The organism is Endothiovibrio diazotrophicus, from assembly GCF_054657215.1.
The window spans coordinates 1-57,671 of record NZ_BAAHXB010000016.1 but is presented as its reverse complement, the minus strand read 5'-3'; the positions used below and the strand labels follow the sequence as shown (position 1 = coordinate 57,671).

The following is a 57,671-nucleotide window of genomic DNA, read 5'->3' as shown; positions in this document are numbered from 1 at the left end:
GGGTGCCGCAGGCCACCCCGTGGGGGATCGGGAAGAACGAACCCAGCGGCGGGGCCATGCCGTGAACCGAGCCGAGGCCGGTCTGGGCGAGGCAGACGCCGGAGAGCAGCGAGGCGTAGGCGAGCCGTCCCCGCCCCTCCGCGGCGGAGGCGGCGTCCTCCCACACCGGGAAGAAGCCGTCGCGGAACGCCTCCATGCCGGACCAGGCGAGCGCGTCGGTGAAAGGATTGGCGCGGGTGGAGACATAGGACTCGAGCAGTTGGGTGAAGGCGTCCATGCCGTTGGCGGCGATCAGCCCGCGCGGGCAGGAGGCGAGCAGGTCGGGGTCGACCAGCGCCACCCGCGCCACCAGGTCATCGTCGCGGAACGACTTCTTGAAGCCGTCGGTGCCGCGGCGGCTCAAGACCGCGTTCTTGGTCGCCTCGCTGCCGGTTCCGGCGGTGGTGGGAACGGCGATGAAGGGGAGCGGCGGGCCGTGGTAGGGAATCTCGGGGCCGACCCCCTCCAGGTGGTCCATCACCGAGTTGCCGTGGGGCAGCAGCCCGGCGATCGCTTTCGCCGCGTCGAGCACGCTGCCACCACCGATGCCGGCGACGCATTCGAACCCCTGCCCCTTGAACTGCGCCACTGCAGTATCCACCAGCTCCGGCGACGGCTCATCCTCTACCGAAAACAGCTCCCACTGGACCCCTAAGGCGGCCAATCCCCCGGTGAGGCGCTGCCAATACGCCCCCTCGCGAAACGAGCGGCGACCGATAACCAGCAACACCTTGCAACCGAAGGCAGCGATCTCCTCGGGCAGTGCGGCGATCTCGCCGGCGCCGAAACGGATGCGGGGAAGACGGGCGATGGAGAAGGCGGGGATGTTCATCGGCTCAACCTTGCGCGGAAAGATGGAAGGGAATCGGACGGGGAGGTTTTACCATGAATGATGGGCGGGGAATGGAGCCGGGTGTAAGTCGTCGCTACCGCGGCGACGCAAACGGAAGCAGCGGGCCTGGGGTCGGCAGCCGCTTTCCGGCGGTTTCGTCCCGCTCGGCAAGACTGGTACGAGATTTATCGGGAGTGCCTTCGTTTGCGTCGCCGCAGTAGCGACGACCACATTCGCCCGACGAGTGGCCCCAAGCCGCGCCACCCAACGCCTTCAGACCCCCTCCCGCACCGCCGGGATCAGCAACCGCTGCCCCACCCGGATGATGCTGTTCTCCTTCAATCCGTTGACCAGCCGCAGGGCGCCGACGTCGACCTGGTAGTCGCGGGCGATGCTGAACAGGGTGTCGCCGCTGCGGATGGTGTGGTGGCGCGGGGCGTTGGGATCGCTCGCGCGCGTCGGCAGCAGCGCCGCGCGCTGCGGCGCCTGCGCCACTGTACGCTCCGGCGGAGGACGCCGGCCCTCGGCGATCCAGGTGCCCGGAGGGGCGTAGCGCTTGAAGTAGACCCGCACCCCGTCCATCACCGCCGCGGCGATCCGCCCCTGGTGCGCCGGGTCGCGCAGCTTGCGCTCCTCCACCGGGTTGGAGAGAAAGCCGGTCTCCACCAGCATGGAGGGGATGTCCGGCGACTTGAGCACCGCGAAGCCGGCCCGCTGAACCCGCCGGCTGTGCAGCTTGCCCAGCGCCTTCAACCGTTTCAGTACCTCGGCGGCGGCCACCGAGCTCTCCTCGATGGTCTTGGTCTGGGACATGTCGAGAAGCACCGAGGCGACCATCTGGTCCTTGTCGTCGAGCGTCACGCCGCCGGCCAGGTCCGCCCGGTTCTCGCTCTCGGCGAGCCAGCGCGCCGCCTCCGAACTGGCCCCGTCCGGCGAAAGGATGTAGACCGAAGAGCCGGAGGCGCCGAAGTCGCGGTAGGAGTCGGCATGGATCGAGATGAAGAGATCGGCCTTGCGCTCACGGGCAATCTTGATCCGGTCGCGCAGCTTGATGAAGCGGTCGCCCCCGCGGATCATCGTCGCGCGCATCCCCGGCTCGTCGTTGATCAACCGCTGGAGGCGGTGGGCAATGGCCAGCACCACGTCCTTCTCGCGGGTGCCGCGGGGACCGATGGCGCCGGGGTCCTTGCCGCCGTGGCCGGGATCGATGGCGATCACCAGGTCGCGCAGCGAAAGCGCCGCCGCCGACCGGGCGGGGCCCCGGGGCTGGATGACGATGTCGCGCAGTTGCCCGCCGGAGGCGGCCACCGCCTTTGCCGCTGCCGTGGGCGCCCTCTTCGCCGGCGCCGTCGGCGCCTCCGGCGGTTCCGCCGGGCCGCCACCGAGCGCCGACACCTCCACCACCAGCCGGTGCCCCTGTCCGCCCGCCGGGGGCAGCAGGGTCGCCGCGTGCTTCGCCCCGCCCGTCAGGTCGAGCACCACCCGCAGTCCATCGCCGCGCGGCGCGCTACGCACCCCGCTCACCACCCCGCCGTGGAGGTCGACGCTGAATTCCGGATCCACCGCCCGCACCGACTTCAGGTCGAAGACCAGCCGCTCCGGGGTGTGCAGGGTGAAACTGTCATAGGCGACCGGGGCACTCAGTTCGAGCTCCAGGCGGCTCGCCGCCGGCTCCCCCGTCAGGCGCAGCGCCGCCACCGAGACGGACTCGGCGTGGAGCAGGCCGGAAAGGGCCGCGAGCAGGGCAAAGAGCAGCGTGCGCATGGGTCGGACCTCGAAGGGCGGATCACTACCCGGGACTTAGCAAGGCGCATACCAAACACAACAAACTATTGTTTTTATTGAATTCGCAGCAGAAAAATGCCGATTCGGCGTGGGCCGGCGGCAACTTTCCGCCGCTCGGCGGCGTGAATCAGCCCCCGGTGGCCGCGGAGGCGACCGAGGTGACCCGCTCCCGCCGCTGGCGGTTCTGCTCGGCAAGGCGGGTGCCGGGCGGGGCGTTCTTGGCGAAGTAGCGACGGACCCCGTCGACCAGCGAGCGGGCCATGCGCGACTGGTCGTAGGAGGAGGAGAGCTGACGCTCCTCCCGGGGATTGGAGATGAAGGCCAACTCCACCAGCATCGAGGGGACGTCCGGCGACTTCAGCACCAGAAAGCCCGCCCGCTCCACGTTGCGCTTGTGCACGCGACCGCGGTGCTTGAACTGCGAGAGCACCTCGCCGGCGGCGACGATGCTGTCTTCCAGGGTGGCGTTCTGCGCCAGATCGAGGAGCACCGCGCTGAGGCTATCCTCCTTGTCGTCGAGGCTCACCCCGCCGATCAGGTCGGCATCGTTCTCCTTCTGCGCCAGCCAGCGCGCCGCCTCGGAGGTGGCACCGCGGTCGGAGAGGACGTAGACCGACGTCCCGCCCACCTTCGGATCGCTGAACGAGTTGGCATGGAGCGAGATGAACAGATCGGCCTTCGCCTCCCGCGCCCGCTTCATCCGCGTGCGCAGGCGGAGGAAGTAGTCGCCGTCGCGGATCATCACCGGCCGCATCCCCGGCTCGCGCTCGATCAGCTTCTCCAGCTTGCGCGCCACTGCCAGCACCACATCCTTCTCGTAGACCCCGCCGGGCCCTTCGGCACCGACGTCCTTGCCGCCGTGGCCGGCGTCGATGGCGACCACGACGTCGCGCAGATCGTTGGCCTTGGCGATCTGCCGGATGCTGCGCACCGGCTGGCCCGGCGACTGGTGGACGGCACTCGGCACGGGCGCCGCGATGGTGAAGCGGGCCACCACTCGCCCACCCTCCAGCGTCAGCTTCGGCTTCGCCGCGGGGGCCCGCTCCAGCTCGACCACCAGCCGCAGCTTCGCCCCGTTCTGCCGATAGCCGTGACGCACCCGCTTCACCGGGGTGCCGGCGATGCCGTTGCGCGGCAGGCGGCCCTTGAGCTTCGCCCCCGCGAAATCGACCACCAGCCGGTCGGGCCGCTCCAGGGTGAACCAGTGGTACTCCACCGGCCCCTCGACGGTCATCTCAACCCGCCCCGCGGCGCCGTCGAAGGAGGCCTCGACCCCGGTCACCGCCCCCCCGGCGGCCCCCGCCGACTCCATCAGGATGCTCAGAAAGAGGATGAATAGCGTGCGCATTGGTCTTTACTTATCATGGTGTTAGGAGAGACTTTTAATACAACCCGTAAGAGTTTGCAAGGCGACGGATAAATTTTTTTTGGCCTTGGAGAAGGAGTCCCGGGGTGGAAAGAGCGCAACGAAACCCACCATGACGCCCTTGCGGGGCGCGAGCACCACTAGGTATTGGGGACGAATCGGAAAAAGGAGCGACGCGAGAAGAAGCGAGGGTATTGAGGAAAAAGTCCGCCATGCCGGCGGAGGGGGTTGGTGGGTTACGGCGCGCCCAACTGCCGGAGTAATTGGGATCGTCCTACGGCTCGGCACAATCGGCGCATGCGGCGGCGAGCCGCTCGCCAAGGGACGTCAGCGGAACCAGGGTGACCCGCCGCCCGCGCTCCAGATGATCGATGACGATGCACAGGTCCGCCGGCGGCAGCAGCACGCCCCCCTTCTCCGGCCACTCGATGAGGAAGATCGACTCCCCGTCGAGGCCGTCGCGCAGCCCCAGGTACTCCAGTTCCTCGGGGTCGGCGAGGCGGTAGAGGTCCAGGTGGTAGAGACGCCGACCGGCCACTTCGTAGGGTTCGATCAGGGTGTAGGTGGGGCTCTTCACCCGACCGGCATGGCCGAGCCCCTGGATGAAGCCGCGCACCAGGGTGGTCTTGCCCGCCCCCAGGTCGCCATCGAGGTGGAGCACCGCCCCCGGCGGACAGTGGCCGGCGATGCAGGCACCGAGCCGCTCCTGGGCCGTTTCGTCGACCGGCAGGAAGGGGGTCACCACGGTCCTCCGGCAGGTGGCGGCGGATTGACCAGGGCACGCAGCCGGCCAATCAGATCGGAGGCGGTCATCCCCCGTTCTCCGTCGGCGGCGGCCAGATCGGCCGCCCCGGCATGCAGGCAGACCCCCAGCTCCGCCGCCTCCCGCCCGTCGAAGCCCTGGGCGAGCAGCGCGCCGATCACCCCGGTGAGTACGTCGCCCATGCCGCCGGCCGCCATGCCGGGATTGCCGGCGGCGCACAGCGCCGGCACGCCGCCGGCGACCTGGATCAGGCTGCCGGCCCCCTTCAGCACCGCCACGCCGCCGTAGCGGGAGGCGAGCCCGGCGGCGGCGGCGAGGCGGTCCGCCTGGACCTCGGCCGTGGCGCACCCGAGCAGTCGCGACGCCTCACCGGGGTGGGGGGTGAGGACCCAGTCGTCGCGCCTCAGGGTCTTGCCCGCCAGCAGATTGAGGGCGTCGGCATCCACCACCACCGAGAGGTGGCTGGTGAGCGCCGCGGCGAGCAGTGACTCGGCCCATTCGCTGCGCCCCAACCCGGGCCCCACCGCAATCACCGTGGCCCGTTCGAGCAGCGGCTCCAGCTCGTCGGCGCCGCACACCCCGCGGCACATCAGCTCCGGCACCGCCGCCGCCATCGCCACCGCGTGCTCCGGGCGGGTGGCGACGCTGACCAGCCCTGCGCCCGCGCGCAGCGCCGCCTCCGCGGCCAGCCGCGCCGCCCCGGCCATGCCGTAGTCACCACCGATCACCAGCAGGTGGCCGAAGGCCCCCTTGTGGGCGTCGCGGCGACGCGGGACCAGCTCACCGCGCGCCCATGCGGCGGTGCATCGCCGGGCGGCCGGCTCGATGCCGTCGTAGACCGCTGCCGGCACCTGCAGGTCATTGAACACCACCTCGCCGCAGTAGTCGGGTCCCTGGCCGGTGAACAGCCCCGGCTTGAGGCCGATGAAGCTCACCGTCAACGCCGCGCGGGGCGCCGCGCCGAGCACCACCCCGCGGTCGGCGTGCAGCCCAGAGGGGATGTCCACCGCCACCACCGGCGCCGGGGCCGCCTCCATCGCCTCCACCGCCTCCCGCCACGCCCCCTCCAGCGGGCGCTCCAGGCCGGTGCCGAAGAGGGCATCGACGATCACCTCGGCGTCACCGAGGGCGGCGGCGTCGAACGCTCGGCTCTCGCCGCCGTAGCCGTGCCACGCCTCGGCCATCACCCGCGCATCGCCCTTCAGCGCGGCCGGATCCCCCAGTTGGAAAAGCCGCACCTCCAGGCCGGCCAACCGCGCCAGCCGGGCGATCACGAAGCCGTCGCCACCGTTGTTGCCGATGCCGCAGAGCACCGCGATGCGCTGCGCCTCCGGCCAGCGCCGGCGCAGGGCATCGAAGGTGGCCTGGCCGGCCCGCTCCATCAGCGTCCCGCCGGGCAGCCCGCGCTCCTCGATGGCGCGGCGGTCCAGCTCGCGCACCTGCGCGGCGCGGTAGAGGTTGACGGGGAGTTGGGGCTCGGCGGCAAAGGCGGACATAATGGTTACTCGTCAGCGAATGTTTGCCGCGCAACATACCTCCCTCCCCCGGCCATTTCCAGCACCATGCCCACCGACTACACCGATCTCGCCCGCCGGATCAAAGGATGGACCCGCGAGCTGGGTTTCAACGACTGCGCCATCGCCGACACCGACCTGGCGGCGGAAGAGCCGCGGCTCACCCGCTGGCTGGAGCAGGGTTGCCACGGCGGGATGGGGTACATGGCGCGCCACGGCCTCACCCGCGCCCGCCCCGCCGAACTCCAGCCGGGGACCCTGCGGGTGGTCAGCGTGCGCCTCGACTACCTGCCGGCGGGCGCGGTCCCGCTCGGTCTGGTCCTGCGCGACGGCGAGCGCGCGGCGGTGGCCCGCTACGCCGTCGGCCGCGACTACCACAAGCTGATGCGCCGGCGTCTCGCCCAGCTGGCACGGCGGATCGAGGAGGCGGTGGGGCCGGTGGGGAGCCGCCCCTTCGTCGACAGCGCCCCGGTGCTGGAGAAGCCCCTGGGGGCGAAGGGGGGGTTGGGCTGGGTCGGCAAGCACTCCAACCTGCTCGCCCGCGACGGCTCCTGGTTCTTCCTCGGCGAGCTGTTCGTCGCCCTGCCACTGCCGGTGGACGCGCCGGTGGATCCCCACTGCGGCCACTGCACCGCCTGCATCGAGCGCTGCCCCACCGCGGCGATCGTCGAGCCCTACAAGGTGGATGCGCGCCGCTGCATCTCCTACCTGACCATCGAGCACTTCGGCCCGATTCCGCTGGAGCTCCGTCCGCTGATCGGCAACCGCGTCTACGGCTGCGACGACTGCCAGCTCGCCTGCCCGTGGAACCGCTTCGCCACGCCCAGCCGCGAGGCCGGCTTCGCCCCCCGCCACGGACTGGACGCACCACGGCTGGTGGAGCTCTTCGCCTGGGATGAGGCGACCTTCCTGAAGAACCTGGAGGGCTCGCCGATCCGCCGCATCGGCCACGAGCGCTGGCTGCGCAACCTCGCCGTCGCCCTCGGCAACGGCCCGGCCACCGCGGAGGCCCGCGCCGCGCTTACCGCCCGCACCGGGCACCCCTCGGAGCTGGTCCGCGAGCACGTTGCGTGGGCGATCGCGAGGCTCCATTCCGGTTTGGATGATCAACGCGGAGAACGCAAAGGCGCAGAGAACGCGGAGAAGAAATAGAATGCCCTTCCCCCGTCCATCGATCTCCCCTCACCCATGAATCCAGCGCACTCCCGGACCGGCCTTTGTCTTCTCTGCGTTCTCCGCGTCTTTGCGTTCTCCGCGTTTCCCACGAGGAGCCGAAAAAGGTGACCGATCTGCTGATCTATCTGCCCGTCGGGGCGGTGGTGGGGGTGATCGCCGGGATGCTCGGGGTGGGTGGCGGGCTGCTCATCGTGCCGGTGCTGGTGTGGCTGTTCACCCGCCAGGGGATGGCCCCGGAGGTGGTCACCCACGTGGCCGTGGGCACCTCGCTGGCGACCATCGTGATCACCTCGATCGCCTCGATCCGCGCCCACCACAAGCGCGGCGCGGTGGCCTGGCCCACCTTCGGCGCCCTCACCCCCGGCATCGTCTCCGGTGCCTTCGTCGGTGCGTGGCTCGCCCACCGGCTGCCGAGCGGCGATCTGGGGACGCTGTTCGGCGTCTTCGAGCTGAGCGTCGCCACCCAGATGGGCCTCGCCCTGCGCCCGCGCCCCCACCGCACCCTCCCCGGCCCCGCCGGACTGGCGGCGGCGGGCGGCGTCATCGGCACCCTCTCGGCGATCGTCGGCGTCGGCGGCGGCACCCTGACCGTCCCCTTCCTCTCCTGGTGCAACGTCGAGATGCGCCGCGCGGTGGCCACCTCGGCCGCCTGCGGTCTGCCCATCGCGATCGCCGGAGCCGCCGGCTTCGTGATCAACGGTTGGGGCGCGGCGGGATTGCCGGACTGGTCCAGCGGCTATCTCTACTGGCCCGCCTTCGCCGGCATCGTCGCCGCCAGCGCGCTGACCGCCCCGGCCGGCGCGTGGCTCGCCCACACCCTGCCGACCGACCTGTTGAAACGCCTCTTCGCCCTCTTCCTGCTCGGCCTCGGGCTGTGGATGATCCTGCGCTGAATCACCGGCCCGGCAGCACCGCGGATAATGCGGTAAGAGAGTCGAACCGCAGATTCACGCAGATTGGCGCAGATTAGATAGAGAAAATCTGCGTCAATCTGCGCCAATCTGCGGTTGAAGATTTCGACGGGCGGGCCGCAACGATCACTCGAAGTTGTACTGCAGCTCCAGGTAGGCGCTACGTCCCGCCAGCGGCAGGTCGTTGAGGACCGCACCGGAGGGCTCCGGTTCGCGGGCGTCCGCGTCGAACAGGTTGCGCACCGAAAACGCCATGTCCCACTCGCCGCGGCCGCCACTGCGCCGCAGGGTCAGGTCGACCGTGGTGTAATCGTCGATCGCCGGCCGCGTGTCGCCGCTCTCGCGCTCGCGGGCGGCGACCCAGTTGAGCTGACTGTCGAGGTTCCAACCCGGAGCGAAGGCCCAATCGGCGCGCAGGTAGAGCTGGCGCTGCGGCACGTTGCCCGAATCGCTGCCGCTGAGCTCGTTCCTGCTGCGCAACAGCGACAGATTGCCCCTCAACGTCAGGTCGCGACGCACCCTCCACTCCCCGTCCAGCTCCACCCCGTAGCCGGTCTGCTTGCCGACGTTCTGATACATCTGCACCCCCGAAACCGGCGAATAGGGGGCCAATTCGATGAGATCGCGGGCCCGATAGCGGTAGATGCCGAGCGAGGCCTGCCAATCCTGCAGCGGGTGGTAGGTCCAGGCCACCTCGGCGGTATCGATCGTCTGCGGCCGAAGATCAGGATTGCCGAGCACCACCGGATTGTTGCGGTTGTAGAGTTCGGCGAAGGCGGGGGCGCGGAAGGCCCTGCCATAGAGCAGCTTGGTGGTGAGGTCGAAAGCGGTCTGCCAGACCAGCGCCAGGCGCGGGTTGAGGGTATCGCCGAAATCGGAGTAGCGGTCGTAGCGCAACCCGGCGGTGAGTTCCCAGTCCTCGGCGAACGCCCACTCGTCCTGGGCGAAGAGATAGGCGGCCCGCCGGTTCGCCTCGGGAAGGAACTCCAATGCCGGGTTGTCGGAGACGTCAGTCAACCCGGGCAGCGCGAGCAGGGTGCCGTCGGCGGCGGTGAGGAAGTTGCGCAGATCGGTGGTCTCATACACCGCGCCATAGTGCCAACCCGCGCCAAGACGCACCTGATGCCGCGCGAAGCCGTCATAGAACGCCGAGCCGTCGAGACGCAGGTGGCGCTCCTTCACCCCCGGCCCGCCGATCACCCCGTCGGCGAAGTAGCCGCCGCCGGCGGCGGAGAAGTCCACCCCCGGGGGCAACAGCCGCCACGGCGTCTCCGGCGCCTGCTCGGTGTGAAAGACGCTGACCTGCAGGGTCACGTCCCAGTGCTTCGACCAATCGGCGTCGTGGAAGGTGGCGTCGGCGTTGAAACGTTCGCTGCGGTATTCGCCGACGGGATCCAGGGCGCCGTTCGCACCGACCCCGCTCTCGACGTCGTAACGCCCCTGGAAGCCGGCGCGCAGCGTCCAGTTGCCGCGCACGGACTCGAACCGCAGGTCGAGATTCTTGCGCCCCAGGTCGGTGTTGCCGGGGGCGAGGGACGCCGGTGCATAGCCGGGAACGAGAGCGCCGAACAGCGCGTCCAGTCCGCTCTGGTTGTCGCTCTCCACGCGCACCTTCGGCCCGTCGGTGACGCCCGCCTCGGCGACCACGGAGAGGTCCCAACCGCCGAGCTCCCCGCCGTACATCCACCAGCCGTCGCGCCGCCCGAAGCTGCCGACGCGCGCCCCCGCATGAGCGCCGTCAATCTCCCCCCGCCCCTTGGTGACGATGTTGATCACTCCGGAGAAGGCGTCGGCGCCATACAGCGCCGATCCGGGTCCGCGTATCACCTCGATGCGGGAGATCGCCTTGACCGGCATGCCCCCCCAGACGAAGTTGCGGTCGCCGTGGAACAGGTTGGTGATCGGGATGCCGTTGACCAGCACCAGCACGTCGGGATTGGTGGAGGAGTAGATGCCGCGGATGGAGTAGATGGGGTTGTACTGGGTGAAGTAGCGGGCGACGTGCAGACCGGGGACGCCCTCCAGCACCTCGTCCAGGTCGGTGGCACCGCTGTCGGCGATATCCTCCGCGGTGATCACCGTCGCCACCGCCGGGGCCCGCTGCACCGGCTTGCGGCTGCCGGTGGCGATGGTGACGAATTCGTCCGCCCCGTAGAAGCCGCTGAACGACCCCACCGGTGCGCCGTCGTCCCCTGCCGCCAGCGCCCCACCGCCACCCGCCACCCCGGCTACGGCCAATATGCCCAGGAGCGGAGTACTTCTGATCGCCATGAGTGCCACCCAGTAGGAATTCGGTTTTCGTACCTCATCCCTTCCCTGGGCGGTATATCAAACGATTGTTTTACACAAAATCACTACCAACATCCATAGTCGCGCCACGCTCCACTAAGAGATCGGCGACTCGGCAATCATCGCCGGATCGCTCAGCGAGGCCCGTGAACGCGTCTCGTCCCAAACCAGGAGGCGTTCGATCTCGTGATCGAGGGCGGCGACCAGCGCCTCCACCGACGCCTCCCCCCCGGCGGACAGCTGCGCCTCGAGGACGCCGGCGGCGTGGCGCAACGCCGGTGTACCGCAATGGGCGGCGGAGCCGTGGAGCTTGTGGACCCGTTCCAGCAGATCGGCGTGGTCCCCCCGGCGAAAGGCCTCGTCGATTCGCTCACGCCGCACGTCGAGGTCGCTCAACAGCATCTCGATCAGGCGCTCGGCCAGCGGCCGCCGCCCCCCCGCGAGCTTCATCGCCATTACCGGGTCGTAGACCGCCCCGCCCCCCGCCTCACCATGGCCCTCCGCGGGGGCGGTCTCCGCCCGCGGGCCACCGGAGGTCCACTGGCGGACCGCCCGCCACAGCACCGCCACGTCCAGCGGCTTCACCAGGCAATCGTCCATCCCCGCATCCAGGAAGCGCTCCCGCTCCCCCGGCAGGGCGTGGGCGGTGAGGGCGATGATCGGGGTCCGCGCCCCCTCCGGCTCGCGGGCACGGATCCGCCGGACGGCCTCGACGCCACTCACCCGCGGCATGTGGATGTCCATCAGGATCAGATCGAAGTGGCTGCGTGAGGCCCGCTCCACCGCCTCCTCGCCCCCCTCCGCCTGGACCACCTCCACCCCTTTGTCGCGCAGCAGGGTGGCGGTGAGCATCAGGTTGATGGCGTTGTCGTCCACCACCAGCACGCGCAGGCCGTCGAACCGCTCCTCCTTCGCCGGCTCGACCTCCCGGTCCGTGGCCGGCGCCGGCTCGCCGTCCGCCTCCATCAGCCGCTCCAGCTCCCGCGCCAGGGTGCCGTGGCGGGAGATCTTGGGCAGCACCCGATCGGCGCCGTCGGCCTCCAATCGCGCATACAGCGCCTGATCGACGCTGTTGACCAGTAGCAGCGTGCGCACCTGCGGATTGATTCGCCGCCAGTGGGCGATCCACTCGCCGATCTCCGCCGCCTCGCGGGCACCACCGGAGAGGCCGCAGACCACCACCTCCCGGCGCTCACCGCACAGGCGGCCGGCGACCATGTCCAGCCCCTCCACCTCGATCACCGGGTAGCCCCAGCTGCCGATGCGGTGGCGCTGCGCCACCCGCGCCAGCAGGTGGGCGTCGAAGAGCAGCACCTCGCCCCCGCGTTGCGGGGCCTCCTCCTCCCGCTCGCCCACCTGCCGCTCGCAGCGCAGGGTGAACCAGAAGGTGGAGCCGACCCCCTCGCGGCTGTCGACCCCGATGTCGCCGAACATCTGCTGCACCAGCCGCTTGGAGATGGCCAATCCCAGGCCGGTGCCGCCGAAACGGCGGGTGACCGAGGCGTCCACCTGGGAGAAGGCGTCGAACAGCACCCGGCGACGGTCGGTGGGGATGCCGATGCCGGTGTCGCTGACGGTGATCCGCAGCAGTACCTGCTCCGGCTCCTCGCTCTCCAGCATGGTGCGCACCACCACGCTCCCCTCGGCGGTGAACTTGATCGCATTGCCCACCAGATTGGTGATCACTTGGCGGATTCGCATCGGATCGCCGACCAGCCGGGTGGGCACGTCGGAGTAGATCAGCGCCACCAGTTCGAGGCCCTTCTCGTAGGCCAGCGGCGCGAGCATCGCCAGCGCCTCGTCGACCACCTCCTGGAGATCGAAGGGGAGACTCTCCAGGGTCAGCTGCCCCGACTCCGCCTTGGAGAAGTCGAGGATGTCGTTGATGATCCGCAGCAGGTGGCTGGCCGAGTCGCTGATGGTCCGCGCGTACTCCTGCTGCACCTCGGAAAGCGGGGTGTGGAGGAGCAGGTTGGAGAAGCCGATCACCCCGTTCATCGGGGTGCGGATCTCGTGGCTCATGGAGGAGAGGAACTCCGATTTGACCCGGCTCGCCTCCACCGCCCGCCGACGGGCGAGGTCCAGCTCCACGTTCTGCACCTCCACCGCCTCCAGGGTCTCGCGCAGCTCGCGGGTCGCCTCCTCGATGTGTCGTTGCATGGCGTCGCGGGAGTGTTCCAGGGCATCGGCCATGGAGTTGATGCCCTGCCCCAGGGCGGCCAGCTCCTGCGCCGCGCCGCCCCCTTCGCCGACCCGCGCCGACAGCTCCCCGCCCCCCAGCCGGCGCACCACCTCGTTGAGGGCAACGATCAGCCGCGAGACGTCGCGCCCGGCGCGCACCGCTCCCACCGCCGCCAACACCAGGCCGAGAAACGCGATCAGCAGGCCGGTGGACACCACCTTCGCCTGGCGCGCCAGGGTGGAACCGGAGGTGAGTTCCACCTCCACCCAACCGACCTTCGGCGCGTCCCCGCGGGCGCCCTCGCCGGAAGAGAGAGCGGTCTCCTCCAGGCGGAGGATCGGCTCGCGGAACACCAACACCTCCGGCAAGCCGGAATACCAGGCGGAGAAGCGCTCCAACGGCCCCGGCCGGCGCGGTGCGGCGCGGTCGCGCGCCTCGATCAACACCCCTCCGTCGGCGCCATAGAGGGTTACCGCTCCGACGTCGTGGGAGGCGACCAGGTTGCGCAGCATCGGATGGAGGAGCGGGAGATGACCGGCGACCAGGGCGTGTTCGCTGGCGAGGGAGAGGGTGGCGGCCATCCGCGCGCCGCGGCTGTTCAGGGTACGGTTGAGGTCCTCCACCCGGGCGTGGGTGAAATAGAGTGAGAGCACCAGGGCGATCAGCGCCGCCGGCAACAGCGTCAGCATCAACAACCGCCGCCGGATATCCCACCCCCTCATGCTGCCTCCTCCCCGAATCCCAAGGAAAGACGCGAATCGCGCCGATGATGTGATCGCCGGCCCTCCTGGCCATCGCTGGGAAGGGTATCGTAGCAGTGAAGGAATCCGCGGAATATCCTTATTGTTACGTAAGAATATACTTACACCGGAAGTCGCAGGAAGCGATCCCGATAGTGGCGCAGCTCCTCGATGGACTCACGGATGTCGGCCAGCGCCAGGTGGGCACCGCTCTTCTGCACCGCCTCCTTGATCTCCGGCGCCCACATCCCGGCGAGCAGCTTGAGGGTGCTGACGTCGAGATTGCGATAGTGGAAATACGCCTCCAGCCGGGGCATGTAGCGGTAGAGGAAACGGCGGTCCTGGCAGATGCTGTTGCCGCAGATCGGCGACTTGCCCGCCGGCACCCACTCGGCGATGAACGCCAGGGTGAGCCGCTCCGCCTCCTCGGCGTCGATGGCGCTCTCGCGCACCCGCCGGGTGAGGCCGGAGGCGCCGTGGTGCTCGGTGTTCCACTCGTCCATCGCGTCAAGCAGCGCATCCGGCTGGTGGATCGCCAGCACCGGCCCCTCGGCCAGCTCGTTGAGCTGCTTGTCGGTGATCACCGTGGCGATCTCGATGATCCGGTCGCTATCGGGATCGAGCCCGGTCATCTCCAGGTCGATCCAGATCAGGTTCTCCTCGTGCGCGGGCATGGCGGTTCCTCTGGCAGGCGTTGCGGGGGATTGTACCAGAGGCTACCCTGGCCACCCCTTCCGCACTGAACCTCCCCCATGAACCTGTTCAGCGACCTCTTCCTCGCCGCCCTCGCCCTCTCTCTCCTCCTCCAGCTGTGGCTCGCCCGGCGCCAGCGGCGCCACGTGCGCGCCCACCGCGACGCGGTGCCGGAGAGCTTCCGCGACACGGTGAGCACCGCCGACCACCGCAAGGCCGCCGATTACACCGTCGCCAAGCTCGGCCTGGGCAACCTGGAGCTGGGCTGGTCCGCCGCCCTGCTCCTCGCCTGGACCCTGGGCGGAGGCCTGGAGGAGCTCGACCGGCTGTGGCGGAGCGCCGGCCTGGCCCCCCTCTGGTCCGGCCTCGGCGTGCTGATCAGCTTCGCCCTGATCGGCAGCCTGCTCGACCTCCCCTTCACCCTTTACCGCACCTTCGTGCTGGAGGCGCGCTTCGGCTTCAACCGCATGACCTTCGGTCTGTTCCTCACCGACCTGGCCAAGGGGACGCTGCTCACCGTGCTGATCGGCACCCCGCTGGCGCTGCTCGCACTGTGGCTGATGGGGGTGGCGGGAGAAATCTGGTGGCTCTGGGTATGGGCCGCGTGGAGTGCCTTCAGTCTGCTCATGATGTGGGCCTACCCGGTGTTCATCGCGCCGCTGTTCAACCGCTTCGAGCCGATGGCCGAGGGCCCCTTGCGCACGCGCATCGAGGCCCTGCTGGCGCGCTGCGGCTTCCACGCCAAGGGGCTCTTCGTGATGGACGGTTCCAAGCGCTCGGCCCACGGCAACGCCTACTTCGCCGGCTTCGGCCGCAACAAGCGGATCGTCTTTTTCGACACCCTGCTCAACGGCCTCGACGGCGACGAGGTGGAGGCGGTGCTGGCCCACGAGCTGGGCCATTTCAAGCTGCGCCACGTGGTCAAGCGGCTCGCCTTCGGCATGGCGCTGACCCTCGGCGCCCTGGCGCTGCTCGGCTGGCTCGCCGGCGAGACGTGGTTCTACCGCGGCCTCGGCGTCACCACCCCCTCCGACCACATGGCGCTGCTGCTGTTCATGCTGGTGATCCCGCTACTCGGCCCGCTGCTCCAGCCGATCAGCGCCCAGCTCTCCCGCCGCCATGAGTTCCAGGCCGACGACTACGCCGCCGCGCAGGCCGACGCCGACGCCCTGGTCAGCGCACTGCTCAAGCTCTACAAGGAGAACGCCAGCACCCTCACCCCCGACCCGCTCTACGCGGCCTTCCACTACTCCCACCCGCCGGCGGTGGAGCGGATCGCCAACCTGCGTCTTGGGAAGCGCCTGAACGCAAAGCGTTCATGAACGCGGTTTGCGCCGCGGACATCGGGTCGATTCAGCGACCAACACCCACCAACTGCCAACAACTCCACCGCCCTTATCCGTCTCGAACGGTACGGCCAAATCATCCACAAGCTCCATGGTCAAATCCAAAACCTCGACGTGACAGCCGCCACACGAACGTTAAACTAGGGCGAACGAATCGCGTTCCAGGAGAATCGCCATGAACAGATCCCCCCTTGCCGCGGCCGTCGTGCTCGCCGCCCTCGCCTCCACCGGGGTCGCCGCCGAGGACGGCGCGGCGCTCTACCAGAAAAACTGCCTCAGCTGCCACGGGGCCGAGGTCTATACCCGCCCCGATCACCGGGTCACCAGCCGCGCCGGCCTCACCAAGCAGGTGCGCCGCTGCGAGCTGGCCCTCGGCCTGACCTGGTTCGACGAACAGATCGACGCGGTGGCCCAACACCTCAACGACCGCTTCTACCACTTCTAGTAACATCATGACGCTGCTCACCGAACTGCGCTGCCAACCCTGCGCCGGCGACGCCGACCCGCTCACCTGTGAGGAGGCCGGGGGGCTGCTCCAGGGACTCCACGAAGACTGGAAGCCGGACGATTCGTGCCGCGAGATCCGCCGGCTGTTCCTGTTCAAGGACTTCCACCGCACCATGGCCTTCGTCAACGCCGTGGCCTGGATCGCCCACGAGGAGGACCACCACCCGGCGCTGGAGGTGGCCTACGGCCAGTGCGCGGTGCGCTACTCCACCCACGCCATCGGTGGTCTGTCGGAGAACGACTTCATCTGCGCCGCCAAGATCGACGCCCTCTTCTTCGAGGAAGAGGAAGAAGAGTGAAGAGAAGATTTTTCCGCAAATGAACGCGAATGAACGCAAAATATGAGATGCAGATGCTAATGCCGTTTAGTTAAGGCCACAGCGCCCCGTAGGGCGGATTAGCGATAGCGTAATCCGCCGGGAACGAAGACACTTACGCCGGAATCTGCTCCGATCTGGCGGATTACGCTAGCGCTAATCCGCCCTACATTCAGAGCGTCATTCTTAACTTAATGACGTTAGATACAGCCCCAGAGTGGTGCGCCTCGTACCTCGCCACACCCTACATTCCCACCTACCCAGCGACATGCCCTTTGAGCCCCTGGAATCCCAACCGCCGACCGGCGCCACCTGCCGAGTTTCCGAAGCCTCCTTCATTCGCGTTCATTCGCGTTCATTTGCGGAAAAATCCTCCTCTTAAACCATGGCCCGACGGAAACTGACCCCCCGCCAGGTAGAGCGGATCAAGCAGCTCCAGGACGGCAGGCGCGAGCGCGCCGCCGCCCGCCGCACCCAGCATCGCGAGAACGCCGGCCTCGGCCCCGAGCGCCACGGGCTGATCGTCGCCCGTTTCGGCAAGGCGACGGCGGTGGAGGACGAGGCGGGCGGGTTGCACCACTGCACCCTGCGCCAGAACCTGGGCGAGATCGTCTGCGGCGACCGGGTGGTGTGGCAGGAAGCGGACGACGGCAGTGGCGTGGTCTGCGCGGTGACCGAGCGGGCGTCGCTGCTGGAGCGCCACGACAGCGGTGGCCGTCCCAAACCGATGGCCGCAAACATCGACCGCATCGTGGTGGTCGCCGCCCCCCTGCCGGAACTCTCCCCGCCGCTGATCGACCGCTACCTGGCCGCCGCCGAGCTTACCGGCATCGAGCCGCTGCTGGTGATCAACAAGATCGACCTGCTCGACGACCAGGCCCGTGCCGCGCTGGAACGGACCCTTGCCCCCTACCGGGCGACCGGCTATCCGCAGCGCTTCGCCAGCACCCACACCGCCCACGGCCTCGACGCCCTGCGCGAGGCGCTGGCCGGCCACACCGCGATCCTCACCGGCCAGTCCGGGGTGGGCAAATCGTCGCTGATCCGCGCCCTGCTCCCCCATCACGAGATCGCGGTCGGCGAACTCCACGCCGCCACCGGGCTGGGCACCCACACCACCACCACCGCCACCCTCTACCATCTGCCGGAGGGTGGCGCGCTGATCGACTCCCCGGGGATTCGCGAATTCGGCCTGTGGGAGGTGGGCGCCGACGAGCTGGAGAGCGGCTTCCGCGAGATCCACCGCACCTCCCCCCACTGCCGTTTCCGCAACTGCCGCCACCAGGCCGAGCCGGGCTGCGCGGTGAAGGCGGCGGTGGAGCGCGGCGGGATCGCCGCCACCCGCCTCGCCAGCTACCACGCCCTGCTGGAGGAACTGGCGCCGGCCCGCTAAAGACCCGGCCCCCTTCGTCAACCCGCAACGGCCAGGACTTCCGCTCCGAACCGAAGCGGACTCAATCACCCATTCAGATCTTTCCCGTCCCGGCGGAAGGCGCCTCCGAAGCGGTATACCCTCACCCCGGGACGGGAAAAATGTGGCGGCCTACTCCCAGACGTAGCCGTTGCCGGGATTGCACTGCTGATTGCTTTGCGAAAGCGTCACCGGGTCGTGCCAGTAGGTGGGGCAGGCGCAGTGGGCGTGCTTCGGGTCGTCCTCGTCGTACTTGCAGGGCGCGGTCATGCAGCCCGCCATGAAGCCGGCCGCGCAGTCGGTGGATCCCGACGGGTAGTTGTTGCCCATGGCGTTGCCGAAGGTGGAGATGAGATCCGCGCCGGGGATGAGGGAGGTCTGCGGATTGTTCGGGTTCTGTCCGGCGATGTACTTGCACACCGGCGGGACTTCGCCGGTGCAGTTGTCGCCGGGGCAGTTCGAGGCGTTCTGGCAGTTGGAGCCGTCCGCACCACACACGGCAACCGTCTCGTAGTAGACGCCCGCATTGAGGATGCCGTACATGTTGACGTAGTTTTCGCCGGTGAACACCTCGCATTTGCAGTTGGCGACGGTACCGGAGGCGTTCAGCGTGCAGGGCAGCGGAATGTTGTCGGCGTTGGTACCGGTCGGCCAGGGCGGACCGGAGTAGTGGCAGTTGGCGTAGGTGGCACTCTGGCAGTAGAGCATGGCGGTCGCGTCGGAGGAGCCGCCGCCGGACCACGGCGGGCCACTCTCGGTGGTCCAGCAGGTGGTCGCGCAGTAGGGCGTGTTGCGGCAGTTCTCCCCGCAGTAGGGTTGCTGGGAGGTGCACAGGCTACCCGGTGCGATCTGCGGACACTCCAGCGCGGTGGTACCGGTTGAGCTACTGGTCGAACCCGTCGAACTGGATGAGCCGGTTGTGGATTGGGCACTGGCTACCGAACTGAAAACCAGAAACCCCGCCAGCCACACATACGCCACCAACAAAGCAGGTCTTTGATGCATAACGAAATTCCTTTGCATTGATGTTCAAATCCAAAGGGGCCCCTTCGCAACCGCAGCTCCCATGGCCCCAGTCGCCACTCGACGACCTCGCCACACTATCAGATTCGTGAAGGCCTTTCCGACCTATCGTTTGAATGACGACAGAAATGCTGATTTTTTTCGCCCCGGCGGCTGACGTATCCGCAGCGGCACGCCCCCACCGGGGCGAAAAAAATCAGTCGCGGGATTGGATACCGTACTTGCGCAGCTTCTCCACCAGCGTGGTACGCCGCATCTTCAGCAACTTGGCGGCGTGGGCGACCACGCCGTTGGACTCGTCCAGGGCCTGCTTGATCAGCTGGATCTCCAGTTGGGCGAGATGCTCCTTGAGGTCGAGGCCATCGCTGGGGAGCTGACTCGGCACCGCGGGGATCGCCTCCGCGACCGCCGTCTGCGACCCGGCGGCCGCCTCCGCCCCCATCGCCTCTTCCGGCTCATCCGAAAAGGCCTCTTCCTGCGGCTCGTCGTCCATCGCCTCCTCCGCCGGCGACGCCCGGTAGGCATCGGGGATCGGGGTACCGAACAGTGCCTCGCGCTCCAGCAGGACCTCGGGGATGGTGCTGGCCGCTCCCTTCGGCCGGTACTTCTCCGGCAGGTCGTTGACGTCCACCACCCCCATCGGGAAGAGGATGGCGAGGCGCTCCACCAGGTTGGCCAGCTCACGCACGTTGCCCGGCCACGCATGGTTGCTGAGGATCTCCAGGGCGCCGGCGGTGAAGCGCACCGAGCCGCGCCCCTCCGCCTCGCAACGCTGGATCATCTCGTCGATCAGCAGCGGCACGTCGTCGCCCCGCTCGCGCAGCGGGGGCATCTCGATGGGGAAGACGTTGAGCCGGTAGAAGAGATCCTCGCGGAACTTGCCGTCGCGGATCCGCTCCTCCAGGTCGCGGTGGGTGGCGGCGAGCACCCGCACGTCGGCGGAGAAGGACTTGTTGGAGCCGACCCGCTCGAAGGTGCGCTCCTGCAATACGCGCAGCAGCTTCACCTGCATCGGCAGGCTCATGTCGCCGATCTCGTCGAGGAACAGGGTGCCCCCCTCGGCCAGTTCGAAGCGCCCCTGACGGGCGGTGATGGCGCCGGTGAAGGCCCCCTTCTCGTGGCCGAACAGCTCGCTCTCCAGCAGGTCGCCGGGGATCGCGCCGCAGTTGATGGGGACGAAGGGCTTGGCGCGGCGCTTGGAGAAGAAGTGGATGTTGCGCGCCACCACCTCCTTGCCGGTGCCCGACTCGCCGAGGATCAGCACCGTGGCGTCGGACTGGGCCACCTGCTCGATCAGCCGGCGGGTGGTGCGGATGGAGGGGCTCTGGCCGACCAGGGAGCGGACCAGCTCGGCGGAACGGGGTGCCTTGGAGCCACGCTTCTTGCGCGCCGCCTCGCGCATCCCCTCGGCCTGGCGGATGGCGGTGGCGAGATGGGGGTATTTGACCGGCGGCACCACCTGGCCGATCACCCCGTCGCCGACGCTCCCCTCGGGGAGCGGCGTATCCCCCTCGGCGAGCAGCAGGATCGGCAGGTGGTGTTCGGCCAGGGCCTTGATCATCGCCCCTTGGTCCTCGCCGTCGGCACCCCGGCCGAGGACCGCCAGCAGGAATTCGTCGTCCTCGTCGAGCCGCTCCCGCCAGCCGTCGGGCTCCACCACCGGTTCGTAATTGATGAAATCGAGCACCGCCTTCAGTTCGGCGGCCTTGGCCTCGTCGGCCTCGATGATCAGCACCCGCTCTTCAGCCATCGTTTGTCGATCCCCCGTCCCGCTCTCCCGGCGAGCGAACCTGTCGTTTTACACGGGGCAACGCTTACCCCGAATTCTTGAAATACAGGGAGTTAACCACGCCAATTCGAACATGTCAAAATATTGGCGAGACCCAAGACGGGGCGCCACCTGGCCACGGCGTATTCAGAACAAAGCGAGGTATGGAAAACGCCCCAAGCTCCGCTTTACCGAAACCGACATCACCCATGTGGACTGCGTAAAAAACCGTGGGCGTCTGGGCTCAAGAACAACAGCGACGCATAGCCATCGATTCAGCCGCGGGCGGCGCGGGCCAGCGCCACCGCCCGGCGGTGATAGCGGAAGACGTATTTGTGGATCAGGTCGGCGAGCGGCGCACCGACCCCCTCGAAGGCCACCTGGACGACCCCCCGGGTCACCGCCGCGACCCGCCCCGGCAGACGGATCGGCCGGGGGATCAGCATGCTCGGGTAGAGCTCCACCATCACCAGGGCGCCCACCTCCGGCCCCCCTTCGCCCGCCCGCCAGACGATCCCGTCGGCGTTGAAGCGCAGCTGGGTGGCGGCGGGGATGATCAGGTTCTGACGCAGCAGTTGCCCCACCAGGTCGATCACCAGATTGAGTTTCGACTCGATGTCGCCGAGCCGCGTGGTCAGCGAATCCTCGTCGTCGGTGACGAAGTCGTTGCGGATCTGCTCCTGGCCGGAGATCACCTCCAGCAGCTCCTCGTCGGCCTGGTTGAGGCGGGCGAGCACCGGCCACTCCGGCAGCGCCTCCAGGGTGCTCCAGGCCACCGGCAGTTCCCCCTCGTAGTAGATATGTTCGGCGAGTACATCAACCATTGACGGGCTCCGGGACGCGGCCGGCCTCTGCTGCGGGTGGACAGGTGGAGAAGCGGTGGCCCCGTTCGAGGCAGTAGGCGAGCCACTTCTCCAGGAAGAGATTGACGCTCCACTGACGTTCCGCCAGATCGGGCAGACCGTGGCGGGCCCCCTCCGCCTCCACCGCCTCCTCGACGCAGGCGCCACAGCCGTACACCTCCGCCACCCGCGCATCGTGATAGAGGCGGATCAGCACCCCCGGCTCGGCGACCCGCTCGGTGGCACCCTCGCGGTCGAAGAGGTAGGTGAGAGAGATCAGGGTGGTGTACTTGTGGCGCTCCACCATGCGCAGGTGGAGATCGAGACACTCCGCCACCGAGGAGACCTCGTGGTCGCCCAAGGAGCGGAGGTTGGGGATCAGGCGGGCGAGCAGGCGGTAGTTGGTTTCGTATACCTCCATCAGGTCCGAGAACCGGTGCCGCGCCCCCCGCCAGTCGAGCTTCAATCCGGGGACGTAACGCATCGTGTCATCATATCACAGCCGATCGGTTCACCATTTTCGTTAACCCGCATCGAACGGGCGGCTCACTCCCGCTTCCCGCCGGACCACCAGCGGAGCAGCTCCATCGGCACCGGGAAGACGATGGTGGAGCCCTTGTTGGCCGCCACCTCGGTGAGCGTCTGGAGCTGGCGCAGGACGATGCTCTGGGGCTGGGTGGCGAGCACCCGCGCCGCTTCGGCCAGCTTCTCGGAGGCCTGCATCTCGCCCTCGGCATGGATCACCTTGGCACGCCGCTCGCGCTCCGCCTCGGCCTGCTTGGCGATGGCGCGGATCATCGACTCGTCGAGGTCCACGTGCTTGATCTCCACGTTGGCCACCTTGATCCCCCAGGCGTCGGTCTGCAGATCGAGGATCGACTGGATATCCTCGTTGAGCTTCTCCCGTTCCGCCAGCATCTCGTCCAGTTCGTGCTGGCCGAGCACCGAGCGCAGGGTGGTCTGGGCCAACTGGCTGGTGGCGGCGTAGAAGTCCTCCACCTGGATGATCGCCCGCTGGGGATCGACCACGCGGAAGTAGACCACGGCGTTGACCTTCACCGAGACGTTGTCGCGGGAGATCACGTCCTGACTCGGCACGTCCATCACGATGGTGCGCAGATCGACCCGCACCAGTTGCTGGATCCCCGGCACCACCACCCGCAGCCCCGGCCCCATCACCGTCTGGAACTTGCCGAGGAAGAAGACCACCCCGCGCTCGTATTCGCGAAACACCTTCAGGCAGGCGAACACCAGCGCTACCAACACCAACAGACCGTATGCCCAGAACATTGCGTTACTCCTTAGGAACCGCGAAAGAACAATTTCCTGTTTTGGGGCGTCGAGATGCCCGTCCGGCAAGGCGCGCAAAGGGGCGCATACTCGTTGTATGCAACCCTTTGCGCAACGCCGCCGGACGGAGTAGATCGGCGTTTCAAAACAGGAAATTGTTCTTTCGCGGGTCCTTACTGTTCAGCGACCGGCTCGACGAGCAACACCAGCCCGTCGACCGCCGTCACCCGTACGGTTTGCCCCTCGCTCATCGGCGAGGCGCAGCGGCCCCGCCAACGCTCGCCGTGGATCTGGATCCACTCACCATGGATCACCCGCCCCTGCATGCCGATCATCTCCTCCCGCCCACTGACCACCGGCCGCCTGCGCATGCGCACCGCGAAACCGACCACCCCCAGGATGAACGCCCCGCTGCCCAGGGAGAGGGCGACGATCAACGGCCGCGACACCTCGTAACCCTGCGCATCGACCAGCAGCAGCGAGCCGACCACCAAGGCGATCAACCCACCGACCCCGAGGGCGCCGAAGCTGGGCATGAACAGCTCCCCGACCATGAACGCCAAGCCCACCCCCATCAGCGCCAGCCCGGCATAGTTGACCGGCAGCAGTTGCAGGGCGTAGAGCCCGAGCAGCAGCGCGATCGCCCCCGCCACCCCCGGCAGCACGAAGCCGGGATTGGAGAATTCGAAGATCAGGCCGTAGATCCCCACCAGCAGCAGGATATAGGCGACGTTGGGATTGGCGATCACCGCCAGCAGCCGCGACCGCCAATCGGGAACCACCTCCCGCGGCACCACCCCGCGCGTATCGAGGGTCACCTCCCCCGCGGCGAGCGTCACCCGCCGACCGTCGATTTGCGCCAACACCGTTTCCAGGTCGTCGGCGACCACGTCGATCACCCCCTTCTCCAACGCCTCCCGCGCCGACAGGCTCGCCCCCTCGCGCACCGCCCGCTCCGCCCACGCCACGTCGCGTCCGCGCAACTGGGCCAGCGAACGCAGATAGGCGGCCGCGTCGTTGACCAGCTTGCGCTCCATGGCACTCGCCTCCTTCCCGTCGCCCGCGGACGGCAAGCCGCCACCCAGTTGAACCGGCGTCGCCGCCCCGAGGTTGGTCGCCGGGGCCATCGCCGCAACGTGACAGGCGTAGAGGATGTAGGCCCCCGCGCTGGCCGCCCGCGCCCCCGAAGGGGTGACGTAACCGACCACCGGAATCCCTGCCGCGAGAATCGCCTGCACGATGGCGCGCATCGACTGATCGAGCCCGCCGGGGGTATCGATGCGCAATACCGCGAGACGCGCCCCCTGCGCCTCCGCGCGCCCCAGCTCGCGCACCACGTAGTCGGCGGTGGCCGGTCCGATCGCCCCGCGCACCTCCAGCAGCCACGCCTCGCCGCCGTCACCGGACGCCGCCGCCGAAACCCCGGCGAACGCCAGCAGGCACCACAACGACCATCGAACGAGCATCCGTTTCATGCCCCCAAGCATAGCCCCACTCTTTGGGCCGGCGTATCATGAAAAACGTGCAACGACCTCACAGAGGAGTCGTCCCATGCACCACCCACCCCTCCTCGGTTTCGCCGCCTACAGCGGCACCGGCAAGACCACCCTGCTGGAACAGTTGATCCCGCGTTTGAAGGCCAGCGGCCTGCGCATCGGGCTGATCAAACAGACCCACCACGACTTCGAGATCGACCACCCCGGCAAGGACAGCCACCGCCTGCGCGTGGCGGGGGCGGCACAGACCCTGATCGCCTCCAGCCGACGTTGGGCCCTGATCGGGGAGAACGGTGAAGCGCGCGAGCCGCAACTGCCGGAGTTGGTCTCCCGCCTGGATGGCAACCAGCTCGACCTGATCCTGGTGGAGGGTTTCAAGCACCAGCCCTTTCCCAAGATCGAACTCCACCGCCCCGACCTCGGTCGCGAACCGCTCCATCCCCACGACCCGTCGATCATCGCCGTCGCCACGGATCGCGAACTGAAACCCTCCCCGACCATCCCGGTATTGACGCTCAACGACCCCGACCAGATCACCCGCTTCATCCTCGCCTGGCACCAACGCATCCCGAGCGAATAGCACTTTCGCGGCCGCACGAAAAAGGCCGCCGCCCCGGATGGGGCGGCGGCCTTTTTCGTGCGGCCGCGAAAGAGAGGGACTATTCGGCAGCGGCGGCCTGACGGGTGCGGCGCTTCTTCGGCCGCGCCTTCTTCGCCGCGGAGGCCACCTGCTGCTTCTCCCACTTGGCGACGAACGCCTCCACCGCCTTCTTCTTCGCCTCCTCGAACTTGGCGGCCTCGGCGGCGGCGCGGGAGGCCTTCTTCATCTCCTCCACCAGCACCGCGCCCTTCGCCTTCTCCTCGGCCACCGCCTCGCGCAACTTGGCCACCAGGGCCAACGCCGCATCGAGTTTCTTCTGCAGACCATCGACCGAGGGCTTGCGGCCCGGCGTTCCCTTGGGAGCGGCGCTCTTGGTACGAACCGCCTTCTTCTTCGGCGCGGCGGCGGTGGCACCGGCACTCTTCTTGGTCACCACCCGCTTCTTGGTCGAGACGCCCTTCTTGGCAGTTACTTTCTTCTTCGCCGCGACCTTCTTCTTAATCGCCATAGTTCGCTTCTCCCAATTTGGATAGTCAAGATGAATTGCGCTACGCAATCGATTATAGCCAATAATTTTTTATTTCATCAAACATACATCGGGAATTCATTCGGTTATTGAAAATCCATATTCGATCTTCGATAACCGACCCGGCGTGGAGGACAGCAACCGCAATGAGCGTTACCATCTACCGTACGGGTGCGAATATCACTCTCACCCCACCTTTCATGCCATTGTCCCCGATTCCCGCAACCCACCACCGCCCTCCGGAACCGATGCCGATTCACAACGCCGAAATCGCCGCGATCTTCGATGAGCTGGCGGACCTATTGGAGGTGGACGGCGCCGATTTCTATCGGGTGCGCGCCTACCGCAACGGCGCGCGCTCCATTCACGATCTGCCCCATGAACTCTCGACCCTGCTCGAGCGAGGGGAGGATCTGGTCAAACTGCCGGGCATCGGCAAGGAGCTGGCGAAGAAGATCCACGAGATCCTCGACACCGGCCGTTGCACCGCCCTCGACCGGCTCCACCGGCGCCTGCCCCACTCGCTCACCGAACTGCTGGCGCTCCCCGGCCTCGGGCCGAAGAGAGTGCACACCCTCTATCACGAACTGCACATCCACGACCCGAAGGAGCTGCACCACGCCGCGGCCGCCGGTGAACTGCACCGACTCCCCGGCTTTGGCCGGAAGACCGAGGAGCAGTTGCTGGAACGCCTCGAACACCGGGTCGACCACCCCCACCGCATGATCCGCGCCGAGGCGGAAGGCTACGTCGAGGCACTGCTCGCCTACCTGCGCGCCCTGCCCGCGGTGGAGCGCGCCGAGGCGGCGGGGAGCTTCCGTCGCGGCCGTGAAACGGTCGGCGACCTGGACCTGCTGGTCCAATCCGCAGAGGGCGCGCAGGTCGCCGACGCCTTCGTCGCCTACGACGAGGTGGAGTCGGTGATCGCCCACGGCCGGCGCAAATCGAGCGTGCGGTTGCGCAACGGGCTTCAGGTGGACCTGCGCGTGGTTTCCGGCGAGCGCTTCGGCGCCGCCCTGCACTACTTCACCGGCAACCGCGGCCACAACGTCGCGCTGCGCCGCGAGGCGCAACGCCGCGGACTGAAACTCAACGAATACGGCGTGTTCGACGGCGAGGAGCGGATCGCCGGCAGCGACGAGAACGAGGTATTCGCCGCCCTCGGCTACCCCTATATCGAACCGGAGCTGCGCGAAGGACGCGGCGAGCTGGAGGCGGCCCACGCCGGCCTGCTGCCGCAACGACTGGTGAGCGCGGAGGACCTCAAAGGGAGCCTACACAACCACACCCGCTGGTCCGACGGCCGCGGCACCCTGGAGGAGATGGTGGAGGCGGCCGTCGAGCGGGGCCACGCCTACATCGCGATCACCGACCACAGCCAGCGACTGACCATCGCCAACGGCCTCGACAGCCGCCGCCTGCTGGAACAGCTGGAGGCGATCGACCGGCTCCAGGAGCGCTATCCGCAGATCGCCATCCTCAAGGGGAGCGAAGTGGACATCCTGGAGGACGGCTCGATGGACCTGCCCGAGGAGGTGCTCGCCCGTCTCGACCTGGTGGTGGGTGCGGTCCACACCGCCTTCGAGCTGCCCCGCGCCAAACAGACCCGGCGCATCCTGCGCGCCATGGAGAGCCGCTACTTCTCGATCCTCGCCCACCCCTTCCAGCGGATGATCAACGAACGCCCGCCGCTGGAGCTGGACATCGAACGGATCATCCGCGCCGCCCGCGAGCGCGGCTGCTTCCTCGAACTCAACGCCACCCCGAAACGGCTCGACCTGGACGACCGCTACCTCTACATGGCCCGCGAGGCGGGGGTGATGGTGGCGATCGACGCCGACGCCCACCACCCGCTGCAACTGGACCACCTCCGCCACGGCGCCCTCCAGGCCCGCCGCGGCTGGCTCGAACCCCGCCACGTCATCAACACCCGGCCGCTGGACGAACTCCGCGCGTTGCTTCGAACAACCATGGGATGATTGACGCAGAGAACGCAAAGACGCGGAGAGCGCAGAGAAGAAATTGACTAACGCGGCGCCTACGTGCCCATTGACCTTCAGGGAACAGAACGGCAATCACAGCGCTTGCGGCAAAGTGCCAAAGCCAAAACAATCACACTCTTCTCTGCGAACTCTGCGTCTCTGCGTTCTCCGCGTTGAACATGCGGAACCAGAAAAGGACTACCGCCCGAACAGCAACACCCGTTCGAGGAGTTCACGCACCACCGCCGGTTCGAAGGGCTTGTTGCAGAGCGACGAGACCCCGCTCTGTTCGATGGCCGCCAGGCGGCTCTCGTCGGTCTCGCTGGTGACCATCAGGATCGGCACCGCCCCCTGCGGGCTCTCCTCGCGGATGAAGCGGATCAGCGCCTCGCCATCCACCTGCGGCATGTGGTAGTCGGTCACCACCAGATCGAACAGCTCCTCCTCGATCAGCGCCATCGCCTCGCGGCCATCCACCGCCTCGCGGATCAACTCCACCCCCAGATTCTCCAGCACCGTACGGATCAGCTGCCGCGAGGTGGCACTGTCGTCCACCACCAGCACATGGAAGCCGTGAATCTCCGGATGCTGCGCCCCCAGACTCTCGGGCGCGGCCAGATCCATCGCCGCATACAGCCCACGACGCAGCAACTCGGGCTCCGCCGGCTTGTGCACGATCGCCACCGCCCCCGCCTGACGCACCGGTTCCAGATAGCGGTAGGCCCGCTCGCTGCACACCAGCATGAACGGGGTGTCCGCCCACCGCCCATCGGCCCGCATGCGCACCACCAGGTCGGCGCCGGTCATGTCCGACAGATGCATGGCACTGATCACCAGTCCCGCGGGCGCCTCCGCCAAGGCAGCGAGGGCGCCGCCACCGTCGGCCGCATGACGCACCCGCCCGACCCCCACCTCCGAAAGCATCGCCTGCAGCACCAGGAACTGCGCCTGGGAGGGCTCCACCACCAATACCGAAAGTTCGCCGATCTCCACCGCCGTCGCTCTCCGAATTGCGCCTTGCCGTTGTCGCACCGATCACCGATCGAATCACCATAGTCCAAAGCGCCTCCCCGGACCACTACCGGCCCCTTTCGGTTGAATCGGTGAAAATCACCCTCATCTCTCACTACAATGAAACGACAAGCGCCGCGGGCATCCCATTCGCCCCGCGGACTCCCCAACAACGACGATCGCGGCGAGCCGCCCCCGGCCCCTTCCCCGCCCACAACCCACCGAAAAAGTCACCCATGAGCAAGAAAGACCCGATCCAGGCCGAAGTGATCGACCACGACGATGAGAAGCCCTCCGCCGAACTGGTCGCCGCCACCGACATCCTCCCCGGCGCCCTCCACGTGATGCCACTCACCGAACGGCCCATCTTCCCCCACCAGGCGGTGCCGGTACTGCTCACCGCCGACCCCTGGCTGGAGACCGTGGAGAAGATCGGCGAGACCCCCCAGCACCTGGTGGCGATGGTCTACACCGACGCCCGGGTGCCCCACGAATCGACCCCCGAGGAGTTCCACGCCGTCGGCACCGTGGCACGCATGCACAACCCGGCCCGCAGCAACGGCCACATCCAGTTCATCGCCGAGGGGCTGAAGCGGGTGCGCATCGTCAAGTGGCTCTCCGACAAGCCCCCCTATCTCGCCCAGGTGGAGTACCCCGAAGTGGAGTCCCCGCCCAGCGCCGAAGGCGAGATGAAGGCCTTCGCCATGGCGATGATCAACACCATCCGCGAACTGATCCCGCTCAACCCGCTCTACACCGAAGAGCTGAAGCTGTTCCTCAACCGCTTCAGCCCCAACGACCCCTCGCCGCTCGCCGACTTCGCCGCGGCGCTGACCACCGCCCCCGGCGACGAGCTGCAGAAGGTGCTGGAGACCATCCCGCTGGCCCCGCGCATGGAGCGGGTACTGACCCTGCTGAAGAAGGAGCTGGAGGTGGCCAAGCTGCAGACCAAGATCAGCCAGCAGGTCGACGAGAAGATGACCAAGCAGCAGCGCGAGTTCTTCCTCCGCGAGCAGTTGAAGGCGATCCAGAAGGAGCTGGGACTGGCCAAGGACGATCGCACCGCCGATCTCGACCGTTTCAAGGAGCGGTTGGAGGAGCTGACCCTGCCCGAACAGGCACAGAAACGCATCGACGAGGAGCTGGAGAAGCTGTCGATCCTCGAATCGGGCTCCCCCGAATACTCGGTCACCCGCAACTACCTCGACTGGATGACCCAACTGCCCTGGGGCAACTGTTCCGAGGACCACCTCGACCTGGAGAACGCCCGCAAGATCCTCGACCGCGACCACGACGGCCTCGACGACGTGAAGGACCGCATCATCGAGTTCCTCGCCGTCGGCGCCATGAAGGGCGAGGTGGCCGGCTCGATCATCTGTCTGGTGGGGCCCCCCGGCGTCGGCAAGACCTCCATCGGCCACTCCATCGCCGACGCCCTGGGCCGCCGGTTCTACCGCTTCTCGGTGGGCGGCATGCGCGACGAGGCGGAGATCAAGGGCCACCGGCGCACCTACATCGGCGCCATCCCCGGCAAGTTCATCCACGCGATCAAGGAGGCGGCCACCGCCAACCCGGTGATCATGCTCGACGAGATCGACAAGATCGGCGCCTCCTACCACGGCGACCCCGCATCGAGCCTGCTCGAGGTGCTCGACCCTGAACAGAACGTCGACTTCCAGGACCACTACCTGGACGTCCGTTTCGACCTTTCCAAGGTGCTCTTCGTCTGCACCGCCAATCAGCTCGACACCATCCCCGCGCCGCTACTCGACCGCATGGAGGTGATCCGCCTCTCCGGCTACATCACCCGGGAGAAGATCGCCATCGCCAAACACCACCTGTGGCCGCGCCAGCTCGACAAGGCGGGCCTCAAACGCTCCCGGGTGAAGATCAGCGAAGCGGCGCTACGCCACCTGATCGAGGGCTACGCCCGCGAGGCCGGCGTGCGCAACCTGGAGAAGCGGCTGGGGAGCATCGTGCGCAAGGTGACGGTGAAGCTGGTGAAGGGCGAAGAGGGCCCCTTCAGCATCGGCATCAAGGAGCTGGAGGAGTACCTCGGCGCGCCGATCTTCCAACCGGAGCGGCCGATCAGCGGCACCGGCGTGGTCACCGGCCTCGCCTGGACGGCCATGGGCGGCGCCACGCTGAGCGTCGAGGCGACCCTGGTCCACTCCAAGCACCGCGGTTTCAAACTCACCGGCCAACTGGGCGACGTGATGAAGGAGTCGGCCGAAATCGCCTACAGCTACATCGCATCGCACCTCAAGCCGTTCAAGGGCAGCCCCACCTTCTTCGACGAGGCCTTCGTCCACCTCCACGTCCCCGAAGGCGCCACGCCCAAGGACGGCCCCTCGGCGGGCGTCACCATGGCCACCGCGTTGCTCTCACTGGCACGCAACGAAAAGATCCCCCGCCCGCTGGCGATGACCGGCGAGCTGACGCTGACCGGACAGGTGCTGCCGGTGGGCGGCATCCGCGAAAAGGTGATCGCCGCGCGGCGCATCAAGATCTTCGAGCTGATCCTGCCGGATGCCAACAAGCGCGACTTCGACGAGCTGCCGGAGCACATTAAAGAGGGGATCAACGTGCACTTCGCCAAGCATTATCGGGATGTGGTGAAGTGGGTGTTCGAGAAGCCTTCGATGGTGCATTGATTCGGGTTGGGATGGTCAACGCGGAGAACGCAGAGGCGCGGAGGCGCAGAGAAGCGAAAGAGGGCCAATAATCGTTCCCACGCTGGAGCGTGGGAGCGATCAATAGCGTAACCCGCCACATCGAAGCTGCCTTCGGCGGAGGTGCCTTCGGTCACACGCGGCTTCCTCGACCTTCATCGCCGGGCTCTCCTCCCGCCCCCTCCCTGGTTACGACGCTCCGCGTCGTAACCCGCCACCTTGGACGCTCTGCGTCCGGAATATCGAGCAAGCAATTAGTCCGCGGCATGACGCAGAGCGTCGAAGAGGACGTTAGAGGACGTTACCACGCAGAGCGTGGTAACGAGGAAAAGGGCCGTAGGGCGGGTTAGCGATAGCGTAACCCGCCGCATCGGAGCTGCCTTCGGCGGAGGTGCCTTCGTTCCGGCGGATTACGCTAACGCTAATCCGCCCTACCCCACTCCTCACCGCATGCCGCGCTCAACTCAACCTGCGGCGCCAGCAAGCAATCAATCTTTTCTCCGCGCCTCTGCGACTCTGCATTAATCGCTCCCGGCTTCCTGCCTCCCGCGACATTTGCACATCCATGTACTTCATCCGTGTTGATCATACCAAGCCGAACAAGAACTCACGCCGCACGCGGACGGACATCGCGTTCGAGGCAATCGCCTAGGCGCTTGCGGGCCTCTTCCAGGTCGTAGTCGGCCTGCAGGCCCATCCAGAAGCCCTCGGAAGTGCCGAAGTAGCGCGCCAGACGTAGGGCGGTGTCGGCGGTGACGGAGCGCTTGCCGTGGACGATTTCGTTGATCCGGCGCGGCGGCACGCCGATCTCCCGGGCGAGGCGGTTCTGACTGATATCGAGAGGGATGAGGAACTCTTCGAGGAGAACCTCTCCAGGATGCACATTGTCCAGCACGATGCTCATGGTCCGCTCCTCAATGGTAATCGACGATCTCCACGTCCCACGCATTCCCGTCACGCCAGACGAAGCAGATTCGCTGAGCCAATTTCCCACGAAAGCCCTTGATCATGCCCAAACCATAACGCAACGCAACATATAACGCAACTCGTTATACCCCGGAATTCCGGCATCGGTTGGGTTCCTCTGGTTACGACGCTCCGCGTCGTAACCAGCCACCTTGGACGCTCCGCGTCCGGAATATCGAGCAAGCGATTGGGCCCACGATTTGACGCATAGCGTCAAAGAGGGCGTTGCCACGCGGAGCGTGGTAACGAGAAAAAGGACCGCAGGGCGGGTTAGCGATAGCGTAACCCGCCGCATCGAAGCGGCCTTCGGCGGAGTTGTCTTCGTTCCGGCGGATTACGCTATCGCTAATCCGCCCTACCCCATCCCTCACCGCCCGCTGCGCTCAACCCGCGGCCTCACCAAGCAATCAATCTCTTCTTTGCGCCTCTGCGTCTCTGCGTCCTCCGCGTTGATCATCCCAAGCCGACAAGAACTACTCCGCCGCGGCCTCCACCGCCGTGGCGATCTGCGCGGCGAGGCGTTCCACCTGGGCCATGTCGCGCCCCTCGACCATCACCCGCACCACCGGTTCGGTACCGGAGGGACGCAGCAGCACGCGGCCGTGGCCATTGAGTTCGCGCTCCGCCTCGGCCACCGCCGCCTGCACCCCCTCGGCCGTATCCAGGTCGATCCGTTCGGCCAGCGGCACGTTGACCATGTGCTGGGGGTACTTGGGCATCCCCTGCTTGAGGTCGTGGAGCGGCTTGCCACTGCGCACCATCGCCTCCAGCACCTGCAGCGCCGAGACGATGCCATCGCCGGTGGTGGTACGGTCGAGACAGAGGATGTGCCCGGAAGACTCGCCGCCGAGGCTCCACCCCTCCTCCTTGAGCATCTCCATCACGTAGCGGTCACCTACCTTGGCGCGCAGGAAGGGCACCTCCTTGTGGGCGAGCCCCTGCTCCAGGCCGAGGTTGCTCATCAGGGTGCCGACCACCCCGCCCTTCAGCTCGCCGGAGGCCAGGCGAGCACGGGCGATGACGTAGAGCAGCTCGTCGCCGTCCACGATCTCCCCCTTGTGATCGACCATGATCAGCCGGTCGCCGTCGCCATCCAGGGCGACCCCCACGTCGGCGCCGTGCTGGAGCACCGCCACCTGCAGCGCCTTGGGGTGGGTGGAGCCGCACTCCTCGTTGATGTTCAAACCGTCGGGCTGGTTGCCGAGCGAAACCACCTCGGCGCCGCGCTCGTGGAACACCGGCGGGGCGACGTGGTAGGTGGCGCCGTTGGCGCAGTCCACCACCACCTTCATCCCCTCGAAGGTGATGTCGTAGCCGATGGTGGACTTGCAGAACTCGATGTAGCGGCCGGCGGCATCGTCGATCCGCTTCGCCTTGCCGAGGCGGGCCGAGTCGACACACTCCATGGGCTTGTCCAGCTCCGCCTCGATGGCCAGCTCCACCTCGTCGGGCAGCTTGCGGCCGTCGCCGGAGAAGAACTTGATGCCGTTGTCATAGTAGGCGTTGTGGGAGGCGGAGATGACGATGCCCGCCTGGGCGTGGAGGGTGCGGGTGAGATAGGCGATGGCCGGCGTCGGCATCGGCCCGAGCAGGCGCACGTCGACCCCGGCGGCGGAGAGCCCGGCCTCCAGGGCGGACTCGAACATGTAGCCCGAGATGCGGGTGTCCTTGCCGATCACCACCTTGCCGCGTTTGCCGCCAGCGGTGAGCACGCGGCCTGCGGCCCAGCCGAGTTTCATCACGAACTCAGGGGTAATGGGAAAACGACCGACCCGCCCACGCACCCCGTCGGTGCCGAAATACTTTCTGCTCACTGCTAAACCTCTTGAAGAGAAGAGGTCCGCAAATGAACACGAACAAACGCAAATAAGAGAATCAACCGCAGCTTAACGCAGACTTCCGCAGATGAATGTTCAATCCAGTCCGCGGAAATCTGCTTTAATCTGCGGCTTCCTCCGGGAAACAAGCTGTTACCTTTTTTCTTATTTGCGTTTATTCACGTTCATTTGCGGACAAATATTTTCCTAAACGCCGAGCACGGCGTTGATCGTGCGGACCGCCTCATAGGTCTCCTTCACATCGTGGACGCGGAGGATCCTCGCCCCCTTGGCCGCCGCATAGGCGGCCAGGGCGATACCGCCGTTGAGCCGCCGTTCCACCGGGGCGCCATCGAGGATGGCACCGATCATCGACTTGCGGGAGACCCCCACCAGCACCGGCCCCAAATCGTTGAAGTGCTCCACCGAGCGCATCAGCCGCAGGTTGTGCTCCAGGGTCTTGCCGAAGCCGAAGCCGGGGTCCACCACCACCCGCTCGGCGGGGATACCGGCCGCGACGCAGGCGGCCTTCCGCTCGGCGAGAAAGGCGTGGACCTCGGCCACCACGTCGTCATAGCGGGGTGCCTGCTGCATGGTGCGCGGCGCGCCCTGCATATGCATCAGGCAGACCGGCACGCCGCATCGGGCGGCGGCGGCCAGCGCCCCCGCGCCGCGCAGCGCGGCGACGTCGTTGATCAGGCCGGCACCGGCGGCCACCGCCGCTTCCATCACCGCCGCCTTGGAGGTGTCGACGGAGACGGGCACCGGCAGCTCGGCGGCGATCGCCTCGATCACCGGGATCACCCGCGTCAGTTCCTCCTCCACCCCCACCGCCGCGGCGCCGGGGCGGGTCGATTCGCCCCCAACGTCGATGATCGCCGCCCCCTCGGCCATCATCCGCTCCGCCTGGTGCAGGGCGGCATCACGACCGAGGAAACGGCCGCCGTCGGAGAAGGAGTCGGGGGTGACGTTGAGAATCCCCATGATTTGCGCGCGGCGCAAATCAAGTGGTTTTCCGTTGCAATCGAGAAAGGTGGGTGCGGTCATCAAGCCAATGCCGTCAATGGAACAGAGTTCGGTTTCGCGGTGCACCGGGCCGGCATCCCACCGACCACCATGCGGTCGCGCCCTCCCCAACGAAACGAAGATCCCGCTCCGGAAACGAAAAGGCGCGGCCGAAGCCGCGCCCTTCTCCACTCATCAATAGCATTAATCGCGATAGCGATTAATGGGACGACGCCGGCCCGCCGATGGTGCCGCCGCTGCGACCGGTCTCGGACTCACCGCCCGAGGTGCGGCCGCTGAGCCCGCCGGTACCGCCGTTGGAGTTGGGCTCCTCCCAGTCGCTCGGCGGCTTCGGGTCGTTGCCGTTCATGATGTCGTTGAGCTGATCGGCGTCGAGGGTCTCGTACTTGATCAGCGCCCCGGCCATCCGGTGCAGGGCATCCATGTGCTCCTCCAGGATGGTCTTGGCCCGCAGGTAGTTGCGGTCGATCACCGCCCGCACCTCCTCGTCGATGGTGTGGGCGGTCTCGTCGGAGATGTGCTTGTGCTGGGTCACCGAGTGGCCCAGGAACACCTCGCCCTCCTCCTCGCCGTAGGCCAGCGGCCCCAGCTTGCTGGAGAGGCCCCATTTGGTGACCATGTTGCGGGCGATCTCGGTGGCGCGCTGGATGTCGTTGGAGGCGCCGGTGGTGACCGAGTCGTGGCCGAAGATGATCTCCTCGGCGAGGCGCCCGCCGAACAGGCTGGAGATCTGGCTCTCCAGGCGCTGCTTGGAGTAGCTGAGGCGGTCCTCCTCGGGCAGGAACAGGGTGACGCCGAGGGCGCGGCCGCGGGGGATGATCGAGACCTTATGCACCGGGTCGTGGGAGGGCACGAGTCGACCGACGATGGCATGGCCCGCCTCGTGGTAGGCGGTGAGCTTCTTCTCGTCCTCGCTCATCACCATGGACTTGCGCTCCTTGCCCATCATGATCTTGTCCTTGGCGCGCTCGAAGTCGATCATCTCGACCTCCGCCTTGTTGGCGCGCGCCGCCATCAGCGCCGCCTCGTTGACCAGGTTGGCCAGATCGGCGCCGGCGAAGCCGGGGGTGCCGCGGGCGAGGATCGCCGCGTTGACGTTGTCGGCGGCGGGCACCTTGCGCATGTGCACCTTGAGGATCTGCTCGCGGCCGCGCACGTCGGGCAGCGGCACCACCACCTGACGGTCGAAACGGCCGGGGCGCAGCAGCGCCGGGTCGAGCACGTCGGGGCGGTTGGTGGCGGCGATCACGATCACCCCCTCGTTGCCCTCGAAGCCGTCCATCTCCACCAGCAGCTGGTTCAGCGTCTGCTCGCGCTCGTCGTGACCGCCGCCGAGACCGGCGCCGCGATGACGGCCGACCGCGTCGATCTCGTCGATGAAGATGATGCAGGGGGCGGCCTTCTTCGCCTGCTCGAACATGTCGCGCACGCGGGAGGCGCCGACGCCGACGAACATCTCGACGAAGTCGGAACCGGAGATGGTGAAGAAGGGCACCTTCGCCTCGCCGGCAATCGCCTTGGCGAGCAGCGTCTTGCCGGTACCGGGGGAGCCCACCATCAGCACGCCGCGGGGGATCTTGCCGCCCAGCTTCTGAAACTTGCCGGGGTCGCGCAGGAACTCCACCAGCTCGACCACCTCCTCCTTCGCCTCCTCGACGCCGGCGACGTCGGCGAAGGTGATCTTCACCTGATCCTCGCCGAGCATGCGCGCGCGGCTCTTGCCGAAGGAGAGCGCCCCGCGACCGCCGCCGCCGCCCTGCATCTGGCGCATGAAGAAGATCCACACGCCGATCAGCAGCAGCATCGGGAACCAGGAGATGAAAATCTGCATCAGCAACGACTGCTGCTCGGGCGCGCGCGCCTCGATCTCGACGCCGGCGTTGATCAGGTCGCCGATCATGCCGGGATCGTCGGGGCTGTAGGTGGTGAAGAACTGGCCGGAGGTGGTGCGGCCCTTGACCACCCGTCCATCGATGCTCACCGTCTGTACGCTGCCCTGGTGCACCTCGTTGAGGAACTGCGAGTAGCTGATCGCGTTGGCGTGCCCGGGGCGCTCGCCGAAGTTGTTGAACACCGCCATCAGTACGGCGGCGATCACCACCCACAAGACAATATTCTTTACGATGTCGTTCAAGGGGTTACCTCTGAGATAGAGAAGCCGCGCCGGCACCGGGCGGGCCTCGAAAAAGATGTGATAACGACGCTGGAAAGGCTCTAAATTAGGTACCTTACACTACCGGAAGTTCCGCGCCAACGCATACACCTCGCGGGAGCGGTCGCGGGAGGCCTTCGGCTTGCGGGTCTTCACTTCACCGAAGGAGGCGCGCAGCTCGCGGAAGTAGTCGTCGATCCCCTCCCCCTGGAACACCTTGGTGAGGAAGGAGCCGCCGGGGCGCAGGGCTTGGCGGGCGAAATCGAGGGCCAGTTCCGCCAGATACATTGCCCGCGGCTGATCCACCGCCTTCATGCCGCTGATATTGGGCGCCATGTCGGACATTACAAGGTCGACGGGGTGGCCATCGAGAGCGGCCATCAGTTGATCGAACACCGACTGCTCGCGGAAATCCCCCTGGATGATGGTGACGTCGGCCATCGGGTCCATGGGCAGGATGTCGAGGGCGACGATGGTCCCCTTCTCGCCGATCTTCCGCGCGGCGTACTGGGTCCAGCCACCGGGGGCCGCCCCCAGGTCGACCACCGCCATCCCCGGCTTGAGCAGCCGGTCCTTGAGATCCAGCTCCTCGAGCTTGAAGGCTGCGCGGGAGCGCCACCCCTCTTTCTGGGCACGCTTGACGAACTCGTCGTCGAAGTGTTCTTTCAGCCAGCGGCGGGAACTTTTGGTGCGGGGCATAGGGGGAATGACACACGGGGCAGATCATCAAGGGAAAGCCGGCACGGCGCGCGGCCGTAGGGTGGACTAAGCGCAGCGCCGCCGATGGCAAACACGTCGAAAGCGGAAGTGATTGAACGCGCATTATAAGATAGGTATCGTTCGCGCCCCAAACCCACCGTGCTCCGGAGCCGCCGCCATGCCCTTGACCGAGAACCAGAAACGCCACCTGCGCGGCCTCGGCCACGCCCTCAAGCCGGTGGTGATGGTGGGGGGCAACGGTCTGACCGAAGGGGTGTTGCGCGAGATCGAGCTCTCCATCGAGCACCATGAGCTGGTCAAGGTGAAGATCGCCGCCGGCGACCGCGCGCTGCGCGACGCGATGATCGGCGAGATCTGCGCGAAGAGCGGCGCCGAACTGGTCCAGCGGGTGGGCAACATGGCACTGCTGTTCCTGCGCAACACCAGGAAACCGAAGGTGGAGATTCCCCGTTCGTAAGGCGCCTACCCCCGGCGGATCAACCAGCAATGGTGAATCCGCGGGTTCCGCCGGAAGTCCTGCGGAATGGTCTGCGCCGTGATCTCCTCCACCGCCAGCCCCGCCAACCCCTCGCGGTCCAGGCGGAACTTGCGCAGGTTGTTGGAGAAGACCAGCGTCCCCCCCGGCTCCAGCAGCCGCACCGCGGACCGGATCAGCGCCACGTGGTCCCGCTGCACGTCCAGCGTCCCCTCCATCCGCTTGGAGGTGGAGAAGGTCGGCGGATCGAGGAAGATCAGATCGAATCCGCCGGGCGGCTGCTCCTCCAGCCAACCGACACAGTCGGCCTGGATCAGCTCGTGCTCCTCGCCGAGGATGCCGTTGAGCTCCAGGTTGTGGTCGGCCCAATCGAGATAGGTGGCCGACATGTCCACGGTGACGGAGGCCACCGCCCCACCCAGCACCGCATGGACCGTCGCCACCCCGGTGTAGGCGAAGAGGTTGAGGAAGCGTTTCCCCTTGGCCATCTCCCCGATCATCGCCCGGGTGACGCGGTGGTCGAGAAACAGCCCGCTATCCAGATAGTCGCTGAAATTGACGTAGACCCGCGCCGGCCCGTCGTAGACCTCGAAGAAGCGCTCCGCCTCCCCCTGCCGCTCGTATTGGCTCTTCCCCCGCTGCCGCTCGCGCCGCTTGAGGAACAGCCGCTCCACCGGGATCTCCAGCACCGCGGCCACCGCGCTCAACGCCTCGACCAGCCGCCCCTGGGCCTTCTCCGCATCGATCGACGGCGGCGGCGCATACTCCTGCACCACCACCCACGGCAGCGGTCCCCCCTCCGCTTCGTGGTAGAGATCCACCGCCACCGCATACTCCGGCATGTCGGCGTCGTACAGCCGATAGCAGGCCACCCCCTCGCGGCGCGCCCACTTGCCGAGCTGCTTCAGATTCTTGCGCAGCCGGTTGGCCAGCGCCGCGGCCCCCTCGCCGAGCGGCGCCCGCTCCTCCACCGCCTTCACCACCGCCTTCGGCAGGCCGTTGATGTTGGGAATGACGAACCAGCGCGGCTCCACCGCGAAGCGCAGCAGCTTGCACTCCAGTGCACCGTTGTAGAGGGTGTGGCTGCGCCGCGCCCGCAGCCCCAGCTCCATGCCGAGCCCGGCGTTGCCGGTGAAGACCGCCGCCTGCCAGCCGAGGAAGCGCTCCTTGAGCAGCTTGCCCAGCCCGGCATAGAGCTCACGCAGCCGATCCAGATCGCCGATCCGCTCGCCGTAGGGCGGATTCACCGCCAGCAGCCCGCCGCTCGCCCTGGCCGGCGGCCGCGCCTCCAGCGCATCGGCCCGCTCGACGTGGATCCGCCCGGGCAACCCCGCCAGCTCGATGTTGCCCAGCGCCGCATGAACCGCCTGGCGCTCCCGGTCGAAGCCGACGATGGTCGGCAGCCGCTCGGCCCCGGCCGCCCGCCGCCGCTCCGCCTCGGCCTTCAACTCCCGCCACAGCGCCTCATCGTGCCCCTTCCAGCCGTGAAAGCCGAAGCGCTCGCGCAGGATCCCCGGCGCCACGTCGGCGGCGATCCACGCCCCCTCGATCAGCAGCGTGCCGGAACCGCACATCGGGTCGACCAGCGCGCCACCGGCGGCGGCGATCTCCGCCCACCCGGAGCGCAGCAGGATCGCCGCCCCCAGGTTCTCCTTCAGCGGTGCCGCCACCCCCTCGCCGCGGTAGCCGCGGCGGTGCAGCGAATCGCCGGAGAGATCGATGCTGAGGGTCGCCGCGGTGCGCTGGAGGTGCAGCCGAACCCCCAGATCCGGCGCCTCGGCATCCACCGACGGCCGCTCGCCACTCCGCTCGCGGAAGCGATCGACGATGCCGTCCTTGACCCGGAGCGCGGCGAAGCGGCTGTGGGTGATCGGCGAGCGGCTGAGCGTCGCGTGGACCGCGAAGGTGGCGCCGAGATCGAGGTGCTCCTCCCACGGAAAGGCGTGTACCGCGGTATAGAGCGCATCCTCATCGGCCGCCTCGAAACGGGTCAGGGTGAGCAGCACCCGGCTGGCGGTGCGCGACCAGAGGCAGGCACGATAGGCGCAGGCGAGATCCCCGCGAAAGGCCACCCCGGCGGCGCTCTCCACCACCTCCGTGGCACCCAGCGCCCGCAGCTCGTCGGCGGTGACGGAGGCGACCCCCTTGGGGGCGGTGGCAAAGAGATCGAAGAGCGGCATGGCAGCGGACCGGACGGGAGAAAAGGGGGCGCCATTGTAGCCGAGACAGGGCAGGCGGATACGCCTCCCGACATCGGCAAGATCGAGGAAATCCCGGTCATCGGGTTGTCGGTCTCACCCCCGCCCGTTGATCGCCGCCCCGAGCAGCCGCGCGGTGATGTCCACCACCGGGATCACCCGGTCGTAGGCCATCCGGGTGGGTCCGATCACGCCGAGCACGCCGAGGGTCTTGCCGTCGGCCTGGTAGGGGGCGGTGACCACGCTGCAGCCGTCCAGCACCTCCCACCCCGACTCCTCGCCGATGAAGATCTGCACCCCGTCGGCACGCACGCAGCGATCGAGCAGGTGGAGCAGGTCGCGCTTCTCGGTGAAGGCATCGAACAGCCGGCGCAGCTGCCCCACCTCGGAGAGTTCGCTGAAGCCCATCAGGTTGGTCTCCCCGGCGAGCACGTAGTCCTCCCCCTCCTCCTCGGCGAAGGCCCGCTCGGCCATCGCCACCAGCTCGGCCATCTCGCGGTTCATCCGCTCGCGGGCGTCGTTCATCTCCGCCACCACCTTGCGCCGCACCGCCTCCAGGTCGAGCCCGGCGTATTCGCTGTTGAGGTAGTTGGCGGCCCGTTCCAGCTCGGCGCGGCTGTAGTCGCGGTCGACGTGGATGATGCGGTTCTGCACCTCCTCCGGGGCGAGCACCACGATCGCCAGCACCCGCCGCTCGGAGAGCGGCAGGAACTCGACGTGGCTGAGGCGCTGGATGGTGTGGCGCGGCAGGGTCACCACCCCGGCCAGTTGGGTGATTCCGGAGAGCAGCCGGCTGGCGCTCTCCACCAGTCCCTGGGGCGACTCGCCGCCGGCCAGCCGCACCTTCAGCGAGGAGAGGGAGGCATCATCCAGGGGGTGGACCGTGAGCAGCGAATCGACGAACAGCCGATAGCCCTGCACCGTCGGCACCCGCCCGGCGGAGGTGTGGGGGGAACGGACCAGCCCCAGCGACTCCAGGTCGGCCATCACGTTGCGGATGGTGGCCGGGCTCAGCTCCAGCCCCGATTCGCCGGCGAGGCTCTTCGACCCCACCGGCTGGCCGTCGCGGATATAGCGTTCCACCAGCACCTTGAGCAGTTGCTGGGCGCGCTCGGAGAGGGTCTCACCAGTGGGTGTGGGGTGCGGATCGGTCATCGGGGGGGAGCGTCCGGGGCGGTATACGTGGGTTCCTCGAACCCCTAGAATAAAACAGTTTGAAGAGCCGGTCGTCCCCAACGCGCCACGGCCCGGCGAGCCCGCGAGGAACCCATCCGTTGACCGAACCCCACGCCTTCCGCACCATCGGCCTGATCGGCAAATACGAAGACCCCAGCTCCGCCGAGATCGTCCACTGCATCGCCGGCTGCCTCGCCGAGCGGGGACTGGAGGTCCTGCTCGACCGCTCCACCTCGCTGATCACCCCCATCGCGGGACTGGAGACCGCGGAGCGCGACGAACTCGGCAAGCGCTGCGAGCTGGCCATCGTGGTCGGCGGCGACGGCACCTTCCTCAACAGCGCCCGCTCCCTGGCCGACCACGACATCGCACTGCTCGGCGTCAACCTGGGGCGGCTCGGCTTCCTCACCGACATCTCCCGCGAAGACATCGACGCCTCCCTTTCGGCGATCCTCGACGGCCACTACTGCGAGGAGCACCGCTTCCTGCTCCAGGCGCGGATCGTCCGCGGCGGCGAGGTGATCCACGAGAGCGTGGCACTCAACGACGTGGTGACCCACCGCGAAGTGGGCCGGATGATCGAGTTCGAGACCCGTATCGACGGCCGCTACGTGAAGACCCACCGCTCCGACGGGCTGATCGTCTCCACCCCCACCGGCTCGACCGCCTACGCGCTGTCCAGCGGCGGCCCGCTGATGTACCCGACCCTGGAGGCGGTGGTGCTGGTGCCGATCTGCCCCCACGCGCTCTCCAACCGGCCGCTGGTGGTGAGCAGCGAGTGCAACGTCGAGGTGGTGATCCACGACAGCGGCAACAGCGCCTCCAAGGTGACCTGCGACGGCCAGGTGAGCACCGAGGTGCAGTGCGGCGACCGCATCCACATCCGCGCCAAGGAGCGCCGCCTGCGGCTGATCCACCCGGCCGACTACGACTACTTCGGCATCCTCCGCGCCAAGCTCGGCTGGGGCGAGGTTTTTTGAATAGTAAGAATACTTGTCCGCAAATGAACGCAAATAAACGCGAATATTGCGGACTGCCGCCCTATAGGGCGTGCCGCGCGCGCCGTCTTCGGCCATTCGGGCACTACGGCGCTGGAGCCTTGGGTGCCACCCCTCGGCGGGAACGGCCCGCCCGATAAATCGATCCCCCGAAAATGCACACCAATGAGCACATTTCGAAAGGAAGCCTCCATTCCGATTTGCGTTCATTCGCGTTCATTTGCGGAACCTCTTCTCTTCCTCTTTCCGAACCGGAACCGCAACCATGACTGACGATGAACCGAGCTTCGACCGCGTCGCGGCGGTGGACCTGGGCTCCAACAGCTTCCACATGATTGTCGCCCGCGAGGCCGACGGGCAGCTCCACGTCCTCGACCGGCTGAAGGAGATGGTCCAGCTGGGCGCCGGTCTCGACGACCGCAACCGCCTCACCGAAGAGGCCCAGAACCGCGCCATCGACTGCCTGGCGCGATTCGGCGAGCGACTGCGCGGCATGGCCCCCGGCAGCGTCCGCGCGGTGGGCACCAACACCCTGCGCATGGCGCGCAACTCCGGCGACTTCCTCGCCCGCGCCGAGGCGGCCCTGGGCCACCCGATCGAGATCATCGCCGGGCGCGAAGAGGCGCGGCTGATCTACCTCGGCGTCTCGCACACCGTCCCCCCCGCCCCCGGCCGGCGGCTGGTGATGGACATCGGCGGCGGCTCCACCGAGTTCATCATCGGCCGCGACTTCGAGCCGCTGGAGCGCGAGAGCCTGCACATGGGCTGCGTCAGCATGAGCCGGCTGTTCTTCCCCGACGGCGAACTCACCGCCCGCGCCTTCGAGTCCGCCGAGCTCGCCGCCCGGCTGCAACTGCGCGCCATCGAGGCGGCCTACAAGGAGCTCGGCTGGGAAACCGCCATCGGCGCCTCCGGCACGATCCTCGCGGTGGACGAGGCGATCCGCCTCAACGGCCTGTCGGAGGAGGGGATCACCCTCCCCGCCCTGGAGGCACTGACGGCCAGGATGATCGAGGCGGGACGGCCGGAGAATCTCGGCTTCACCGGGGTCAACCCGCTGCGCGCGCCGGTCTTCGCCGGCGGCGTGGCGGTGCTCGGCGCCGCCTTCCGTTCCCTGGAGATCGGACGCATGCAGGTCTCCGAAGGGGCGCTGCGCGAAGGGGCCGTCTACGACCTGCTGGGGCGCATCCACCACGAGGACGTGCGCGAGCGGACCATCGCCCGGCTCAGCGAGCGCTACCACATCTCCGAGAATCAGGCGCGGCGGGTGGAGCACACCGCCCTGGAGTGCCTGCGCCAGGTGGCGGAGCCGTGGGAGCTGGACGACCCCCAGTCGGCCCACCTGCTGGGCTGGGCGGCGCGGCTGCATGAGCTGGGTCTGGCCATCGCCCACACCCGCTACCACCGCCACGGCGCCTACCTGGTGGAGAACTCCGACCTGCGCGGCTTTTCGCGCACCGAACAGCGGGCCCTCGGCGTACTCATCTACGGCCACCGCCGCAGGCTGCCTTTCTCACGGATCGAGGAGTGCTCACCGGAGCGCCGACGGGACATCCTGCGCCTGTGCATCCTGCTGCGGCTGGCGGTGCTGCTCCACCGCAGCCGCCAGGACGAACCGCTGCCGCCCTTCACCCTCACCGCCAACCCCGAGAAGAACACCCTGCGCCTGCACTTCCCCGAGGAGTGGCTCGCCCAGCAGCCGCTGACCCTCGCCGACCTGCGCCAGGAGGCGGAGTACCTGAAGGCCAACAAGATCAAGCTGAAGATCAATCAGGAAGGGAAGAAGGGGAGGAAGGGCGAGGCCTGAGCCCCCCCCCAGAGCCCCCCGGAGCAAGGAGCCCCTCAGCCCCCGGCGTCATCCGCGTAGGTCGCCGCTACCGCGGCGACGCAAACGGGGGCAGCAGAGCCACGGAAACCATCCACCTTTCCGAGTGCCGCCGCAACGCTCGGAACGCACGCGGCATCCTTGTCCCCGCTGCCCCCGTTCCCGTCGCGGCAGTAGCCACGACCTACGACACCGGCCGACCTCTTCACGATATTCCGCAAGAGGTGCCACCCCATTCAGCGCAACGAAGCAAACCACGCCGCCCCATACAACAATGCGAACGGCGCGCAACCGGCGTGGTCGTCCCCCTCCAACTCCTCCAATTCCACCTGCGTGGCACCGTGGGCGACGAAGGCGTCATAGGCCACCCGGGAATTGGCGAAGGGGACCGAGGCGTCGCCGTTGCAGTGGTAGAGCCGGGTCGGCGTCTGCGGCGCCCAGTCGATGAGATCGTTGGCCACCAGGGCCAGATTGAGCGGCGCATCGGGCTCATCGCGCAGTGCCGCCAGCAGCTCCGGGCCCAACGCCTCGGCAGGGACCGAGGGCAGCACGGCATTGATCTCGTCCTGGTCGTGGGTGCCGTCGTAGAGGGCCCGCAGGGTGGTGGCCAGCTCGCCGGCGAACGCCTCGCCATCATCGTCGAACAGGCCGTAGACCCGGTCGTAGGCGAACAGCTGGTAGGGGAAGTAGTAGGGCTCTTCGTGGGGCGTCCCCGCCAGCACCCGCTCGCGCATGGTCCCCGAAAGATCGTAGGGACCGGCCATCGGCGCCGAGGCGGTGAGGGTGAACTCGTCGCCGTACTGCTGCTCGATCGCCCGCTGGGCGGCGAGAGTGACGTAACCCCCCTCCGAGTAGCCGGTGAGAAACAGCGAACCGTCCAGGGCGACGCCGCGATCCGCCAGCGTGGCGCGGGCGGCGCGCAGCGCGTCCACCACCGCGTTGGCGGAGGCGGGGCCGTGGACGAAGGGGTGGAGCCCATCCGACACCCCCAGCCCCAGGTAGTCCGGGGCCACCGCCGCATAGCCGGCGGAGGCGAACAGCGCCGCCACCAGATAGCCGTCGCCCACCGTCCCGGTGGAGGGGGCCTCGTCGCGCAGCAGCAGCGTGCCGTGCTGATAGGAGAGCAGCGGCAGCGCCCCCTCCGCCCCCTGCGGCAGGGCCAGCAGCGCCGAGGCCTCGGTGGAGCTGCCGAAGGGATCGGCGGTACGGTAGGTGATCCGCAACAAGGTAACGCCGTAGAGCGGACTCACCCCGCTGGGCCAGAAGGGCAGCAGCGCGGAGAGGGTGGAGAGCGACTCCTCCCCCACCGCCTCCACCGCCACCAACACCCCGCGGTCGGCGGGCTCCGCCGCCGGGGCCACCCCCTCCACGGTCAGGGTCGCCTCCCCACCGTCGCCGGAGAGGCGTAGCTCCGCCTGGTAGATGCGGCCGTCGTACTGCAGCCGCGGCACCTCCAGGAGATCCCCCTCCAGCCGCGCCACCGCCGGCTGCGCCTCGTCGGCCACCGCGCCGCGGGGGCGCAGCGCGGTCAGCACGAAGGCGTCCCCCCGCGCCTCCAGCTCCGCGGCATAGATCGAACCCGCCACCTCCACCCACGGCAGATAGAGGCGGCCGTCGGCGGAGTAGATGCCATCGGCGACCGCCCCGAAGGCGGCCGACACCGAAATGAGAAACAGCAGAACGGGCAGGCGCAACATGGAAACACTCCTCACCGGCGGATGGACGGCACGATCAAAGGTCGAAGTCTACCAAGAGGCGAGCCCTGCCTCTTACCCACAAATCGGCCGATTTGTGGGTAAGAGGTAGGGCGAGCCCACCGCACCGCCCCGATCCAACCACCGCCGCTGCCGATGCCCCCCCCTTTTTACCTTTTACCTTTTACCTTTTACCTTTTACCTTTTACCTCCCCTCCCCTCCCCCAGCCACCGACGCGCAGCGCCCCCGATGTTTACAGGCCCCTCCACCCCCACCGGCAACGAGCAGCGCGTCCTCACCTGCGCCCAGCTCGGCCACGCCCCGCTGCGCGAGCTGCTCGCCCGCTACGACCTGGAACTGGTGACGGTGGCGGCGGGCGAGCCGATCCCCGGCACCTGGTTCGGTGAGCCGGAGGCCGGGGTGATCGCCAACCGCATCTACGTCCGCCCCGACACCCCGATCCACTCCGCCCTCCACGAGAGCGGCCACTACATCTGCATGTCCCCCGAGCGGCGCGACGGACTGCACACCGACGCCGGCGGCGGCTACGACGAGGAGAACGGCGTCTGTTACCTGCAGATCCTGCTGGCCGATGAGCTGGCGGGGATGGGTCGGGCGCGGATGTGGTCGGACATGGACGACTGGGGCTACACCTACCGCCTCGGCTCGGCGCGGCGCTGGTTCGAGGAGGACGCCGCCGACGCCCGCCGCTGGTTGCTCGACGAGGGGCTGATCGACGCGCACGATGCACCGACCTGGCGGCTGCGCACCTCTCCCGACTAACCCATCGCGAAAACCACCGCCCCCGAACGGTGGAACCACGGATACAACTTCCGGGAAAAAAGCGGTTTCATTGCGCCGAACTCCCCCCCCAAGAGGAGCGACCGGCATGCAACCCGATCTCGACACCCTGCGCGAGCTGTGGCATGGCCACCTGGGGCGCGCCTACTGGCGGGCCCACCCTCGACGCACCCTGGGCATCTACGACGCCCCCCGCCACCGCATCGCCCAATATGCGGTCTACGGGGCGACCAACCTGCTGTTCCCGATCGCCGCCCTCGCCCTCGCCCACGGCGTCTACGACGACGACAACTTCCGCGCCCTCCCCGCGTCGGCGGAGATCGCCCGGGGGCTGGACCTCATCCTCTACCTGCTGCTGCTCGCCGGCGCGGTGCTGACGCTCACCGCCCTGCGCCTGTTCCAGGTCGACTGCTGCAACGGCGACACCGACCGCTGCGACCCCTTCCGCTGCTGGGCGATGCTCCGCGCCTACCGGTGGGCGAACGCCAAGGGGTGGATCCACCGCGTGGAGGGAAAGCTGCTCTTCGAGCGCCGACGCAACCCCGAACGCGGCCCTCCCGACGGTGTCGGCGAACGGCGCCGTGCAGACGTCAACGATCGCTGACCGTCAGGCTGCTCACCGCTCCCCCTGCTTCGCCCAGGAGTCGCGCAGGGTGACGGTGCGGTTGAAGACCGGCCGGCCCGCCTCGGCAGTGGCCTTCGCGTCGAAGGAGAAGTAGCCCTCGCGCTCGAACTGGAAGCGCCCCTCCTCCCCCCCGTCACCGGACAAGGCAGGCTCCAGGTAGCAGGGACTCAGCACCTCCAGGGAGTCGGGGTTGAGGTGCTCCTTGAAGTCCTCCACCCCCTTGCCGGGGAAAGGGTGGCTGAACAGCCGGTCGTAGAGGCGCACCTCCGCCTCGACCCCGTGGGCCACCGAGACCCAGTGGATCACCCCGCGCGGTTTGACCCCCTCCGGATTCTCTCGCAACGAATCGGGGAAGTACTCGCAACGCAGTTCGACAAGATTGCCGCCCTCGTCTTTCACACTCTCCTGGTGGCGAATCACATAACCGTTACGCAGCCGCACGGCCCCTCCCGCCACCAGGCGCTTGTATTTCTTGTTGGCCTCCTCCTGGAAATCGGCCCGGTCGATCCACACCTCGCGGCCGAAGGGGATCTCGCGGCTGCCCATGGACTCGTCCTTGGGGTGGTTGGCGGCAGAGAGCACTTCACTCTCCCCCTGCGGGTAGTTGGTCAGCACCACCTTGAGCGGGTGGAGCACCGCCATGCGGCGCGGGGCGTGGGCGTCGAGGTCCTCGCGGATGCAGTTCTCCAGCAGCCCCATCTCGGTGGTGGCATCCGACTTGGTCACCCCGATGCGCTCGCAGAAGTCGCGGATCGAGGCGGGGGTGAAGCCGCGGCGGCGCAGGCCGGCGATGGTCGGCATGCGCGGGTCGTCCCAGCCGGCGACGTGCCCGCCGCTGACCAGCTCGGTGAGCTTACGCTTGCTCATCACCGCGTACTGGAGATTGAGGCGGGAGAACTCGTACTGGTGGGGACGCGCCGGCACCGAGCAGTGCTCCACCGCCCAGTCGTAGAGTGGGCGGTGGTCCTCGAACTCCAGGGTGCAGATGGAGTGGGTGATCCCCTCCAGGGCGTCGGAGAGCGGGTGGGTGAAGTCGTACATCGGGTAGAGGCACCACTCGCTGCCGGTCTGGTGATGCACCACCCCGTGGCGGATGCGGTAGAGCACCGGATCGCGCAGGTTGAGGTTGGGCGAGGCCATGTCGATCTTCGCCCGCAGGGTCTTCGCGCCGTCGGGGAACTCGCCGGCACGCATCCGCTTGAACAGATCGAGGTTCTCCTCGACGAAACGGTCACGATAGGGGCTCGGCTTGCCCGGCTCCTTCAGCGTACCGCGGTGCTCGCGCATCGCCTCGGCGTCCAGCTCGCAGACGTAGGCCAATCCCTTTTCGATCAGCTCCAGGGCGAAGCCGTAGAGCTGCTCGAAGTAGTCGGAGGCGTAGAAGACCTTCTCGCCCCAGCGGTAGCCGAGCCAGCGCACGTCCTCCTGGATCGATTCGACGAACTCGATGTTCTCTTTGTGCGGATTGGTGTCGTCGAAGCGCAGGTTGCAGCTCCCCCGGTAATCCTCGGCGATGCCGAAGTTGAGGCAGATCGACTTGGCGTGGCCGATATGCAGGTAGCCGTTGGGCTCCGGCGGGAAGCGGGTGTGGACGCGAGTCTCACGACCGGCGGCCAGATCGGCATCGATGATCTGGCGGATGAAATTGGACTTCTTCTCGGTTTCGCTCATGGCGCGGCTTCCGTTGTAAATCGGGCGGGCCGTGCCCGCCGAAACGCCTGTTAAAGAGAATTCAAACCGCAGATTTACGCAGATGATAGGGATCGATGATCTGCGTCAATCTGCGTTAATCTGCGGTTGAATTCTTCCTTCTTACCCCTGCTCGGCGCGGGCCTCGATGAAGGCGATGGCCCGATCGATGCGCCGCAGGGTGGCCTCGCGGCCGACCAGATAGAGGGTATCGTCGATCCCCGGCGAGGCGGCCCGGCCGACCACCGCGACGCGCAGCGGCTGGGCCACCTTGCCCATCTTCAGCTCCAGCGCCTCGGCGACGTCGGCGACGCACCGGTGGATCGCCTCCCCCTCCCACGCCGGCAGCACGGCCAGCGCCTCACGCGCCTTCTGCAGCGGCTCCAGCGCCACCGGGCGCAGGTTTTTCTTCGCCGCGGTCTCGTCGTAGTCGTCGAAATCCCGGTAGAAGAAGGCGGAGATCTCGGCCATCTCCTTCAGCGTCTTCGCCCGCTCCTGCTGCACCTTCGCCACCGCCACCAGGTCGGGCCCCTCGGTGGGGTCGATGCCCAGCTCGCCCATGTGGTGACTGAGCAGCCGCGCCAAGTGCTCGGGCGTCGCCTCCTTGATGTAGTGCTGGTTGAGCCAGGCGAGCTTCTCGTTGTCGAAGCTGGCGGCGGCCTTGTTCACCGCGTCGACGTCGAACAGCTGCACCAGTTCGTCCACCGAGAAGATCTCCTGGTCGCCATGGGACCAGCCGAGGCGCGCCAGGTAGTTGATCAGCGCCTCCGGCAGGAAGCCGTCGTCGCGGTACTGCAGCACGCTCACCGCGCCGTGGCGCTTGGAGAGCCGCGCACCATCCGGTCCGAGGATCATCGGCACATGGGCGAAGGTGGGCACCGCGGCGCCGAGCGCCTGGTAGATGTGGATCTGCCGCGGGGTGTTGTTGACGTGGTCGTCGCCGCGGATGACGTGGGTGATGCCCATGTCGATGTCGTCCACCACCACGGTGAAGTTGTAGGTGGGCGAGCCGTCGGTGCGCTGGATGATCAGGTCGTCCAGCTCGTTGTTGTCGAAGGCGATGCGCCCGCGGATCAGGTCGTCCATCACCACCGCGCCGTCCACCGGGGTCTTGAAGCGGATCACGTAGGGGGCGTCCGCGCCCGGTGGCTCCTTCAACGCGCGGCAGTGGCCGTCGTAGCGCGGCTTGATCTTTTTCGCCATCTGCTCCTCGCGCAGGGCGTCGAGGCGCTCCCTGGAGCAGTAGCACGGGTAGGCCTTGCCCTCGGCCATCAGCCGGTCGATCACCTCCTTGTAGCGATCGAAGCGCTGGGTCTGATAGAACGGCCCCTCGTCGTAGTCGAGGTTGAGCCAGCTCATCCCCTCGAGGATCGCGTTGACCGACTCCGGGGTGGAGCGCTCCAGGTCGGTGTCCTCGATGCGCAGCACGAAGGTACCGCCGTGCTTGCGGGCGTAGAGCCAGGAGAAGAGCGCGGTGCGCGCGCCGCCGACGTGGAGGTAACCGGTGGGACTGGGGGCGAAACGGGTGCGTACGGTCATGGCTCGGAACTCTCGAAATAGGCGCTGAGGACGGCCGCGACGGAGGCGCCGCGGAACGCGCCATTCTATCAAATGGGCGGGGAGAAAGCCGCAGCCGGCAGAGCGGCGCACGCGCCTCCCGCAACCGACGGCGGTGTATCAGAAAATCTCCTTATTGCGGCCATGGGGGGGATGTGGTCTCGTAGAGGACTTAACGCCCCCGCCTGCGCAGCCGAACGAAATCGAAAAAATAGGGGCGACCGCCCGATTCCTGATTCATTGTGCATATCAAAGGGGGAGACACGGATGCCGCGCTTGACCAACAAGCTGTTCACCGACCTGGCCATCTGGATGACCGCCTTCGGCCTGGTGATCGGGCTCTGCTTCCCCTTCCTCGCCACCCTCCTCGGGATCGCCAGGGAACAAGCCTTCACCCCCATGTTCTTCGCCGCCACGGTGGCCGCCGGACTGCTCGCCGGCGCGCTCAACTTCCTCCTCGCCCGGCTGGTGGTGCGCCCCCACATCCGCATGCTCGCCGACCACATGCACATGGTCGAGCAGGCCATCCGCGGCGCCACCTTCGAGGGGGACTGGAGCGGCTGCTCCACCGATCACTGCCGGGTGCCGGTGGACTCCTACGACGAGCTGGGCGAGGCGGCGATGGCCTTCAACGACCTGGTGGAGGCGCTGTTCCGCGCCCACGAGGTGGAGACCGCGGTGACCGACTTCTCCAACGCCCTCTCCAGCCAGCTGGAACTGGACGCCCTGACCCGCCAGGCGCTGGCCCTGCTGATCCAGCACACCGGCTCGCTCGCCGGGGTGGTGCTGATCGAGAGCCAGGGGGAGCTGCGGGTGGCCGCCCAGCACGGCCTGCGCAACCCGGAGCGGATGATCGACAGCGACCACATCCGCCAGGCGATGCGTAGCGGCGATTGCGGCACGGTGGAGGTGCCGGAGGAGGTGCGCATCGAGGCGCTGCTGGCCGACTTCCGGCCGCGGGAGATCCTGGTGGTGCCGATCCAGTTCAAGAATTCGCCCCTCGGGGCGGTGGTGCTGGCCGGCACCGAACCCTTCAGCGGCGACGCCCAGTGGCTGGTGCAGCTCTTCCGCCAGGGCTTCGGCCTGGCGCTGAACAACGCCCTGGCCCACGAGCGGCTGCAACGGATCGCCGCCCTCGACGTGCTCACCGGCGTCTACAACCGCCGCTTCGGCCTCTCCCGGCTGCACGAGGAGTTCAACCGCGCGGTGCGCGGCAACACCCCGCTGGGGCTGCTGATCTTCGACCTCGACCACTTCAAGTCGATCAACGACACCTACGGCCACCTGGTCGGCGACCGGGTACTCACGCGGGTGGCCGAATCGGCCCACCGGGCGATGCGCGAGGGGGACATCCTGGTGCGCTACGGCGGCGAGGAGTTCCTCGGCATCCTCCCCGGCGCCTCCTGCAACGACACCCAGCTGGTGGCCGAACGGCTGCGCCGGATCATCGAGGAGACCAACGTCAAGGACGGCGAGCAGACCATCGTGGTCACCGTCAGCGTCGGCATCACCTCCTTCCCCCAGGACGACGTGGACGACGAGAACCAGCTGATCCAGGACGCCGACGAGGCCCTCTACGCCGCCAAGCGCCAGGGGCGCAACCGGGTGGTGTTGGCGCGCTGACGGGCGGGGGAGCGGAGGCGATACCCGCCTGACGAAATCCGGAACGGATAACCCAGACGATGGAATCGCTGAAAGAAGGGCGCCTCAACGAGGCGCTGCTGGACCTCTGGCTGCAACTCAAAATTCGCGCGCGACTCAATGACGCGGAACAACAGCGGGCGGATGACCGCCCGGCCTACGCCCGACGACACGATGAATACCTCTCCGCCCTGAATCGCGGCGGCCCCGCCTTATGCAACCTGCCCCTCGACACACCCCTCGCCCTGCTGCAGGCCCTCGACCAACACCTCTATCTCCGGCGGTCCTACAAACGGGCTCCCGCGATCGGACTACGCCGCGAGGCTGAAGGCTACTTCCTCCACCCCCGCCGTCTCCCCCGCGGCCACCAGCCCGCCTCCTCTACCAAGGCCGGCTCGATCCAGGCTTGGCTCCGCTACCATTGGATCCTCCCCGAGCGAATCAACGGAATCACCATCCAAATCCGTGAGGCCAAGGACGCCAACATCCAGCGGTTGAGCAACCATCCGCGGCTCACCCTCCTCATCGGCCGCTTCCCTGACGAGATCCGCCCCGCCTGGCAACGCGATACCGCCGGATGGCGAGCCCTCCGACTGACCGATCCCGAAGTACGTTGGCACTCCATGGAACGGCTCCTCAACAGCGCAACGGCGTATGGCGCCCAGATCCTGGTACTCCCCGAACTGACCCTCTGCCCGGAGCTGCGGGAGCGAACCGCCACTTGGCTGCGCGAGAACCGCCACCCGCTCCTCCTGGTCCTGCCGGGCAGCTTCCACCGGGAGGAGCCGACAGGCATCTTCAACCACGCGGAACTGCTCGACGCCACCGGCGAGCCCCTGCTCGACCACCGCAAACTCACCGCCTACGGCTCCATCAATGCCCCCGAACGCATCCGCGTGGGAGAGCGCATCGAACTCCTCGACACCCCCGCCGGCCTCTTCGCCACGCCGATCTGCCTCGACTTCTGCGACGAACGCCTCGGTTCGCTATGGCGGGAGCTGGGCATCGACTGGGCGCTGGTCCCCTCCTTCGGCGAAGGGGCCACCGTCCGCGCCCACCACGCCCGGGCCAAGGCGCTCCACCGTGCCCACGCCGCCGTCACTGCGGTGGCCAACCAGCACCCCGAGGGGATCGCGGCGGATAGTGGCTTCATCCACCCCGGCGAGGAACCCACCGCCGACGACGGCACGGAGACGCGCGAAACCACGATCGATCTTTGAACGGTTACATGGAGAACCTTTTTTAACTATCATTGACACACAACAGTTCACATCGGTTCACACCAATGACCATCGACCTCGTCTACTGCGATCCCGCCGAGCTGGCCGACCACGCCGACTTCGACACCTTGGAGAGGGCCATCGACGCCCTCGACAGCTGGGAGGCGCGCCCCGCCGAGGTGCTCGACTTCGTCTACCGCAGCCGCCTCATCCGCCTGCTCCAGGAGCGCGCGCCCCTGGAACGGCTGCGCGAACTCAACGATCACCTGGGGCGCGTCGCCCATCGCGGCCGGCGGGCGGTGCTGGACGCCCTGGAGCCCCCCTACCACGCCCGCTGGACCACCTACCGGGAGATCCTCGAGGACCGCATCGCCGCCCTCGACAGCGCGGCGAGCGATCGGCTGCTCGACTACGCCCACGTCGCCGAGGCTCTGGCTTCGATCGGCGAGGCGGGAGAAATCGGCCAGAAGAAGCTCGGCGAGGCCCTCGGCCTCTCCAAGCCCAACCTCACCCGCGTCCTCAAGCTGATGGAGGCGAACGAGCTGATCGAACGGCGGCGGGCGGGCCGGGAGAACCGCATCGCCCTCGGCCTCAACGCCCCCCGCGACCCGGAGCCCCCGGCCGCCGACGACCCCGCCGAGCCCTCCGACGAATACCCGCGCCTGGGCCGCTTCCTGACACTGCGCGCCGCATGAAACCCTTCATCACCACCTTCTACAGCTTCAAGGGCGGCGTCGGCCGCACCACCCTGCTGGCCAACGTCGGTGCCCGCCTCGCCCTCGACGGCAAGAAGGTGCTGCTGTGGGACCTGGACCTGGAGGCCCCCGGCCTCCACCGCATCGCCGCCCTCACCCCCAAGGCGATGCCCAAGGAGGGGTTCCTGGAGTGGCTCAAGGCGTGGCAGGGCGGCGGGGCCCGACTGCCCCTGCCCAAGGCGCGGATCAAGTCGCTGCTCCAGCGCATCCGCCCCTGCCCCGCCGCCGCCGGCCTGGAGATCCTCCCCGCCCACGGCGAGAAGGCCGACTTCGCCACCCTCTACGAGGACATCGACTGGCACGCCCTGCTGGTGCGCGAGCCCGCCCGCGGCGTCCACCTCTTCGCGGGGCTGCTCGGGGCCCTCGCCGAGGCGGGCGGCTACCACCACATCCTGCTCGACGCGCGCACCGGCATCACCGACCTGGGCGGCCTGATGGGCGCCCTGCTCCCCGACGCCACCGTACTGGTGGGCAACTACGCCCGCCAGAGCAGCGCCGGCCTGCTCTACGTCTATCAAGCGCTGCAACCGGCGGTGGAGGGGCGGCTCAAGCAGCGCGAGCGCGCCCTCGAACGGCTGCTGGTCGCCTCCCCGGTGCCCCAAGACCAGGCCTCCGCGCGCAAGCTGCGCGCCGCGGCGTGGGGCGAGGCGTTCGCCCTCGGCGAGCGCGCCGCGTGGACCGAGATCCCCTTCGACAGCCGCCTGCTGTTCGGCGAGGAGCTCTTCGTCCTCACCGAGCCCACCGCCCCGATCGCCCTGCGCTACGCCGAGGTGGCCACCCGGATCGACGATCTGCGCCAGTCGCGGGAATTGGAAGAAGCGGCCAAGACTCGGCTGGAGCAGTCCCACGTCTCCCTCGACGGAGGCGTCCACGGCACCTCGAAGGTGGACGGAAAGCTCACCATCGGCCAGCGCTTCGAAGAGCGCGTCGCCCGCCTCCTCGCCCTGCTCGACTACAAGGTGGAGCGCGAGCAGCTGGTCGGTCCCAACCGCGTCGATCTGGTGGCACGCAAGCGGGCCGGCTTCCGCGAGGAGTGCTATCTGGTGGAGTGCAAGGATTGGCGGAAACCGGTCCCCAAGAGCGAGCTGGAGAAGTTCCGCAGCTGGCTCGACGACCCCGCCGCCCGCGCCCTCCACGCCGAGGGGATGTTCGTCGCCGCCGCCGGCTACGCCCCCGCCGCCCTCACCTACGCCCGCGGCCAGGGGATCCACGCCCTCACCCCCGGCGACCTGGAACGCTCGCTGTTCGACTTCACCCCCTACCTGGAACGGATCAGGCGCCAGTTCGAGGCCGACCCGCTGGCCCGCACCTACGTCGCCCAGCGGGTGCTGCTGGAGGGGGAGCCGGAGGATCTCGAAGGAGTCGAGGCGTTGGCCCACGCCACCGCCTGGGCCGGCGGCGAGGGGAAGCGGCTGTGGCTGGTGCTCGGCGACTACGGCACCGGCAAGAGCGCCTTCTTCAAGCGCCTCGGCTACGAACTGGCGCGCAACGCCCTGGACGATCCCGAGGCCCCGATCCCGCTGGCGATCGACCTCAAGCGCTTCCCCAACGCCATCCGTTTGGAGAGCCTGCTCCAGGATCACCTACGCGAGAGCCTCGGCTGGCACGGCAACCCCGAGATCTTCCTCCACCTGCTCGCCGCCGGCCGGCTGGTGCTGCTGCTCGACGCCTTCGACGAGATGGGCACCGCCGCGGTCCGCCGCAGCATCGAGGAGCAGTTCCGCCAACTGGCCACCCCCGCCGCCCGCTCCGGCGAGACCCCGCGCGCCAACCGGGTGCTGATCACCTGCCGCACCCACTTCTTCCGCGACCAGCAGCAGGTCAAGCGCACCGCCGCCGGCGGGCTGGCCGACCACCTGGTGAGCCACGACTCCGCCCTCGGCCGGGTCGCCCGCGGCTTCGACGCCGCCATCGACGAACTCCCGCCGTTCAACGACGCGCAGATCGACGACTACATGACCCGCCGCCTCGGCGCCGAACGGGCGGCCGAGGCGCGCGCCTTCATCGAGCGCACCTACGACCTCCCCAACCTCGCCACCCGCCCGGTGATGCTGGAGATGATGGTCACCTCGCTGCCCGAGCTGATGGCCGCCGGCGGGCGCATCACCCCCGCCCGCCTCTACTTCGAATATACCGGGCAGTGGTTACGCGACCACTCCGGCAACCACCTCCACACCACCCAAGAGCAGCGGCTGCGGCTGCTCGAACGGCTCGCCTTCGAGCTGTGGGGGGCCGAACGCCACCAGATCCACCACCTCCGGCTGATCCAACTGCTGGAGGGCTACCCCGACGAGATCCTCGCCGGCATCGACCTCCAGCGGATCGACCTGGAGCTGCGCACCGCCGCCTTCCTCACCCGCACCGGCGACGGCCACTACAGCTTCTCCCACAAATCGTTCCGCGAGTTCTTCTACGCCCGCCACCTGCTCGACACCCTGCGCCAGGGGCCGGAGCCGCTGGCCGCCGCCCTGGCGACCGCCGCGCTCACCCCGGAGTGCGTCGGCTTCCTCGCCGACCTGATGGAGGAGAAGGACTTCCCGCCACTGGCGGAAGGGACCCGCGGCATCCTCGCGGAACCCTACCGGGCGCGGATCAGCGAGAACGCCCTGCGGCTCGCCTACCACCACGCCGCCGCCCGCGCGGCAGGCGCCGGTGACGAGGTGATGCCGCTCCCCGACGGCATGAAACCGCTGATGCCCGAGGCGCCCCGGCTGGAGGGCGCGCGCCTCGGCGAGGCCGCGCTCCCCTTCGCCTGGCTCGCCGGCGCCCAATTGGCCGAGGCCGATCTGCACGCCGCCGAACTCTCCGGCGCGCGGCTCGACGGGGCCGACCTGCATGGCGCCCGCCTGGACCACGCCCGGCTGGAGCACGCGACCCTGGACGGCGCCCGCCTGACGAAGGCCTCGCTGCGCTTCATCGCGGCGCGCCACGCCTCCCTGCGCGCCGCCGATCTGAGCGGGAGCGACCTCACCGCCGCCCGCCTCACCGACACCCGCTGCGAATCCGTCGATCTGCGCGGCGCCAACCTCCACGGCGCCCGCCTCGCCCGCGCCGGGCTGGACGGTGCCCGCTGGGAGGGGGCGGAGTTGACCGCCCTCACCCTGCCCGGCGCGGCGGGGGAGCCCCCGCCCCTCCCCCGCACCCCCTCCCGCCCCCGGCCGCGGCTCCGTCTGGGCCATGGCGGCCTCGTCACCTCCGCCGCCTTCTCCAACGACGGACTGCGCATCGTCACCGCGAGCCACGACAACACCGC

At 68.0% G+C, this 57,671-nt stretch carries 44 protein-coding genes (1 of these 44 running past the window's edge); 18 read left to right on the top strand and 26 right to left on the bottom strand.

Features of this window, described 5'->3' with window-relative positions; translation table 11 throughout:
- The 5 genes from ACYQ2W_RS06685 to ACYQ2W_RS06665 form a co-directional block, all read right to left on the bottom strand.
- Positions 1–871: the 5' portion of an iron-containing alcohol dehydrogenase gene (locus ACYQ2W_RS06685; protein WP_459864522.1), read on the bottom strand. Its footprint begins 317 nt before the window's first position; only the first 871 of its 1,188 coding nucleotides appear in the window; the start codon lies at positions 869–871; the stop codon falls past the left edge of the window.
- Positions 872–1,144: 273 nt separating this feature from the next.
- Positions 1,145–2,635, bottom strand: coding sequence for an N-acetylmuramoyl-L-alanine amidase (locus ACYQ2W_RS06680; RefSeq protein WP_459864520.1), 1,491 nt, complete (start codon positions 2,633–2,635; stop codon positions 1,145–1,147).
- A gap of 148 nt (positions 2,636–2,783) precedes the next feature.
- The gene (locus tag ACYQ2W_RS06675) at positions 2,784–4,004 is read right to left on the bottom strand and encodes an N-acetylmuramoyl-L-alanine amidase (RefSeq protein ID WP_459864518.1); all 1,221 of its coding nucleotides are present in this window, start codon (positions 4,002–4,004) and stop codon (positions 2,784–2,786) included.
- A gap of 292 nt (positions 4,005–4,296) precedes the next feature.
- Entirely contained in the window at positions 4,297–4,764 is a 468-nt protein-coding gene (gene tsaE / locus ACYQ2W_RS06670; RefSeq protein WP_459864515.1) for a tRNA (adenosine(37)-N6)-threonylcarbamoyltransferase complex ATPase subunit type 1 TsaE, read from the bottom strand.
- Positions 4,761–6,281 carry an NAD(P)H-hydrate dehydratase gene (locus ACYQ2W_RS06665; RefSeq protein WP_459864513.1) on the bottom strand — a complete coding sequence of 507 codons (1,521 nt, stop codon included), beginning with the start codon at positions 6,279–6,281 and terminating at the stop codon, positions 4,761–4,763. Before ACYQ2W_RS06665 ends, tsaE begins: the two co-directional genes overlap by 4 nt.
- A gap of 66 nt (positions 6,282–6,347) precedes the next feature.
- Between ACYQ2W_RS06665 and queG the strand changes: the two genes are divergently transcribed.
- Positions 6,348–7,451 (top strand): tRNA epoxyqueuosine(34) reductase QueG, encoded by a 1,104-nt coding sequence (gene queG / locus ACYQ2W_RS06660; RefSeq protein ID WP_459864511.1) that lies wholly within the window; start codon positions 6,348–6,350, stop codon positions 7,449–7,451.
- Between the two features lie 128 nt (positions 7,452–7,579).
- Positions 7,580–8,368 carry a sulfite exporter TauE/SafE family protein gene (locus ACYQ2W_RS06655; RefSeq protein ID WP_459864509.1) on the top strand — a complete coding sequence of 263 codons (789 nt, stop codon included), beginning with the start codon at positions 7,580–7,582 and terminating at the stop codon, positions 8,366–8,368.
- 144 nt (positions 8,369–8,512) lie between these two features.
- Here the strand turns inward: ACYQ2W_RS06655 and ACYQ2W_RS06650 are convergent, their stop codons facing one another.
- The 3 genes from ACYQ2W_RS06650 to orn all read right to left on the bottom strand — a co-directional run bounded on the left by ACYQ2W_RS06650 (position 8,513) and on the right by orn (position 14,271).
- Positions 8,513–10,657 carry a TonB-dependent receptor plug domain-containing protein gene (locus ACYQ2W_RS06650; RefSeq protein WP_459864507.1) on the bottom strand — a complete coding sequence of 715 codons (2,145 nt, stop codon included), beginning with the start codon at positions 10,655–10,657 and terminating at the stop codon, positions 8,513–8,515.
- A gap of 114 nt (positions 10,658–10,771) precedes the next feature.
- Positions 10,772–13,579, bottom strand: coding sequence for a response regulator (locus tag ACYQ2W_RS06645; RefSeq protein WP_459864505.1), 2,808 nt, complete (start codon positions 13,577–13,579; stop codon positions 10,772–10,774).
- A 140-nt stretch (positions 13,580–13,719) separates the two neighbouring features.
- Positions 13,720–14,271, bottom strand: a complete 552-nt coding sequence (gene orn, locus ACYQ2W_RS06640) for an oligoribonuclease (RefSeq protein ID WP_459864503.1) — start codon at positions 14,269–14,271, stop codon at positions 13,720–13,722.
- Positions 14,272–14,349: 78 nt separating this feature from the next.
- On the opposite strand from orn, the gene ACYQ2W_RS06635 reads away from it, so the two are divergent.
- From ACYQ2W_RS06635 to rsgA, 4 genes are all read left to right on the top strand, one after another.
- Positions 14,350–15,612 carry a M48 family metallopeptidase gene (locus tag ACYQ2W_RS06635; protein WP_459864500.1) on the top strand — a complete coding sequence of 421 codons (1,263 nt, stop codon included), beginning with the start codon at positions 14,350–14,352 and terminating at the stop codon, positions 15,610–15,612.
- Between the two features lie 199 nt (positions 15,613–15,811).
- Positions 15,812–16,081 carry a c-type cytochrome gene (locus ACYQ2W_RS06630; protein WP_459864498.1) on the top strand — a complete coding sequence of 90 codons (270 nt, stop codon included), beginning with the start codon at positions 15,812–15,814 and terminating at the stop codon, positions 16,079–16,081.
- A 7-nt stretch (positions 16,082–16,088) separates the two neighbouring features.
- Positions 16,089–16,442 carry a 4a-hydroxytetrahydrobiopterin dehydratase gene (locus tag ACYQ2W_RS06625; protein WP_459864496.1) on the top strand — a complete coding sequence of 118 codons (354 nt, stop codon included), beginning with the start codon at positions 16,089–16,091 and terminating at the stop codon, positions 16,440–16,442.
- A 403-nt stretch (positions 16,443–16,845) separates the two neighbouring features.
- Complete coding sequence (gene rsgA, locus ACYQ2W_RS06620; RefSeq protein WP_459864493.1) at positions 16,846–17,853, top strand: small ribosomal subunit biogenesis GTPase RsgA; 1,008 nt, start codon at positions 16,846–16,848, stop codon at positions 17,851–17,853.
- Positions 17,854–18,003: 150 nt separating this feature from the next.
- Here the strand turns inward: rsgA and ACYQ2W_RS06615 are convergent, their stop codons facing one another.
- From ACYQ2W_RS06615 to ACYQ2W_RS06590, 6 genes are all read right to left on the bottom strand, one after another.
- Complete coding sequence (locus tag ACYQ2W_RS06615) at positions 18,004–18,876, bottom strand: hypothetical protein (protein ID WP_459864491.1); 873 nt, start codon at positions 18,874–18,876, stop codon at positions 18,004–18,006.
- 214 nt (positions 18,877–19,090) lie between these two features.
- Positions 19,091–20,644, bottom strand: coding sequence for a sigma-54 dependent transcriptional regulator (locus tag ACYQ2W_RS06610; protein ID WP_459864489.1), 1,554 nt, complete (start codon positions 20,642–20,644; stop codon positions 19,091–19,093).
- Positions 20,645–20,937: 293 nt separating this feature from the next.
- Positions 20,938–21,486, bottom strand: a complete 549-nt coding sequence (locus ACYQ2W_RS06605) for a PilZ domain-containing protein (RefSeq protein WP_459864488.1) — start codon at positions 21,484–21,486, stop codon at positions 20,938–20,940.
- Positions 21,479–21,925, bottom strand: a complete 447-nt coding sequence (locus tag ACYQ2W_RS06600) for a DUF1249 domain-containing protein (RefSeq protein ID WP_459864487.1) — start codon at positions 21,923–21,925, stop codon at positions 21,479–21,481. Before ACYQ2W_RS06600 ends, ACYQ2W_RS06605 begins: the two co-directional genes overlap by 8 nt.
- A gap of 125 nt (positions 21,926–22,050) precedes the next feature.
- Complete coding sequence (locus tag ACYQ2W_RS06595) at positions 22,051–22,794, bottom strand: slipin family protein (protein WP_459864485.1); 744 nt, start codon at positions 22,792–22,794, stop codon at positions 22,051–22,053.
- Positions 22,795–22,967: 173 nt separating this feature from the next.
- Positions 22,968–24,269, bottom strand: coding sequence for an NfeD family protein (locus ACYQ2W_RS06590; protein ID WP_459864483.1), 1,302 nt, complete (start codon positions 24,267–24,269; stop codon positions 22,968–22,970).
- A 76-nt stretch (positions 24,270–24,345) separates the two neighbouring features.
- Between ACYQ2W_RS06590 and mobB the strand changes: the two genes are divergently transcribed.
- On the top strand, positions 24,346–24,870 hold the full coding sequence (mobB, locus tag ACYQ2W_RS06585; protein ID WP_459864481.1) for a molybdopterin-guanine dinucleotide biosynthesis protein MobB: 525 nt from the start codon (positions 24,346–24,348) through the stop codon (positions 24,868–24,870).
- Positions 24,871–24,949: 79 nt separating this feature from the next.
- Here the strand turns inward: mobB and ACYQ2W_RS06580 are convergent, their stop codons facing one another.
- On the bottom strand, positions 24,950–25,399 hold the full coding sequence (locus ACYQ2W_RS06580) for a hypothetical protein (RefSeq protein ID WP_459864479.1): 450 nt from the start codon (positions 25,397–25,399) through the stop codon (positions 24,950–24,952).
- A 266-nt stretch (positions 25,400–25,665) separates the two neighbouring features.
- Between ACYQ2W_RS06580 and polX the strand changes: the two genes are divergently transcribed.
- Complete coding sequence (gene polX / locus ACYQ2W_RS06575; protein WP_459864477.1) at positions 25,666–27,396, top strand: DNA polymerase/3'-5' exonuclease PolX; 1,731 nt, start codon at positions 25,666–25,668, stop codon at positions 27,394–27,396.
- Between the two features lie 201 nt (positions 27,397–27,597).
- Here polX and ACYQ2W_RS06570 read toward each other — a convergent pair whose 3' ends face one another.
- On the bottom strand, positions 27,598–28,392 hold the full coding sequence (locus ACYQ2W_RS06570; RefSeq protein ID WP_459864474.1) for a response regulator: 795 nt from the start codon (positions 28,390–28,392) through the stop codon (positions 27,598–27,600).
- Positions 28,393–28,646: 254 nt separating this feature from the next.
- Here ACYQ2W_RS06570 and lon point away from each other — a divergent pair, with 254 nt between their 5' ends.
- Entirely contained in the window at positions 28,647–31,064 is a 2,418-nt protein-coding gene (gene lon / locus ACYQ2W_RS06565) for an endopeptidase La (protein WP_459864472.1), read from the top strand.
- Positions 31,065–31,689: 625 nt separating this feature from the next.
- On the opposite strand, the gene ACYQ2W_RS06560 is transcribed toward lon, so the two are convergent.
- The 5 genes from ACYQ2W_RS06560 to rlmE all read right to left on the bottom strand — a co-directional run bounded on the left by ACYQ2W_RS06560 (position 31,690) and on the right by rlmE (position 37,742).
- On the bottom strand, positions 31,690–31,986 hold the full coding sequence (locus ACYQ2W_RS06560; protein ID WP_459864470.1) for a HigA family addiction module antitoxin: 297 nt from the start codon (positions 31,984–31,986) through the stop codon (positions 31,690–31,692).
- A 535-nt stretch (positions 31,987–32,521) separates the two neighbouring features.
- Positions 32,522–33,862 (bottom strand): phosphoglucosamine mutase, encoded by a 1,341-nt coding sequence (glmM, locus tag ACYQ2W_RS06555; RefSeq protein WP_459864468.1) that lies wholly within the window; start codon positions 33,860–33,862, stop codon positions 32,522–32,524.
- Positions 33,863–34,072: 210 nt separating this feature from the next.
- Complete coding sequence (folP, locus tag ACYQ2W_RS06550) at positions 34,073–34,912, bottom strand: dihydropteroate synthase (protein ID WP_459864465.1); 840 nt, start codon at positions 34,910–34,912, stop codon at positions 34,073–34,075.
- Positions 34,913–35,090: 178 nt separating this feature from the next.
- Positions 35,091–37,016 (bottom strand): ATP-dependent zinc metalloprotease FtsH, encoded by a 1,926-nt coding sequence (gene ftsH / locus ACYQ2W_RS06545; protein ID WP_459864544.1) that lies wholly within the window; start codon positions 37,014–37,016, stop codon positions 35,091–35,093.
- Between the two features lie 108 nt (positions 37,017–37,124).
- A complete protein-coding gene (gene rlmE / locus ACYQ2W_RS06540) occupies positions 37,125–37,742 on the bottom strand; it encodes a 23S rRNA (uridine(2552)-2'-O)-methyltransferase RlmE (RefSeq protein WP_459864462.1) in 618 nt (205 codons plus the stop codon).
- Between the two features lie 178 nt (positions 37,743–37,920).
- Here rlmE and yhbY point away from each other — a divergent pair, with 178 nt between their 5' ends.
- The gene (gene yhbY / locus ACYQ2W_RS06535; protein ID WP_459864460.1) at positions 37,921–38,220 is read left to right on the top strand and encodes a ribosome assembly RNA-binding protein YhbY; all 300 of its coding nucleotides are present in this window, start codon (positions 37,921–37,923) and stop codon (positions 38,218–38,220) included.
- Between the two features lie 5 nt (positions 38,221–38,225).
- Here the strand turns inward: yhbY and rlmKL are convergent, their stop codons facing one another.
- Positions 38,226–40,418 carry a bifunctional 23S rRNA (guanine(2069)-N(7))-methyltransferase RlmK/23S rRNA (guanine(2445)-N(2))-methyltransferase RlmL gene (gene rlmKL / locus ACYQ2W_RS06530; protein ID WP_459864458.1) on the bottom strand — a complete coding sequence of 731 codons (2,193 nt, stop codon included), beginning with the start codon at positions 40,416–40,418 and terminating at the stop codon, positions 38,226–38,228.
- Between the two features lie 114 nt (positions 40,419–40,532).
- Positions 40,533–41,591, bottom strand: a complete 1,059-nt coding sequence (hrcA, locus tag ACYQ2W_RS06525) for a heat-inducible transcriptional repressor HrcA (protein WP_459864456.1) — start codon at positions 41,589–41,591, stop codon at positions 40,533–40,535.
- Between the two features lie 119 nt (positions 41,592–41,710).
- Between hrcA and ACYQ2W_RS06520 the strand changes: the two genes are divergently transcribed.
- Together ACYQ2W_RS06520 and ppx are read left to right on the top strand one after the other, a co-directional pair.
- Positions 41,711–42,592 (top strand): NAD(+) kinase, encoded by an 882-nt coding sequence (locus ACYQ2W_RS06520; protein WP_459864454.1) that lies wholly within the window; start codon positions 41,711–41,713, stop codon positions 42,590–42,592.
- Positions 42,593–42,875: 283 nt separating this feature from the next.
- A complete protein-coding gene (gene ppx / locus ACYQ2W_RS06515; RefSeq protein WP_459864452.1) occupies positions 42,876–44,417 on the top strand; it encodes an exopolyphosphatase in 1,542 nt (513 codons plus the stop codon).
- A gap of 254 nt (positions 44,418–44,671) precedes the next feature.
- Here the strand turns inward: ppx and ACYQ2W_RS06510 are convergent, their stop codons facing one another.
- Complete coding sequence (locus ACYQ2W_RS06510; protein WP_459864450.1) at positions 44,672–46,132, bottom strand: alpha/beta hydrolase family protein; 1,461 nt, start codon at positions 46,130–46,132, stop codon at positions 44,672–44,674.
- Positions 46,133–46,379: 247 nt separating this feature from the next.
- On the opposite strand from ACYQ2W_RS06510, the gene ACYQ2W_RS06505 reads away from it, so the two are divergent.
- Complete coding sequence (locus ACYQ2W_RS06505; RefSeq protein WP_459864448.1) at positions 46,380–46,913, top strand: hypothetical protein; 534 nt, start codon at positions 46,380–46,382, stop codon at positions 46,911–46,913.
- 106 nt (positions 46,914–47,019) lie between these two features.
- Complete coding sequence (locus tag ACYQ2W_RS06500; protein ID WP_459864446.1) at positions 47,020–47,535, top strand: hypothetical protein; 516 nt, start codon at positions 47,020–47,022, stop codon at positions 47,533–47,535.
- A gap of 12 nt (positions 47,536–47,547) precedes the next feature.
- On the opposite strand, the gene ACYQ2W_RS06495 is transcribed toward ACYQ2W_RS06500, so the two are convergent.
- Positions 47,548–49,227, bottom strand: a complete 1,680-nt coding sequence (locus ACYQ2W_RS06495) for a glutamine--tRNA ligase/YqeY domain fusion protein (RefSeq protein ID WP_459864444.1) — start codon at positions 49,225–49,227, stop codon at positions 47,548–47,550.
- A 141-nt stretch (positions 49,228–49,368) separates the two neighbouring features.
- Positions 49,369–50,784 (bottom strand): glutamate--tRNA ligase, encoded by a 1,416-nt coding sequence (gene gltX, locus ACYQ2W_RS06490; RefSeq protein WP_459864442.1) that lies wholly within the window; start codon positions 50,782–50,784, stop codon positions 49,369–49,371.
- 285 nt (positions 50,785–51,069) lie between these two features.
- On the opposite strand from gltX, the gene ACYQ2W_RS06485 reads away from it, so the two are divergent.
- The 4 genes from ACYQ2W_RS06485 to ACYQ2W_RS06470 form a co-directional block, all read left to right on the top strand.
- Positions 51,070–52,425 (top strand): GGDEF domain-containing protein, encoded by a 1,356-nt coding sequence (locus tag ACYQ2W_RS06485; RefSeq protein ID WP_459864439.1) that lies wholly within the window; start codon positions 51,070–51,072, stop codon positions 52,423–52,425.
- A gap of 59 nt (positions 52,426–52,484) precedes the next feature.
- Positions 52,485–53,663 (top strand): nitrilase-related carbon-nitrogen hydrolase, encoded by a 1,179-nt coding sequence (locus ACYQ2W_RS06480; RefSeq protein WP_459864437.1) that lies wholly within the window; start codon positions 52,485–52,487, stop codon positions 53,661–53,663.
- A gap of 65 nt (positions 53,664–53,728) precedes the next feature.
- Complete coding sequence (locus ACYQ2W_RS06475) at positions 53,729–54,358, top strand: helix-turn-helix transcriptional regulator (RefSeq protein ID WP_459864435.1); 630 nt, start codon at positions 53,729–53,731, stop codon at positions 54,356–54,358.
- Positions 54,355–57,671, top strand: a 3,317-nt coding sequence (locus ACYQ2W_RS06470) for a KGGVGR-motif variant AAA ATPase (protein WP_459864433.1), incomplete at its 3' end; no start/stop codon positions are given. The genes ACYQ2W_RS06475 and ACYQ2W_RS06470, both read left to right, overlap by 4 nt.

Bases quoted from the DNA above. Each gene is read 5' to 3' on its own strand.
- ACYQ2W_RS06680 (WP_459864520.1), bottom strand. From the start codon at position 2,635: ATGCGCACGCTGCTCTTTGCCCTGCTCGCGGCCCTTTCCGGCCTGCTC.
- ACYQ2W_RS06675 (WP_459864518.1), bottom strand. From the start codon at position 4,004: ATGCGCACGCTATTCATCCTCTTTCTGAGCATCCTGATGGAGTCGGCG.
- ACYQ2W_RS06665 (WP_459864513.1), bottom strand. From the start codon at position 6,281: ATGTCCGCCTTTGCCGCCGAGCCCCAACTCCCCGTCAACCTCTACCGC.
- queG (WP_459864511.1), top strand. From the start codon at position 6,348: ATGCCCACCGACTACACCGATCTCGCCCGCCGGATCAAAGGATGGACC.
- ACYQ2W_RS06650 (WP_459864507.1), bottom strand. From the start codon at position 10,657: ATGGCGATCAGAAGTACTCCGCTCCTGGGCATATTGGCCGTAGCCGGG.
- ACYQ2W_RS06645 (WP_459864505.1), bottom strand. From the start codon at position 13,579: ATGAGGGGGTGGGATATCCGGCGGCGGTTGTTGATGCTGACGCTGTTG.
- orn (WP_459864503.1), bottom strand. From the start codon at position 14,271: ATGCCCGCGCACGAGGAGAACCTGATCTGGATCGACCTGGAGATGACC.
- ACYQ2W_RS06635 (WP_459864500.1), top strand. From the start codon at position 14,350: ATGAACCTGTTCAGCGACCTCTTCCTCGCCGCCCTCGCCCTCTCTCTC.
- ACYQ2W_RS06630 (WP_459864498.1), top strand. From the start codon at position 15,812: ATGAACAGATCCCCCCTTGCCGCGGCCGTCGTGCTCGCCGCCCTCGCC.
- ACYQ2W_RS06625 (WP_459864496.1), top strand. From the start codon at position 16,089: ATGACGCTGCTCACCGAACTGCGCTGCCAACCCTGCGCCGGCGACGCC.
- rsgA (WP_459864493.1), top strand. From the start codon at position 16,846: ATGGCCCGACGGAAACTGACCCCCCGCCAGGTAGAGCGGATCAAGCAG.
- ACYQ2W_RS06615 (WP_459864491.1), bottom strand. From the start codon at position 18,876: ATGCATCAAAGACCTGCTTTGTTGGTGGCGTATGTGTGGCTGGCGGGG.
- ACYQ2W_RS06610 (WP_459864489.1), bottom strand. From the start codon at position 20,644: ATGGCTGAAGAGCGGGTGCTGATCATCGAGGCCGACGAGGCCAAGGCC.
- ACYQ2W_RS06605 (WP_459864488.1), bottom strand. From the start codon at position 21,486: ATGGTTGATGTACTCGCCGAACATATCTACTACGAGGGGGAACTGCCG.
- ACYQ2W_RS06600 (WP_459864487.1), bottom strand. From the start codon at position 21,925: ATGGAGGTATACGAAACCAACTACCGCCTGCTCGCCCGCCTGATCCCC.
- ACYQ2W_RS06595 (WP_459864485.1), bottom strand. From the start codon at position 22,794: ATGTTCTGGGCATACGGTCTGTTGGTGTTGGTAGCGCTGGTGTTCGCC.
- ACYQ2W_RS06590 (WP_459864483.1), bottom strand. From the start codon at position 24,269: ATGAAACGGATGCTCGTTCGATGGTCGTTGTGGTGCCTGCTGGCGTTC.
- mobB (WP_459864481.1), top strand. From the start codon at position 24,346: ATGCACCACCCACCCCTCCTCGGTTTCGCCGCCTACAGCGGCACCGGC.
- ACYQ2W_RS06580 (WP_459864479.1), bottom strand. From the start codon at position 25,399: ATGGCGATTAAGAAGAAGGTCGCGGCGAAGAAGAAAGTAACTGCCAAG.
- polX (WP_459864477.1), top strand. From the start codon at position 25,666: ATGCCGATTCACAACGCCGAAATCGCCGCGATCTTCGATGAGCTGGCG.
- lon (WP_459864472.1), top strand. From the start codon at position 28,647: ATGAGCAAGAAAGACCCGATCCAGGCCGAAGTGATCGACCACGACGAT.
- ACYQ2W_RS06560 (WP_459864470.1), bottom strand. From the start codon at position 31,986: ATGAGCATCGTGCTGGACAATGTGCATCCTGGAGAGGTTCTCCTCGAA.
- folP (WP_459864465.1), bottom strand. From the start codon at position 34,912: ATGACCGCACCCACCTTTCTCGATTGCAACGGAAAACCACTTGATTTG.
- rlmE (WP_459864462.1), bottom strand. From the start codon at position 37,742: ATGCCCCGCACCAAAAGTTCCCGCCGCTGGCTGAAAGAACACTTCGAC.
- yhbY (WP_459864460.1), top strand. From the start codon at position 37,921: ATGCCCTTGACCGAGAACCAGAAACGCCACCTGCGCGGCCTCGGCCAC.
- rlmKL (WP_459864458.1), bottom strand. From the start codon at position 40,418: ATGCCGCTCTTCGATCTCTTTGCCACCGCCCCCAAGGGGGTCGCCTCC.
- hrcA (WP_459864456.1), bottom strand. From the start codon at position 41,591: ATGACCGATCCGCACCCCACACCCACTGGTGAGACCCTCTCCGAGCGC.
- ppx (WP_459864452.1), top strand. From the start codon at position 42,876: ATGACTGACGATGAACCGAGCTTCGACCGCGTCGCGGCGGTGGACCTG.
- ACYQ2W_RS06510 (WP_459864450.1), bottom strand. From the start codon at position 46,132: ATGTTGCGCCTGCCCGTTCTGCTGTTTCTCATTTCGGTGTCGGCCGCC.
- ACYQ2W_RS06505 (WP_459864448.1), top strand. From the start codon at position 46,380: ATGTTTACAGGCCCCTCCACCCCCACCGGCAACGAGCAGCGCGTCCTC.
- ACYQ2W_RS06500 (WP_459864446.1), top strand. From the start codon at position 47,020: ATGCAACCCGATCTCGACACCCTGCGCGAGCTGTGGCATGGCCACCTG.
- ACYQ2W_RS06495 (WP_459864444.1), bottom strand. From the start codon at position 49,227: ATGAGCGAAACCGAGAAGAAGTCCAATTTCATCCGCCAGATCATCGAT.
- gltX (WP_459864442.1), bottom strand. From the start codon at position 50,784: ATGACCGTACGCACCCGTTTCGCCCCCAGTCCCACCGGTTACCTCCAC.
- ACYQ2W_RS06485 (WP_459864439.1), top strand. From the start codon at position 51,070: ATGCCGCGCTTGACCAACAAGCTGTTCACCGACCTGGCCATCTGGATG.
- ACYQ2W_RS06480 (WP_459864437.1), top strand. From the start codon at position 52,485: ATGGAATCGCTGAAAGAAGGGCGCCTCAACGAGGCGCTGCTGGACCTC.
- ACYQ2W_RS06475 (WP_459864435.1), top strand. From the start codon at position 53,729: ATGACCATCGACCTCGTCTACTGCGATCCCGCCGAGCTGGCCGACCAC.